54 protein-coding genes (1 of these 54 cut by a window edge) are annotated in these 56,939 nt (G+C 69.8%); 32 read left to right on the top strand and 22 right to left on the bottom strand.

Annotation, left to right across the window (positions count from 1 at the left end; all coding sequences use genetic code 11):
* The 4 genes from ACFO0C_RS01815 to ACFO0C_RS01800 all read left to right on the top strand — a co-directional run.
* Positions 1–2,322: the 3' portion of a tetratricopeptide repeat protein gene (locus ACFO0C_RS01815; RefSeq protein WP_378064686.1), read on the top strand. It extends 576 nt beyond the left edge of the window; only the last 2,322 of its 2,898 coding nucleotides appear in the window; its start codon lies off the left edge, out of view; the stop codon is at positions 2,320–2,322.
* Between the two features lie 175 nt (positions 2,323–2,497).
* Complete coding sequence (locus tag ACFO0C_RS01810) at positions 2,498–2,920, top strand: hypothetical protein (protein ID WP_378064685.1); 423 nt, start codon at positions 2,498–2,500, stop codon at positions 2,918–2,920.
* Positions 2,921–3,048: 128 nt separating this feature from the next.
* Entirely contained in the window at positions 3,049–3,573 is a 525-nt protein-coding gene (locus ACFO0C_RS01805) for a SigE family RNA polymerase sigma factor (RefSeq protein WP_378064684.1), read from the top strand.
* Positions 3,573–4,208: a hypothetical protein gene (locus ACFO0C_RS01800; protein ID WP_378064683.1), complete on the top strand. Its 636-nt coding sequence runs from the start codon at positions 3,573–3,575 to the stop codon at positions 4,206–4,208. The genes ACFO0C_RS01805 and ACFO0C_RS01800 overlap by 1 nt, the downstream gene beginning before the upstream one ends.
* A gap of 17 nt (positions 4,209–4,225) precedes the next feature.
* Here ACFO0C_RS01800 and ACFO0C_RS01795 read toward each other — a convergent pair whose 3' ends face one another.
* Positions 4,226–5,023 carry a class I SAM-dependent methyltransferase gene (locus tag ACFO0C_RS01795; protein WP_378064682.1) on the bottom strand — a complete coding sequence of 266 codons (798 nt, stop codon included), beginning with the start codon at positions 5,021–5,023 and terminating at the stop codon, positions 4,226–4,228.
* 91 nt (positions 5,024–5,114) lie between these two features.
* On the opposite strand from ACFO0C_RS01795, the gene ACFO0C_RS01790 reads away from it, so the two are divergent.
* Positions 5,115–8,225 (top strand): WD40 repeat domain-containing serine/threonine protein kinase, encoded by a 3,111-nt coding sequence (locus ACFO0C_RS01790; protein ID WP_378064681.1) that lies wholly within the window; start codon positions 5,115–5,117, stop codon positions 8,223–8,225.
* 28 nt (positions 8,226–8,253) lie between these two features.
* Positions 8,254–9,276 carry a helix-turn-helix domain-containing protein gene (locus ACFO0C_RS01785; protein WP_378064680.1) on the top strand — a complete coding sequence of 341 codons (1,023 nt, stop codon included), beginning with the start codon at positions 8,254–8,256 and terminating at the stop codon, positions 9,274–9,276.
* A gap of 31 nt (positions 9,277–9,307) precedes the next feature.
* Here ACFO0C_RS01785 and ACFO0C_RS01780 read toward each other — a convergent pair whose 3' ends face one another.
* Positions 9,308–9,514 (bottom strand): DUF397 domain-containing protein, encoded by a 207-nt coding sequence (locus ACFO0C_RS01780; protein ID WP_106325348.1) that lies wholly within the window; start codon positions 9,512–9,514, stop codon positions 9,308–9,310.
* Between the two features lie 304 nt (positions 9,515–9,818).
* Here ACFO0C_RS01780 and ACFO0C_RS01775 point away from each other — a divergent pair, with 304 nt between their 5' ends.
* Positions 9,819–10,778, top strand: coding sequence for a GGDEF domain-containing protein (locus tag ACFO0C_RS01775; RefSeq protein WP_378064679.1), 960 nt, complete (start codon positions 9,819–9,821; stop codon positions 10,776–10,778).
* A 69-nt stretch (positions 10,779–10,847) separates the two neighbouring features.
* On the opposite strand, the gene ACFO0C_RS01770 is transcribed toward ACFO0C_RS01775, so the two are convergent.
* The 3 genes from ACFO0C_RS01770 to bglS form a co-directional block, all read right to left on the bottom strand.
* Positions 10,848–11,774, bottom strand: a complete 927-nt coding sequence (locus ACFO0C_RS01770) for an NADP-dependent oxidoreductase (RefSeq protein ID WP_378064678.1) — start codon at positions 11,772–11,774, stop codon at positions 10,848–10,850.
* 70 nt (positions 11,775–11,844) lie between these two features.
* Positions 11,845–13,074, bottom strand: a complete 1,230-nt coding sequence (locus tag ACFO0C_RS01765) for a multidrug effflux MFS transporter (RefSeq protein WP_378064677.1) — start codon at positions 13,072–13,074, stop codon at positions 11,845–11,847.
* Between the two features lie 73 nt (positions 13,075–13,147).
* Positions 13,148–13,921 carry a beta-glucanase gene (gene bglS / locus ACFO0C_RS01760; protein ID WP_378064676.1) on the bottom strand — a complete coding sequence of 258 codons (774 nt, stop codon included), beginning with the start codon at positions 13,919–13,921 and terminating at the stop codon, positions 13,148–13,150.
* Between the two features lie 325 nt (positions 13,922–14,246).
* Here bglS and ACFO0C_RS01755 point away from each other — a divergent pair, with 325 nt between their 5' ends.
* Entirely contained in the window at positions 14,247–15,272 is a 1,026-nt protein-coding gene (locus ACFO0C_RS01755) for a glycoside hydrolase family 26 protein (protein ID WP_378064675.1), read from the top strand.
* Between the two features lie 6 nt (positions 15,273–15,278).
* On the opposite strand, the gene ACFO0C_RS01750 is transcribed toward ACFO0C_RS01755, so the two are convergent.
* Positions 15,279–16,292 (bottom strand): LacI family DNA-binding transcriptional regulator, encoded by a 1,014-nt coding sequence (locus tag ACFO0C_RS01750; RefSeq protein WP_378064674.1) that lies wholly within the window; start codon positions 16,290–16,292, stop codon positions 15,279–15,281.
* A 799-nt stretch (positions 16,293–17,091) separates the two neighbouring features.
* On the opposite strand from ACFO0C_RS01750, the gene ACFO0C_RS01745 reads away from it, so the two are divergent.
* Positions 17,092–17,436 carry a hypothetical protein gene (locus ACFO0C_RS01745; RefSeq protein WP_378064673.1) on the top strand — a complete coding sequence of 115 codons (345 nt, stop codon included), beginning with the start codon at positions 17,092–17,094 and terminating at the stop codon, positions 17,434–17,436.
* Positions 17,437–17,603: 167 nt separating this feature from the next.
* Positions 17,604–17,951, top strand: coding sequence for an STAS domain-containing protein (locus ACFO0C_RS01740; RefSeq protein WP_378064672.1), 348 nt, complete (start codon positions 17,604–17,606; stop codon positions 17,949–17,951).
* Here ACFO0C_RS01740 and ACFO0C_RS01735 read toward each other — a convergent pair.
* From ACFO0C_RS01735 to ACFO0C_RS01705, 7 genes are all read right to left on the bottom strand, one after another.
* Positions 17,920–19,548 (bottom strand): putative bifunctional diguanylate cyclase/phosphodiesterase, encoded by a 1,629-nt coding sequence (locus tag ACFO0C_RS01735; RefSeq protein WP_378064671.1) that lies wholly within the window; start codon positions 19,546–19,548, stop codon positions 17,920–17,922. The two genes, ACFO0C_RS01740 and ACFO0C_RS01735, sit on opposite strands and share 32 nt — an antisense overlap.
* Before the next feature lie 262 nt (positions 19,549–19,810).
* Positions 19,811–22,663: a non-ribosomal peptide synthetase gene (locus tag ACFO0C_RS01730; protein WP_378064670.1), complete on the bottom strand. Its 2,853-nt coding sequence runs from the start codon at positions 22,661–22,663 to the stop codon at positions 19,811–19,813.
* Positions 22,660–23,691 (bottom strand): NAD-dependent epimerase/dehydratase family protein, encoded by a 1,032-nt coding sequence (locus tag ACFO0C_RS01725; RefSeq protein ID WP_378064668.1) that lies wholly within the window; start codon positions 23,689–23,691, stop codon positions 22,660–22,662. The genes ACFO0C_RS01730 and ACFO0C_RS01725 overlap by 4 nt, the downstream gene beginning before the upstream one ends.
* Positions 23,688–25,505, bottom strand: a complete 1,818-nt coding sequence (locus ACFO0C_RS01720) for a fatty acid CoA ligase family protein (protein ID WP_378064667.1) — start codon at positions 25,503–25,505, stop codon at positions 23,688–23,690. The genes ACFO0C_RS01725 and ACFO0C_RS01720 overlap by 4 nt, the downstream gene beginning before the upstream one ends.
* The gene (locus ACFO0C_RS01715) at positions 25,505–26,395 is read right to left on the bottom strand and encodes a hypothetical protein (RefSeq protein WP_378064665.1); all 891 of its coding nucleotides are present in this window, start codon (positions 26,393–26,395) and stop codon (positions 25,505–25,507) included. Before ACFO0C_RS01715 ends, ACFO0C_RS01720 begins: the two co-directional genes overlap by 1 nt.
* Before the next feature lie 2 nt (positions 26,396–26,397).
* Positions 26,398–27,447: a 3-oxoacyl-ACP synthase III family protein gene (locus tag ACFO0C_RS01710; RefSeq protein ID WP_378064664.1), complete on the bottom strand. Its 1,050-nt coding sequence runs from the start codon at positions 27,445–27,447 to the stop codon at positions 26,398–26,400.
* A 333-nt stretch (positions 27,448–27,780) separates the two neighbouring features.
* On the bottom strand, positions 27,781–28,608 hold the full coding sequence (locus tag ACFO0C_RS01705) for an oxidoreductase (RefSeq protein WP_378064662.1): 828 nt from the start codon (positions 28,606–28,608) through the stop codon (positions 27,781–27,783).
* A 102-nt stretch (positions 28,609–28,710) separates the two neighbouring features.
* Between ACFO0C_RS01705 and ACFO0C_RS01700 the strand changes: the two genes are divergently transcribed.
* The 6 genes from ACFO0C_RS01700 (at position 28,711) to ACFO0C_RS01675 (ending at position 32,766) form a co-directional block, all read left to right on the top strand.
* On the top strand, positions 28,711–29,277 hold the full coding sequence (locus ACFO0C_RS01700) for a TetR/AcrR family transcriptional regulator (protein ID WP_378064661.1): 567 nt from the start codon (positions 28,711–28,713) through the stop codon (positions 29,275–29,277).
* A 131-nt stretch (positions 29,278–29,408) separates the two neighbouring features.
* Complete coding sequence (locus ACFO0C_RS01695) at positions 29,409–30,041, top strand: DsbA family protein (RefSeq protein WP_378064660.1); 633 nt, start codon at positions 29,409–29,411, stop codon at positions 30,039–30,041.
* A gap of 139 nt (positions 30,042–30,180) precedes the next feature.
* Complete coding sequence (locus ACFO0C_RS01690) at positions 30,181–30,660, top strand: Chromate resistance protein ChrB (protein WP_378064659.1); 480 nt, start codon at positions 30,181–30,183, stop codon at positions 30,658–30,660.
* Positions 30,657–31,088 (top strand): chromate resistance protein ChrB domain-containing protein, encoded by a 432-nt coding sequence (locus ACFO0C_RS01685; RefSeq protein WP_378064658.1) that lies wholly within the window; start codon positions 30,657–30,659, stop codon positions 31,086–31,088. Before ACFO0C_RS01690 ends, ACFO0C_RS01685 begins: the two co-directional genes overlap by 4 nt.
* Positions 31,085–32,461, top strand: a complete 1,377-nt coding sequence (gene chrA, locus ACFO0C_RS01680) for a chromate efflux transporter (protein ID WP_378064657.1) — start codon at positions 31,085–31,087, stop codon at positions 32,459–32,461. Before ACFO0C_RS01685 ends, chrA begins: the two co-directional genes overlap by 4 nt.
* Positions 32,462–32,601: 140 nt before the next feature.
* A complete protein-coding gene (locus ACFO0C_RS01675; RefSeq protein ID WP_378064656.1) occupies positions 32,602–32,766 on the top strand; it encodes a hypothetical protein in 165 nt (54 codons plus the stop codon).
* Between the two features lie 15 nt (positions 32,767–32,781).
* Here ACFO0C_RS01675 and ACFO0C_RS01670 read toward each other — a convergent pair whose 3' ends face one another.
* Both ACFO0C_RS01670 and ACFO0C_RS01665 read right to left on the bottom strand, forming a co-directional pair.
* Positions 32,782–33,252 carry a DUF4870 domain-containing protein gene (locus ACFO0C_RS01670; RefSeq protein ID WP_378064655.1) on the bottom strand — a complete coding sequence of 157 codons (471 nt, stop codon included), beginning with the start codon at positions 33,250–33,252 and terminating at the stop codon, positions 32,782–32,784.
* Positions 33,253–33,294: 42 nt separating this feature from the next.
* Positions 33,295–33,660 carry an ArsR/SmtB family transcription factor gene (locus tag ACFO0C_RS01665; protein ID WP_378064654.1) on the bottom strand — a complete coding sequence of 122 codons (366 nt, stop codon included), beginning with the start codon at positions 33,658–33,660 and terminating at the stop codon, positions 33,295–33,297.
* Positions 33,661–33,783: 123 nt separating this feature from the next.
* Here ACFO0C_RS01665 and ACFO0C_RS01660 point away from each other — a divergent pair, with 123 nt between their 5' ends.
* The 3 genes from ACFO0C_RS01660 to ACFO0C_RS01650 are packed head-to-tail and all read left to right on the top strand — an operon-like array spanning position 33,784 to position 36,664.
* Complete coding sequence (locus ACFO0C_RS01660; protein ID WP_378064653.1) at positions 33,784–34,020, top strand: hypothetical protein; 237 nt, start codon at positions 33,784–33,786, stop codon at positions 34,018–34,020.
* A gap of 35 nt (positions 34,021–34,055) precedes the next feature.
* Entirely contained in the window at positions 34,056–35,396 is a 1,341-nt protein-coding gene (locus tag ACFO0C_RS01655) for an FAD-dependent oxidoreductase (protein WP_378064652.1), read from the top strand.
* A gap of 5 nt (positions 35,397–35,401) precedes the next feature.
* Positions 35,402–36,664, top strand: a complete 1,263-nt coding sequence (locus tag ACFO0C_RS01650) for an MFS transporter (RefSeq protein WP_378064651.1) — start codon at positions 35,402–35,404, stop codon at positions 36,662–36,664.
* A 127-nt stretch (positions 36,665–36,791) separates the two neighbouring features.
* Here ACFO0C_RS01650 and ACFO0C_RS01645 read toward each other — a convergent pair whose 3' ends face one another.
* Both ACFO0C_RS01645 and ACFO0C_RS01640 read right to left on the bottom strand, forming a co-directional pair.
* Complete coding sequence (locus tag ACFO0C_RS01645; RefSeq protein ID WP_378064650.1) at positions 36,792–37,160, bottom strand: DivIVA domain-containing protein; 369 nt, start codon at positions 37,158–37,160, stop codon at positions 36,792–36,794.
* Positions 37,157–37,930 (bottom strand): AbfB domain-containing protein, encoded by a 774-nt coding sequence (locus tag ACFO0C_RS01640; RefSeq protein WP_378064649.1) that lies wholly within the window; start codon positions 37,928–37,930, stop codon positions 37,157–37,159. Before ACFO0C_RS01640 ends, ACFO0C_RS01645 begins: the two co-directional genes overlap by 4 nt.
* Before the next feature lie 232 nt (positions 37,931–38,162).
* Between ACFO0C_RS01640 and ACFO0C_RS01635 the strand changes: the two genes are divergently transcribed.
* The 3 genes from ACFO0C_RS01635 (at position 38,163) to ACFO0C_RS01625 (ending at position 40,019) form a co-directional block, all read left to right on the top strand.
* The gene (locus ACFO0C_RS01635; RefSeq protein ID WP_378064648.1) at positions 38,163–38,480 is read left to right on the top strand and encodes a hypothetical protein; all 318 of its coding nucleotides are present in this window, start codon (positions 38,163–38,165) and stop codon (positions 38,478–38,480) included.
* A gap of 1 nt (position 38,481) precedes the next feature.
* Positions 38,482–39,264, top strand: coding sequence for an IclR family transcriptional regulator (locus ACFO0C_RS01630; protein ID WP_378064647.1), 783 nt, complete (start codon positions 38,482–38,484; stop codon positions 39,262–39,264).
* Between the two features lie 359 nt (positions 39,265–39,623).
* On the top strand, positions 39,624–40,019 hold the full coding sequence (locus tag ACFO0C_RS01625) for a hypothetical protein (protein ID WP_378064645.1): 396 nt from the start codon (positions 39,624–39,626) through the stop codon (positions 40,017–40,019).
* A gap of 76 nt (positions 40,020–40,095) precedes the next feature.
* Here ACFO0C_RS01625 and ACFO0C_RS01620 read toward each other — a convergent pair whose 3' ends face one another.
* Positions 40,096–40,815, bottom strand: coding sequence for a pectate lyase (locus ACFO0C_RS01620; protein WP_378064644.1), 720 nt, complete (start codon positions 40,813–40,815; stop codon positions 40,096–40,098).
* A gap of 349 nt (positions 40,816–41,164) precedes the next feature.
* Between ACFO0C_RS01620 and ACFO0C_RS01615 the strand changes: the two genes are divergently transcribed.
* Positions 41,165–41,824, top strand: coding sequence for a hypothetical protein (locus tag ACFO0C_RS01615; protein ID WP_378064643.1), 660 nt, complete (start codon positions 41,165–41,167; stop codon positions 41,822–41,824).
* A gap of 18 nt (positions 41,825–41,842) precedes the next feature.
* Here ACFO0C_RS01615 and ACFO0C_RS01610 read toward each other — a convergent pair whose 3' ends face one another.
* The gene (locus ACFO0C_RS01610) at positions 41,843–42,124 is read right to left on the bottom strand and encodes a hypothetical protein (protein ID WP_378064642.1); all 282 of its coding nucleotides are present in this window, start codon (positions 42,122–42,124) and stop codon (positions 41,843–41,845) included.
* 58 nt (positions 42,125–42,182) lie between these two features.
* The gene (locus tag ACFO0C_RS01605; RefSeq protein ID WP_378064641.1) at positions 42,183–42,707 is read right to left on the bottom strand and encodes a hypothetical protein; all 525 of its coding nucleotides are present in this window, start codon (positions 42,705–42,707) and stop codon (positions 42,183–42,185) included.
* 92 nt (positions 42,708–42,799) lie between these two features.
* Between ACFO0C_RS01605 and ACFO0C_RS01600 the strand changes: the two genes are divergently transcribed.
* The 7 genes from ACFO0C_RS01600 to ACFO0C_RS01570 all read left to right on the top strand — a co-directional run bounded on the left by ACFO0C_RS01600 (position 42,800) and on the right by ACFO0C_RS01570 (position 53,434).
* Positions 42,800–44,080 (top strand): MFS transporter, encoded by a 1,281-nt coding sequence (locus ACFO0C_RS01600; RefSeq protein ID WP_378064640.1) that lies wholly within the window; start codon positions 42,800–42,802, stop codon positions 44,078–44,080.
* A gap of 328 nt (positions 44,081–44,408) precedes the next feature.
* A complete protein-coding gene (locus tag ACFO0C_RS01595; protein WP_378064639.1) occupies positions 44,409–44,741 on the top strand; it encodes a hypothetical protein in 333 nt (110 codons plus the stop codon).
* Positions 44,742–44,886: 145 nt separating this feature from the next.
* Positions 44,887–45,906 carry a LacI family DNA-binding transcriptional regulator gene (locus tag ACFO0C_RS01590; RefSeq protein WP_378064638.1) on the top strand — a complete coding sequence of 340 codons (1,020 nt, stop codon included), beginning with the start codon at positions 44,887–44,889 and terminating at the stop codon, positions 45,904–45,906.
* 256 nt (positions 45,907–46,162) lie between these two features.
* A complete protein-coding gene (locus ACFO0C_RS01585; RefSeq protein WP_378064637.1) occupies positions 46,163–47,260 on the top strand; it encodes a M23 family metallopeptidase in 1,098 nt (365 codons plus the stop codon).
* On the top strand, positions 47,257–48,786 hold the full coding sequence (locus ACFO0C_RS01580; protein ID WP_378064636.1) for an FAD-dependent monooxygenase: 1,530 nt from the start codon (positions 47,257–47,259) through the stop codon (positions 48,784–48,786). Before ACFO0C_RS01585 ends, ACFO0C_RS01580 begins: the two co-directional genes overlap by 4 nt.
* Before the next feature lie 296 nt (positions 48,787–49,082).
* Positions 49,083–52,025 (top strand): AAA family ATPase, encoded by a 2,943-nt coding sequence (locus ACFO0C_RS01575; RefSeq protein ID WP_378064635.1) that lies wholly within the window; start codon positions 49,083–49,085, stop codon positions 52,023–52,025.
* 56 nt (positions 52,026–52,081) lie between these two features.
* Positions 52,082–53,434, top strand: coding sequence for a HEAT repeat domain-containing protein (locus ACFO0C_RS01570; RefSeq protein ID WP_378064634.1), 1,353 nt, complete (start codon positions 52,082–52,084; stop codon positions 53,432–53,434).
* Positions 53,435–53,476: 42 nt separating this feature from the next.
* On the opposite strand, the gene ACFO0C_RS01565 is transcribed toward ACFO0C_RS01570, so the two are convergent.
* Positions 53,477–54,055, bottom strand: coding sequence for a hypothetical protein (locus tag ACFO0C_RS01565; protein ID WP_378064633.1), 579 nt, complete (start codon positions 54,053–54,055; stop codon positions 53,477–53,479).
* 129 nt (positions 54,056–54,184) lie between these two features.
* Here ACFO0C_RS01565 and ACFO0C_RS01560 point away from each other — a divergent pair, with 129 nt between their 5' ends.
* Entirely contained in the window at positions 54,185–54,604 is a 420-nt protein-coding gene (locus tag ACFO0C_RS01560; RefSeq protein ID WP_378064632.1) for a hypothetical protein, read from the top strand.
* 31 nt (positions 54,605–54,635) lie between these two features.
* Positions 54,636–55,682 (top strand): CobW family GTP-binding protein, encoded by a 1,047-nt coding sequence (locus ACFO0C_RS01555; RefSeq protein ID WP_378064631.1) that lies wholly within the window; start codon positions 54,636–54,638, stop codon positions 55,680–55,682.
* Here the strand turns inward: ACFO0C_RS01555 and ACFO0C_RS01550 are convergent.
* On the bottom strand, positions 55,672–56,939 hold a 1,268-nt coding region (locus ACFO0C_RS01550; protein WP_378064629.1), incomplete at its 5' end, for an ABC transporter permease subunit. The two genes, ACFO0C_RS01555 and ACFO0C_RS01550, sit on opposite strands and share 11 nt — an antisense overlap.

Below are 56,939 nucleotides of genomic sequence, written 5' to 3'. Positions count from 1 at the left end.
GCTCGTGACTTCGGCGCGTGGTGGGCGCGACTGCGCTCGGGTCTTGCACGCGAGGTGGCGATGGCGACGCCGTCACGGCCGTTGATCTTGTTGCCGTCGCTGGTAGGTGACGCCCGTAACCGGCAGCAGGAGTTCACCAAGGCGGTTCGGGCGTTCGCCGACTGGTTCGATGCAGCAGCGCCGCAGGTGGTATTCGCCGGCGCCACTGCCGCGGTGCCGGCGGTACTGTTGCATGCCGCCGCGGTAGTCGCCGTATCCGACGAGGTCACAGGCCAGGTTGAGGCCGATGCCGTCCAGCAGCGGCTGTTCGAGGCCGAAGCCGCCTGGTGGCGTGAGCAGGCCGTCGCGGCAGACTTGGACGCGCTCGGTATGCCGGTCCTGGCCGGCGCGCTGGTCCTGGCCGTCCTGATCGGTGCGTCCAGCCGCGATGAGGCGATCACGCTTCTACGTCATTTACCAGGACTGGGCCACGTCGACCACCGGATACCGGGGCGGGTGGCGGACTGGCTGCGGGAGCTGTATCCGCAGCGGACCGCGGCCTGGCTGGATCCATACCTGCCGGGACGGCTGGTGGAACGGTACGCGGCTGACCAGATCACCGAGCGCCAGGCACTGGCGGAGGCGGTCAGCGCCGCTGCTCGCGACGACCACGCCGCCACTCGGGCCCTCGAGGTGCTGGCCCGCGCCGCCGTTCACACCCCGCGCCGCGCGGACGCATTCGCCGCTGTGATCACCACCGATCCCCGCCGGCTGCTGCCCATCGCCGTGCAGGTCACCAGCAGTCAGGCTGAGCCCGCCGTGCTGGATTCCAGGCTTGCCGCCTTCGTCACCGACATCGACCTGCCCCCAGACGTTCTGGACCTCCTGTCGCAGTTGCTGCCCTGGCCATCCGTAGCGCTGGGCTGGACAGCTGTCGAGGTGGCCCGGTGCCAGGTTCGCCATACGCACACCGACGACGAGCGCGCCAGCGCCTTGGTCGACCTCAGCCGCCGGTTGGGCGATGTGGGACAGATGGAAGACTCACTGGCCATCGCGCGGGAGGCAGTGGAGGCCTACCGGCAGCTGGCCCGGGATCAGCCCGAGACATACGAGTCCCACCTCGCGATGTCGCTGACCAACCTCGGCGCGCGATTGACCGATGTGGGGCAGTTGGAGCAGGCACTGGCCTCCTCGCAGGAGACGGTCGAACTCTACCGGCGGCTGGCCCAGATCCAGCCGGAAGCAAACGACTCCAATCTCGCGATGGCGCTCAGCAACCTCAGCCACGGGCTGGCCGCCGCCGGACGGGTCGAACAGGCGGAGGCCGCAGCACAGGAGGCGGTGCAAATCCGTCGCCGATTGGTCCTGCTCCGCCCGGAAGCGAACGAGCCGAACCTGGCGGCGGCGCTGAACAACCTCGCCTCGTGGCTGGCCGGAGTCGGGCAGACAACGCAGGCATTGGACACCGTTCAGGAGGCGGTGGAAATCTACCGCCGGCTGGCTCGCATCCAGCCGGACGCATACGAGCCTTACCTCGCGATATCGCTCACCAACCTCGGCAGCGGATGGGCCGGAATCGGGCAGACGAGCGAGGCACTGGCTACCGCGCAGGAGGCGGTGGACATCTACCGTCGGCTGGCTCAGGTCCGGCCGGAGGTACACGAGCCTCACCTCGCGAACTCCCTGACGAATCTCAGTCACCGGCTGGCGGATGCAGGAGAGAGCGATCAGGCACTGGCCACCGCGCACGAGGCGGTAGACATCCGGCGGCGGCTGGCCCAGATCCAATCAGAGGCCCACGAGCCTCACCTGGCGTACTCGCTGCACAGCCTCAGTCGCCGGCTGGCCAATGTGGGGCAGGCCGAACAGGCGCTGGTCGCCGCGCAGGAGGCGGCGGCCATCCGTCGTCGGCTGGCCCAGATCATGCCGGAGGCATACGAGTCCGACCTCGCGAACTCGCTGCACAACCTCAGCCGCCGGTTGGCCGAGGCCGGGCAGGCAGAGCAGGCGCTGACGGATGCGGAGGAGGCGGTGGACATCTACCGGCGGCTGGCCCAGATCAGGCCGGAAGTACACGAGTCCGACCTCGCGAACTCGCTGCACTATCTCAGCCGTCGGTTGGCCGAAGTGGGACAGGCAGAGGCGGCACTGGCCGCCGCGCAGGAGGCCGTCGGTCTGTATCGGCTGCGGTACGCCGCACAACGCGAGATCTACTCTGATGATCTGAGCATGGCGGTGGCCAATCTGCGTCGGCTACGCGTCTGGCTCGGCCAGCCGCCGAACGACCCGCAGGTCGCCCAACTACCCGCTGAGCAGCGCCTCCCGGATGAGCTGACTTCGTAGACGACCGAATGGCTGTCTCGGGCGTGCCAGGTGAAAACTTTTTTCGGTACGGCGGCAACCTCATCAGCCGCACGAGCATGTACCCGAGTGTGATCGTCGTTCCGACCCGCCTGGCCACCGGTTCGACCGGCGTCACCTGTCACTGACCTACCTGATCTGATGAGGTGCTTCTCCCATGCGTGTCCGTAACCCTCTGCTGCGCGGCCTGGTCGCCGGGACCGCCGTGTTCGCGATGTCGGCCTGCTCGAGCCAGACCCCGGCCGCCGACACCGCTGCCCCTGCCACTGCGACCACTCAGGCCAGTGCGCCGGCCGCTCCGGCCGCGAACGGCTGCCCGGCCACCGCGTCCGCGTTGCAGAAGGTGTCCGGCCTGGACGCCGGCTACAAGATCGACGAATCTTCGATCAAGTGCAAGGAGAACTGGGCCACCGCCGCCGTGACCGCCCCGTCGATCGAGCAGCAGGGCGACGGCGTGATCTTCTTCCAGTACGACGCCACCACCGGCGAGTGGGCGAACAAGGGCGAAGGCAGCGACGTCCCGTGCGGCGGCGACATGGGCATCCCCGCGAGCACCGGCCTCTGCAACCCGGACGCCTGAGCGGCCTGACGTGACGGGGGCTGGGCCACATTGGTGTTGATCACATCGACATCCGATGCATCCCAGCCTCCGCTACTGTCCCTAGGTCCGCCCGGTACGGGTATCGAGGCAGAGGGGCAACAGTCGGCGTGAGGGATCCTGTTGAGGCCGACTTCTGTGAATTCGTCCGCTCCCGAACCCCGGCACTGCTGCGCACCGGCTTCCTGCTGACCGGGGACCGGCATCTCGCCGAGGACCTGGTCCAGGACGCGCTGGCACGCACCCACCGGGCGCTGCGCCGGCTCGCGGACGAGGGCCACTTCGAGGCATACACCCGCACGGCGATGTACCACCTGCACATCAGCATGTGGCGACGCCGCCGGATCGCCGAGTCACTGCCCGGCGAGCTCACCGACACCGCCCACCCCGACGGCGACCACAGCGACCGGGTCAACCTGCAGGTAGCCCTGCACCATGCGCTGGCCCAGCTGACCCGTCGGCAGCGGGCCGTCCTGGTCCTGCGCTACTTCGAGGACTGTTCCGAGGCCGAAGCCGCGACGCTGCTCTCCTGTTCGATCGGCACGATCAAAAGCCAGACGAGCAAAGCGCTGGTACGGCTACGCGCCATCGCTCCTGACCTGATCGCGACCGCGGTGAAGGAGGAGGCGTTCTGATGAGCGACGACCTGACCCGGCTACGCGCGACCATGTCCGACCTGGCCGAGCACGGCGGCAACAGCGACCTCTACCAGCGGGCCCTGGACAGCTCCCGCCGTCTCGGCCGTCGCCGGGCGGCCGTGTCCACCGCCGCGGCGGCCGTGGCGGTGCTGGCGATCGCGACGCCGATCGCGTTCGCCCAGCGGCACGAACCCACCCCGCTGCCAGCCGCCGACACCCCCGCGGCCACCTCACCCAGCCCCACCACCGGGCCGAGCGCGACACCGAAGCCGAGTTCCGTTCCGCAGGCGAGTTCGCCGTCACCGTCACACGGCAACGCACTGTCACCGTCGCACGGCACCTCGCCGTCGCACCCGACGAACGGCTGCCCGGTCACCGCGTCCACCCTGCAGAAGGTGTCCGGGCTGGAGGCCGGCTACAAGATCAACGCGTCGTCGATCGAGTGCAAGCAGAACTGGGCCACCGCCGCCGTGACCGCCCCGTCGGTGGAGATGCAGGGCGACGGCCTGATCTTCTTCAGATACAGCCCGGCCAGCGGCAAGTGGATGAAGAAGGGCGAAGGCAGCGACGTCCCGTGCGGCGGCGACATGGGCATCCCCGAGAGCACCGGCTTCTGCAACCCGGACGCCTGACGGCATCTCGCGCACCGTCAGGCCCTCTTGCGGGCCACGGTCAGCCGGGTGAGGTGCCGCTTGCTGATCCTGCCGTCGTGCTCCCGGTCGATGAGGTGGCCGAGGCAGGCCAGCAGACCGTCCCGGGCCGGTCGCGGCAGCGAGCGGGTCGGGGAATAGGTCATCAGCAGGTCGAGGTAGCTACGGGTGGTGTACGACTGTTCCCATTCGTAGCGGCCGAAACGGGCCGGGCCGAAGCGCTGGGAGTCATCGATCTCGCTCGCGTCGTCAGGGATGTCGGCGGCGGGTGCCTGGCGCCATCCCGGCGGAGTCTTCGGGTCGAACCGCTCGTAGCAGGTCTGCGCGTCGATGAAGAACTGTTCGGTGCCACCGGCGACGTGCTCATTGTGGATGAGGGCCAGGGTGCCGTCCGTGCGAAGGACGTCCGCTGCCTTGTGCACGCGGATGTCCGGGTCGATCCAGTGAAACGCGGTCGCCGAAACGACCAGGTCGAACGGCGCTGCTGGTGGTGTCCAGCTCTCGAACGGCGCCACCTCGATGGTCACGTTCGGGAAGTGACGCAGGTTGCGTCCGGCCACCGCGGCCATGTCAGAGCTGAGTTCGACGGCCACGACGGTGCAGCCGAGCCGGGCCAGCGGGTCGGTGGCCTGACCGGTGCCGCATCCGATCTCCAGGACGCGAGATCGCGGGGTCAGGCCCGCGAGCACGGTCAGGTCTCGGAACAGTGGTGCCGGATATTCAGGACGCGCCCGGTCATAGAGTTCGGCGTCCTCGCCGAAGACGGTACGCAGCCGCTCACGGTCGGTGTCGGTCACAGCGGAAGACTACTTGCCGAGGCGGGCGAGCCCCACGAACCGGCCTCTCCGGAAGCAGTGGGCGGCGACGGCAGGCCGAACCGCTACCAGCATGTTCTATATTCTGCCGGACGATCCGCAACGGCCGAACTCGATGGGTGGCAGCGCTGTGACCATGACACCGCTGCGTGCCGGTGACCCCGATCGGCTCGGGCAGTACGCGCTGGTCGGCCGGCTCGGCGCCGGCGGCATGGGGACCGTCTTCGTCGGCACCGGCCCTGACGGGCAGAAGGTCGCGGTCAAGGCCATCCGCCCCGAATGGTCGGCCGACCCCGCCTTCCTGGCGCGTTTCCGCAGCGAGGTGAAGCGGGCCCGCGAGGTTCCACCGTTCTGCACGGCCGCCGTCCTGGACGCCGACGTCGAACACGACCCGCCCTACCTGGTCGTCGAGTTCGTCGACGGCCCGAGCCTGGCCGACGTCGTCCGGGACCGAGGACCTCTCAACCCCTCCGAGGTGTACGGCGTAGCCGTCGGCGTGGCGACCGCACTGCTGGCCATCCACGGCGCCGGAGTCGTGCACCGCGACCTGAAACCCGCCAACGTCCTGCTCGCCGTCGGCCTGCCCAAAGTGATCGACTTCGGGATCGCCCGCGGCGCCGAACTCAGCGCCGAACTGACCGGTCCTGATCAGATCATGGGCACGGTCGGCTACGTCGCCCCGGAAAGCCTGGACGGCTCCGGGAAAGCCGGCCCGGCCGCCGACGTCTTCGCCTGGGGTGTGCTCATCGGCTACGCGGCGACCGGCCACACGCCGTTCCGCGGCGACTCACCGATGGCGACGATCGGCCGGATGCTCACCCAGCCACCCGACCTCGACGGCATCCCGGACTCCCTGCGTGACCTGGTCGCCACCACCCTGGAGAAGGATCCGGCGGGCCGGCCCACGGCCCGCGAACTGCTCGACTCGCTGCTCAGCATGGGCACCACCGACGTGTCCTCGAACGTCACCCCGGAACTGCGGGAGGCCGCCCTCGCCGCCCGCGCCCGGTCCCGGCTGCGCCGCTGGCCGCGACGGGCACTGACCGCGGCCGTCGTCGCCGTCCTGCTGGGTGGGGCCGGGTTCGCCGCGCTGCAGGCCCGCGCCGACGCCGACCGGGCCTCCGACCAGGCGAGACAGCAGGAACGCGAACTGGTGCAGCAGGACCTGCTGGCCCGGTCGGCGGCCGCGTTGACCGCCGACCCGGGGCTGGCGTCACGGCTGGCGGTCAGCGCCTACGGGATGGACCGGTCGGCGCGCAGCGGTGCGGCGGTGATGGCGGCCCTGGCCACCGGATACGCGGGGGAGCTGACCACGGGCTCGCCGGTCGTCAGCGCGGCCTTCCGCCCGGACGGCAGACTGGTCGCGATCGGGGGAGAGGACACCGCCGAGTTGTGGGCGGGCTCTGCCCGTACCGCCGCATTGCCGTCGGGTTTGGGAAACGTGAACGAGCTGGCCTTCAGCCCGGACGGCCGCACGCTGGCCGTCGCCGCCGACCGGCTCACCCTGTGGAACGTCGCCAACCCGGCCGCCCCACGCCTGCTGACCAGCCGGGACCTCGGACCGGCCGTCACCGACGTGCGGTTCACCGCCGACGGGCGGCGGCTGTTCACCGTCGCGGACCGGGCCACCCTCTGGGACATCCGCGACCGGTACGGGCCGCGCGCGCTCTGGAGCAGCTCCGCCACCACGATGAGCGCGGACGGCACCGTGCTCGCCGGCACCGGCGACGACGGACGCCTGACGATCTGGAGCGCCTCCGGGACCCGGACCGGCACCGGCGTCTCGACCGGCCTCCCGGTCGCCCTCACCGCGAACGGCCGGCTCCTGGCGGTCCAGGACGACGAGAAGGCGATCCACTTCTACGACCTGACCGACCCGGCCGAACCACAGCGCCGCGGCACCATCACGATCTCCGGAGACCGTCTCTCCACGACCGAATTCGATCCTTCCGGTACGGCCATCGCGCTCGGCCGCATCGACGGCACGGTCGAGGTGTGGAACGTCGCCGACCCGGACTCCCCGGTCCAGACGAAAACGATGACCCGTACCGGCGGATGGATCACCTCGATCGACTTCAGCCCGGACGGTGCCCGCATCCTGACACCGGGACCACGCCTGACCAAGGCGGCGATGCTGTGGCGCATCGACGGGTTCGCCCCGCGCCGCCGGGCCACACTCAAGGCCGGCACCGTGATCCCGTCCCGGACCGTGTCGGTGTCGGCCGAGGACGTCGTCGCCGCCGGATCCGCCGAGCACCTCGACTACTGGGACGTCATCGACGCCGGGAACCCGCAGCCCGCCGGGACCGCGACCCTCCTGCCGGCGGCCGGCGAACCGCTGGTGGACAGCACCTACGCGGTCCACGGCACGACCTTCTACTACACCAGCGGCAGCCTCTACTCCCTGACCGGCGCCCGCCCCCGCAACGTGTTCCCGGACCTCGCCGCGGGGTCGGTGCTCGACCTCGACCCGGTCCGCGGGCTGGTCGCGGTCCTGGCCGGTGGCCCGCGGGAGCAGATCCGGATCCACCGGCTCGCCGGCGAACAGACACCGCCGCTGGTCGCCGCGATCCCGGCCGCGAACGTGTTCACCGCCCGGTTCGGTCTCGCCGGCGGCACCCTGGCCGTCGGCGACAGCGCCGGGCAGCAGAGCGGCAGCAGCAACGTCACCGTCTGGGACCTGGTCGACCCGGCGGCACCGACGAAGACCGGGACGTTCGCGGTGAACAGTGTCGGGCCGGCGGCGCTCGTCGCGGGACCCGCCTTCACCGTCACAGTCGGTCAGGACCTGTCGGTCTGGAACAACCGCGACGGCGCGGACCGGTCGGTCCGGACCGCGCGGCGCACCGACTTCGGCCGGCCAGACTCGCTGGCCCTGTCCGTCGACGGGTCGCTGCTGGCGGTCACCTCGGGCGGGTCCACCGAGATCTGGAGCGTCGGCTTCGCCAGCGACCCGGTGCTGCTCGCGGTGGTGGGCGGCCGGACCACCGGTTCAGCGTTCAGCTCCCGGCAGCCACTGCTGGTCACCGCCGATCCGGCCGGGGTCGCCCTCTGGGACCTGGTGCCGATCCGGGCGGTGCTGCGAGACCCACTACCCGCGGCCTGCGAACAGACCGACGGCCTCACCGCGGCGGAATGGGCGGCGTACGCACCCGGCCTGACGTTCGAGCGCCCCTGCCCCTGAGCCTCCGCTACCTGCGGCACTTCCCGCGATGTCACCGCGCGCCGCTATGGCCGGGCCGCGCCCACGTAACGTAGCGGGGCGACCTGCACCACCGCGAGCATCCACTCGTCCCGAAAACACGTTGGGTGTGCAACGAAGGGTTGACTGTCGGCAACCTGCCGTTACGGGTACGGTAGTCGGCGTCACCGTCCACATGGGGTTGGCTAGGCGGAGGTTAGGCGTGCCGGTCACAGGCCAACGCGTCGTGCGGCGGGCGTTGGGGCGGCGATTGACGCGGCTGCGTACGGCGTCCGGGATGAGCCGCCGGGATGTGGTGGAGTCGCGGCTGGGTATCTCGGAGCCGACGTTGCACCGCATCGAGACCGGCAAGGTTCCGGTGACCGGGGCCAACGTGCGCGCGCTCTGCTGGCTCTACGGTGCGGATCAGAGCATCACCGACGCGCTCGCCGACCTCGCGCTGGGCACGTCTCAGCAGGAGTGGTGGGATGCCAGCCCGGTGATCCCCGACTGGTTCAAGCTTTATGTCGGGCTCGAGGCGTCCGCATCCCGGATGTTCGGCTATGACGGCGAGGTCGTCCCCGGCGAGTTGCAGACCCCGGAGTATGCGCGGGCCATCTTCGGTGCCGAGCAGCCGGCCGATGTGGAGGTCGCCGAGCGCCACATCAACCTGCGGATGCAGCGGCAGAGGACGCTGTTCGCCCGCAATCCACCGGTGCGTCTCGTGACGGTGCTCGGCGAGGGCGCGCTGAGACGGCCGGTCGGCGGCGAGCAGGTGATGAAGGGGCAGATAGAGCATCTACGACGGCTGTCGCGCGAGGACACCGTCGACATCCGGGTGCTGCCGTTCTCGGTCGGCGCGCACGCGGCGATGGCGGGTGCGTTCCGGATTCTGGAGTTCGACGACCCGGACGATCCGGACGTGGTCTACCTCGAGTCCCACGTCGGTGCCCTCTACCTGGAGGAACAGGTCGAGGTGGACGAGTACCGCCGGATCTTCGAGCTCATCACCGGGGTTTCCGTACCGGTCGGAGAATTCCCGTGGGCGAACTGAGAAACGTCGTGTAGCGATGTGTCCGTGCTGATCAGTCGGTCAGCAGCTGGTCGAACTCGCCGCGTTTGGCGCCGAAGAGGAACGAGTCCCACTCCTCGGTCGTGAACACGACCGTGCCGGCCTCGCGTGCCTTGCTGTTGCGGACCTCGATGAGACCGTCCTGGCGGCGGGCCTCGACGCAACTGCCTCCGTTGCCTGTCGACCTGCTGGAAATGATCCAGCCAGTTTCACTACTCATCAGTGCTCTTCCTTCTGAAGTCGCTAACTGTGGGTAATCAGCACGCCACTGATGGATTACTGATGTTGCCTGCCCGAAGTGCAAAATCAGAAATACGCCACCACCATGACTCTTTCATCACGAAAGATCACGTACTCAGAGTAGCCGAAACCTGCTTCCGGCGCATCACGTCAGCGTGACAGTTGTCCTCGTGAAATCTTGCACGTGCCCGGGGTGGCTGCGATGATTCCACTGTGGTGGTTGGCGATCACTCGCCGTCGACTCGACAGCCCCTGCTGGTCCGCCGAGTGTGAGAGGACGGCCGATGCGGATCCTCGATCCTGCCGCCGCCGACACCGGCGGCACCACGTCAGATGACGCTCAAGCGCGGACCGAGCCCGAAACCGCCCGCCTCCAGGCCCGCATCGACCAACTCGCCGCACACGTCCAGCAGCTGGAGCAGGAACGAGCCTCACTGCGATGGATGGCCGGCCACGACGAGCTCACCGGACTCGCCAACCGCCGCCTCTTCAACACCCTCGCCCCGAAACTGCTCAGCCGCGACGACCGCGCCTCAGCCGTCCTGATCCTCGACCTCAACGGCTTCAAGCCGATCAACGACACCTACGGACACGACGCCGGTGACGGGGTCCTACGAGTGATCGCCCGGCGCATCGTCGACTGCCTCGGCGACCAGCTGGTGGCCCGGTTCGGCGGTGACGAGTTCGCCGCCCTGCCCCGCGCCCCGCGCGCCGACGTCCCCGACACCTGGTGGCACGAGGTGGCCGGCTCACTGAGCGCCGCGATCGCGCCCCCGATGATCGTGCTGAGCCACACCCTGTCCGTCACCGCCTCGATCGGCGTCGTGCCGGCCGGGCGCTCCCGCGACCTACCCGACCTGCTGCGCCGCGCGGACCAGGCCATGTTCAGCGCCAAACGGCACGCGAAAGCCACCGACAAGACCGGAATCACCTGGGTCGTGTCCACCGAGACCGGCGACCACACCGAGACGTACGAACAGGTGGCCGCCGCCCCCGAGCCGCCGCCGGGCCCGGCCGCCTCCGGGTCCACGGTGGTGTACCGGCCGGGCGACACGGTGTGGGTGCACCGCAGTGGCGCCCGCCGCGCGGGAGTCGTCGAGGGCGCCTGCGAATGGGCGGCCCTGGTCCGCTACCGAGGCCAGAACGGCCCGGGCACGATGGTCGACACGATCCCCACCAACTGCCTCACGGCCCGCGCCGAAGCCGACCCCTACCTGGACCGGAATCCCTCCGCCGCACTGTGACGGTGCGAGCCGGGACGACGCGAGCCGGCGGCAACCTCAGTCGCCGCCGCACTCCCGACAGGGCCGGCGTCAGCCCACCGTCAGCACCAGCTTGCCGTGCAGCCCGCCGGCCAGCACCCGCCGGTGTGCGTCGGCCGCCTCGGTCAACGGCATCGTGACCGCCACCCGCGTACACAACCGACCGGCCGCCACCTGCCCCACCAGATCGGCCAGCAGCTCGCGGTCGTGCCGGATGAGCTGCAACTCCTGGCGCACACCACGATCCGGAACCAGCGGCGGCGTCGGGCGGGTCGCGACCACGATGCCCCTGTCCTCGACGATGGCGGCGGCCGCCTCGCCGACGGGGACCGCGTCGAACACCGCGGCCACCGGCCCGACCTTGGCCAGATCGACCGAACGCGAGACCACCTCGTGGACGCCCAGATCACGCACCCACTGCTCGTCGCCGTCGCTGGCTTGGGCCACCACACGGAAACCACCCTGCAGAGCCAGCTGGGCGGCGAACCCGCCGACACCACCGCTGGCACCCGTGACCAGAATGCTGCTGCCGGCCGGCAGCATCGCCAACGACACCAGCGACATCCCCTGATGTGCGGTCTGGGCGTTGAGCGGCACCGTCGCCGCGGACACGAAGTCGAGCTCGTCCGGCAGCGGCACCAGCCAGTCCACGTCGGCGGCCACGAACTCCGCATAACCACCCGGGTTACCCCGAGTCAAATACCACGGAATCATCCCGACGACACGGTCGCCGACCGCGAACTCCGCCGTGCCGGACCCGACCGAGGCCACCTCACCCGCGATGTCCCACCCGGGCGAGAACGGCGGCGGAACCGGCCCGCGAGGAATCTCGCCGGTCGTGGCGGCGATGTCAGCCGGGTGCACGCACACCGCGCGAATCCGGACCAGCACCTGCCCGGGCCCCGCCTCAGGCTCCGGCAGCTCGGTCACCTGCAACACCTCGGGCCCGCCAAGCGCGGCCGCAACGACTCCCAGCACGCGTCCACTCTAGACCGTCGCGCCCCTCCATCGAAGGCCCGCGGCGTGACCCTCTGCCTCCCGCCGGGAATCAGATTCCGCCATGCCGACGTCGCGGCCGGGTCAGCACGAGGCCGGCCATGGACAGCATCGTGCAGCCGATCATGAGGAACGCCATGGGTACGGCGGTGTCCTGCCCGCCGAGACCGGCGACCGGCGCGACGACGCCCGCGGCCACCCACGTGACGAAGCCGAGCATCGCCGACCCCGTGCCCGGATGCCCGGGCACCTCCGCCGACGCCAGCGCACCACCGTTGGGACCGATCAACCCCTGCGCGGTCATCAGCACGAAGAAGCACACGATCACCAGGAGCAGCGGCGTACCCAGCCACAGCGCACCCGCCAGCATCGCCACCCCGGCACCCAGCGCGGCGACCTGCCCGGCCAGGATGACCCTGCGGGTGGCGATCCGGCCGGCCAGGCGGGCGGCGACCAGCGAGGCGACCGTCATGCCGGCCGCATTGGCGGCGAAGTCGACCGAGTACGCGACCGGCGACAGGCCGTTCATCGACTGCAAGACGAACGCCGACGTCGCCACGTACGCGAGGATCGCACCCATCCCCGAGCCGCTGACCAGCACGTACCCGACGTATCGGCGCCTGGCGAGGACCTGCCTGCTCGCGACCGCGAACGAACGCAGACCACCGGCATGGCGCCGGTGCGGTGGCAGCGACTCGGGCACCGCGACCAGCACCACCACGACCATCGCCACACCGAGGGCGGCCACCGCCCAGAACGACATCCGCCAGCCGGAGACCTGCAGAACGACGGCTCCGAGCAACGGCCCGGCGATCGGCGCGATCCCGCCCACCCCGGCGATCACGTTGAGCACCCGGACCAGCCGGGCACCACGCGCCAGGTCGACGATCACCGCCCGGCCGATCACCATGGCCCAGCCGCCGGCGAAGCCCTGGACGAAACGGGCGGCCATCATGACGCCGATCGACGGGGCCACGGCACACAGCACGGAGGAGACGGTCATCATGATCACCGCGGCCAGCAGCAACCGGCGCCGGCCGTACTGATCGGAGACCGGCCCGCCGATCAGCTGACCCAACGCCATCCCGACGAAGAATGTGGTCAGCGTGAGTTGCACCTGCGTCGCCGTCGCCGACAGGTCACCGGCGACGGCCGGAAACGCCGGCACGTACATGTCGGTCGCCAGCGGCGCGATCCCGGTCAGGAAGATCACCGTGGCGGTCAGGCCGGTGGTGAGCCGGGCCCGATCCGAGGCCGACTGTGCGGCGAGAGCTGCGGTCATGCCCCCAGCACACACGGGCGCCCGTGGTGGGAGGAAGCCATTGACGATGGGTGTACCAGCAGTACATGCCAGGTCAGTATCGGGTGTAACGGGCCCGGTCGTAACCGGCGGTCAACGTGTGGCCGGGGTAGGTGAAGGGCTGGAGCCAGCTGTCGACGCCGATGCCGGGCCACAGGTTCATCATGATTCGCTGCGGATGGGTGGGCAGCGGCCCGCGTGAGCCGTTCTCCTGGTGGACCAGTCTGCCGTCGACGAACCAGTTGATGGTGCCGCCGTTCCACCACTCGAAGGCGTAGTCGTGGTAGCCGGCCGCCGCGTCGAAGCCCAGATTGATCACGGTCTCGTGGCCGCCGACGCCGTTGGTGAAGTAGTTGACCTGCATCTGGGTGGTGTTCTTGCCGAGGATCTCGATGTCGATCTCGTCCCACGGCTGACCGTCGCTGGGCCCGGTGTAGGTGAAGAACGAGGTCACGGTGCCGGGATTCCTGACGGCCTTCATGCGGGTCTCGAACCTGCCGTAGGAGTACAGGTCGGTGGTGCGGTATTCGCCTGAGGCGTACGGCTTGCCGGAGCAGCCGCCGGGGCAGGACTGGGTGTCGAGGTTGATGCCCATGACACCGCCGCTGACCCAGACGTGGTCGGCGCGCCAGCCGGTGTTGAACATGCTGCCGTTGCTGTAGCCGTCGGCCTTGTACCAGCGGCCGGTGTCGAAGGCGTTGAAGTCGTCGACGAAGCTGGGGCCGATCGCAGCCGAGGCCGGTGCGTCACCGGGCCCGGTGAGGGCGGCGACGATGCCGAGGAGCGTGCCGGCCAGTGCCGCGGGCGTACGAGATCGAGTGTTGAACATCTGTGTCTCCCGTTCTGTGGGGGATTTCGTCACGCCTGCGTCGGCCTGGCGAACGGGGATGTGCGACGCCCGGATCGGAGCTGGGAGCTGAAACTGGTACCGGTACCAATCATCGCGATCCAGCGTCGTCGATGAAAAGTTTGTAACCGATTGGCAAAATCTGTCAAGCCGCGATCGGCGGCTGCCAGCGCATATAACGCGCTGCGCACGCTCCGCGAGTCGGGCTACGAAACCTGTTCTTTACACTCGGGAGCCCGAGTCGTACGTTGTGACCGGAAGCGCTTCCAGTCCGAAGAGAGCGCTCTCACATCGATGGGGAGGCAGCATGCGGAGGCGAACACTGCTGGGCGCGGGAGCGGCTACTGTGGCGCTGGTGATGACCGAAGCCGGCGCCGCGGACGCGGCAGACACCGGCCGGAAGGCGTCGCCCACCCGCTACCTGGGCGTCTTCCGGGACGCGAACCCGACGGCGATCGCCTCCGAGGTCGACGCCCTGTACGGCGTCACTCCCGCCAGCGTGATGTGGTTCGACAGCTGGGGCAGCGGACAGGCGTTCCCGGTGGAACAGGCCAGAACGCTCTGGCGACGGGGCATCATGCCGCACTACACCTGGGAACCCTGGAACGTGTCGCTCGGCGCGGCCGACCCCGCACAGATCCACCTGGCGGACATCATCGCCGGCGACTGGGACGACTACATCGTGGCACGCGCCAAGGAGTTCGCCGCGGTGCGATCGCCGATCCTGGTCCGCTGGGGCCACGAGTTCAACGGCAACTGGTACCCGTGGGGCATCGCCAACAACGACGCGGACCCCTCCCGGTACGTGCGGGCGTACCGGCACGTCCACGACCTCGTCGAGAGGGCCGGGGCCAGGAACGTGCAATGGGTGTGGGCGTTCAACAACGGCTCGTCACCCGCCGAGCCCTACAACGACCCGGCCGGCGCCTACCCCGGCGACGCCTACGTCGACTGGGTCGGCATCGACGGCTACAACTGGGGGTTCGGCCCCTCGTGGGACCCGGCCGGCGACCACTGGACGACCTTCGACGCCACCTTCGCCACCGCCTACGCCACCGCCCGTGCCATCGCTCCGTGCCGGCCGGTGATGCTCGGCGAGTTCGCGTCCACCGAGGACGGCGGCGACAAGGGCCGGTGGCTGCGCGACATGGACACGACGTTGCGTTCGGGCGCGTACCCCGACCTCAAGCTGGTGACCTACTTCGACGTGATCAAGGAAGAGCCCTGGTCGCCGACGTCGTCGCCGGCCGCCCTCGCCGCCTTCACCGATTGGGTCAACCGCCGCTACATGAACGGCCGCGGCCACGAGCTCGCCCGCATCGCAGGCCGGTGAACCCGGTCAGGCCGACTCCCGCACGACCATCCTCGTGGGCAGGATGAACGGTTCCGGTTGCTCGCCGTCCAGCAGGTCGACGAGCATCCGGGCCGCGTCACGGCCCAGCGCCTGCACCGGCTGATGGACGGTGGTCAGCTTCGGATCGGTGTGCACCGCGACCGGCAGATCGTCGAAACCCACCACCGCAACATCACCGGGCACCGTACGGCCGGCCTCGCGCAACACCCGCAACGCCCCCGCCGCCATGTTGTCGTTGGCGGCGACCACGCCGTCGAGATCCGGGTGGGCGCTCAGCAGCGCGCGCATCGCCGTGGCACCGCTCTCCTCCAGGAAGTCACCCGGCTCTGTCGCATACGGCCCGAGGCCCGCCAGCAGCATCGCCTCGGTGTAACCGCGGCGACGCTCCCGGCCCACGGCGGTGTCCTCCGGCCCGGTGATCATGGCAATCCGGCGGCGGCCGCCCCGGAGCAGGTGCTCGGTCGCCATCCGCGATCCGCCGGCGTTGTCGACCTCGACGTAGAACGGCGGCGTACCGTGCACCGGCAGCCCGACGAAGACCGTCGGCAGCCCGGACTGCGCGACGATGTCGATGAGCGGGTCGTCACCCCGCATCGCCACCAGCATCACCCCGTCGGCACCCCGGGTCTGCAGGAACGTCCGCAGCCGCTCCCGGCCGTGCGCCGGTGTCACCAGACTGAGCATCAGGTGCAGGTCGGTCCGCTCCAGGGTGGCCGAGGCCCCGACGATGATCTGCGCGAAGAACGGGTCCCCGAAAACCTCGGGCCCCTCACCGGAGACCGCCAGCACCACCACCCCGGTCTGGCGGGTGACCAGCGCCCGCGCGGCCCGGTTGGGCGTGTATCCGAGCTCGCGGATCGCCTTCTCGACCGCGTCACGCTTGGCGCGGCTCACATGCGGGCCATTGTTGATCACCCGGGAGACGACGGTACGCGACACCTGCGCCCGCGCGGCGACCTCGTCGAGAGTCGGCGGCCGGGACGAGGCCGGTGACGGCATTCGGGGCCCTCCGCTCGTACCGATCAGCAGGCGACTCGGTCCTGTCACCCCGGCTCCGGGCGATCCTAGGGAGCCGCGCGCAGGCATGTAAAGCCGACGCGGCGTCAGCCCGCCGCGACTATTGAGATCTCGTACGTGGTGTGAGGTGGCAGGCGTCGCCGGTGGACTTCGCGTTCTGGCGGATTGTGTAGGGGTACTTCAAGCAGTTCAACGAGCGGAGCACCGTCAAGGGCGTCGGTTCCGTGTAAGAGCGCTGATCGGCATGGATTCGTTCGCCTGGCTGACGGCGCACAGCCGCCAAACGCCAGACCCGCTATGTAATCGACTCACCCGGCCGGCCCTGACTGGGAACATCCAACCCGCGTCGAGCGCCAGGTTACCGTCAGTAGCGGCCCTGCTGTGCGCGGCGGGCTGATTCCGCGTACGGGCGAGGGATGCGCTCCTCCGGAACACCGTCTTGCGTTCGGGTGACGGACATCTCCTGGACACTTTCCGCGAGTGCCTCCTTGCCATGTTTTCCCAGTTCAGAGGCGAATATCGGGGTGGCGGATGATCGGACCCAACCATCGAGGCGACACGCTATGTGCCGAGTTGTTCATCCAGTTGCCCTAGGCTCTCAGCCGTTGCTTATGGTGCTCGAATGTGCGCTATGCGTAATTGCGGCATGGTCGGCGCCCATCGAAGGAGGCTGACCATGACGAGATAACAGACGAAGTTTCTCGGTGTCTCACCCGGCCCGATCCGGGCGAGGTGCCTGGGGTGCGCCGATTCCGAGACCTTTCAGACGAGGGCGATTTCCATGCACGCCGATGTACTGCACCTGCTCGATGCCCATCTCGCGGAGCTCAATGCACTGCGCCGGAGCCTCACCATGCCCCGCCCGAGTCAGCCGGGGGAGCGCCACGACGCCGCCGTCGCCACCCTGCAATCGACGCGGCATTTCGTCGCCGAACTCGGGCTGATCCTCGACGATGTCCACCACGCCGATGACCGTCGGCTGCCCGACGCCTCCAGCGACTCGTCGCCGATGCTCGATCAGCTCAGCTCGACAGGCGTGCGCCGCCTCCGTGCTCATCACCGTGTCGGCCGCCTCCGGTCGAGTGTGGACCGCAGCGAGGCCGGGCTGGTGGCTCGGCCTGAATAGGAGGTAATTCGACCGGGCTGCAGCTTTATCGAGCATTCATCAGGATTCGCGAATCATTTGTTATCGCGGCGTGACCAGGTGAATTCTTTCCGGGCATCCTCGACCATTGCAATACGAGACACTAACCTGACGGCTCGGAGAAACCCCGGGTAACGGAAGGTATCTTGATGGCCGCGACCACGGTCGACGTCGGCACCGCCCCGGACGGAACCCTCGTCATCCACCCACACGGTGGCCTCGACGAGGCTGACGCCGTGGACCTGCAGCGGACCCTGGTCCATGCGATTCGCCACCGGCGTCCGCTGCGCCTGATCCTCGACCTCGTTGACGTCAGCGATCTCGCGCCGATCAACCTCGGCACGCTGGTCGCCGCCTGCGCGCTCGGCGACGATCACCAGGTGGCCGTGTTCCTCGACCATCCGCGGCCGCACATCGCCGACCGGCTCGCCGCCGCCGGAGTGCCGGCCCATCGCCTGCGCCACGTCAACGGTGGGCCCCCGCCAGCGCGGGAATGAACGCGGTGAGCCGATCGGCGGGCAGTGGCTTGCTGAAGTGATACCCCTGCAGTAGGTCGACACCCATCTCGACCAGGGTCTGGGCGGTCTGCTCGTCCTCGACTCCCTCGGCGACACTGGTCAGACCGAGCTGACCGGCCATGCGCGCGACCGCCTCGACGATGGCGCGTTCCTGCCGCTGATGCACCCGCATCACGAACGCCCGATCGAGTTTGAGCTCGTCCAACGGCAGCTGACTGAGCAGCGCGAGCGACGTGTATCCGGTTCCGAAATCGTCCATGGCGATCCGTACGCCCAGCGCCCGGATCGCCCGGAGCCGGTCGGTGCTCTGCTCCGGCCGGGTCATCACCGCGCTCTCGGTGATCTCGACGATCAGCGCCGACGGCGGCAGGCCACTCTCGGCGAGCAGGTCCCGGATGGCCGTGACGATGTGGTCCCGGGCCAGCACCGGGGCGGCCAGGTTGACCGCCACCGGCACCGGCCAGCCGCCGCGATGCCACCGCGCGGCCTGCGTGACCGCGTCGGCCAGGACGCGTTCGGTCAGCTGATGAATGATGTCGGACGACTCGGCCTGCGGCACGAACGCGCCGGGCGGCAGCAGCCCACGCTGCGGGTGCGCCCACCTGACCAGTGCCTCCAGCGACGCCACCCGCCGGGTCCGGGCGTCCACCAGCGGCTGGTAGTGCAGCACCAGTTGCCCGTCCCCGATCGCGGCCCGCAGTTGAGTCTGCAGCCCGAGGTCGACCGCCGTTGCCGAACCGAGAACCGGTGTCCACACCTCGACCTGGGTACGGTCCTGCTTGGCCGCATACATGGCGGTCTCCGCGGCCACCATCAGCGCGTCGAGGTCACCCATGCCGGCCGGCCCGCTGTGGGCTGCCCCGACGGCGGCTTCCACACCGATCGGCACGCCGGCGACCTCGAACGGGCCCCGGATCGCCTCCAGCAGGTAGGCGCCGGTGCGTTCCAGACGTTCCTCCAACGGACACTGCGGGTACGGCAGCCCGCCGACGGAGTCGAGGAAGACGACGAACTCGTCACCACCGAGCCGATACACCGTGTTGGCCGGGCAGACCCGGCTCAACGCGGCCGCCACGTGTCGGATCAGCTCGTCACCGTTGACGTGCCCGACCGTGTCGTTGATCTGTTTGAACCGGTTGAGCCCGATCAGCAGCAGCGCCGCGGTCACGCCCGGCTGATCGATACCGGACGCGCGTTCGGCCAGCATCCGCCGGTTGCCCAGCCCGGTCAGGTCGTCGCGCAACGCCATGACCTCGTACCGGCGGCTCAGATAGTCGACGAGCGGACCGACCGGCGCGATTCCCAGCCCTCCGTCGGGGAATCCGACCACCACCGGGATCGCCTTGCTGCCGGTCGGGCGCGCCAGCGCCGCGCGTGCGGCGTCATCCCAGGTCATCGTCGAGGGCAAAAGCAAAGCAGGCTCCGGTACGACGTCCGACAGCGGCCGCCGGTGCAAGAGCGCCCGCCCGAACCCGAGACGCCCGGACAGCGCCGCGTCGAACCGTAGACGGTCCACCAGATAGATCACGTCATGAATCACGGTGAGGACGCCGAGCGACTCCGGATCCTCGCGCATGGCCTCCTCGACCACGCGAACGTCGGTGTGGGCTGGCCACAGCTGAACCGTGTGGGTCAACTCGGCAAGACAAGGCCGACCCTGCATGTGCCTTCTCCGCGGCGAGGGGACGCAACGCCAAACCATTTCGGTCGCCCGGCCCACGACCTTAGGGCCGCGGCATCGCTCGGCTCCCTGACGTCATCGGCCCGCGGCGTGACGGCGACCCACGAGCTGGGACGGCGCCGGTGAGTTCGATCGGTGACCCGGCCCTCGTGCGGTGTCACATCGAGGTTGCGGCCGTTCCATTCGGGCCGTTGCGGATCGCCGTGCTGACCGCGGCCAGCGTCGGGTTGCGGAGCACCGGCAGGGCCAGCGCGTCGCGGGTGGACGTTCCGGGTAGTTCCGCCGCGACCGCGGCGAGCATCTCCAGCATCGACAGCGAGTCGCCGCCGAGGGCGTGGAAGTCGCTGTCCGGGCCGATCACAGCGGGGTCGATCCGCAGGATCCTGGCCCAGATCTTCGACAGAGCCTCCTGGACGTCGTCACGGACGGTGGCCGGCCCAGCCGGGGTGTCGCGGTCGGCGAACGGGTCCGGCAGGGAGGCGACGTCGAGTTTCCCGTTCGCCGTGCGCGGCAGGTCGTCGACGACGACAACGGCGGACGGGATCATGTACGGCGGCAGCCGTCTCGCCAGGTGACGGCGGATCTCCGGGCTGGCCGTCCCGGCGCCGACGACGTACGCACACAGCCGCCCGGCCCTGGCGACTGCCACCGCACGGTCGACACCGGGGTACTCCTCGATCGCGGTCTCGACCTCGGCGGGTTCGATCCGGTGCCCACGGATACTGAGCTGGCCGTCGGCGCGGCCCAGGTATTCCAGCACCCCGCCGGACATCCGGGCCAGGTCACCGGTCCGGTACACCCGGGTGCCGTCGGCCAGCCGCCGGAACCGCTCGCGGTCCAGTTCGGGCCGCCCCCGGTAGCCGCGTGCCAGCTGGGCGCCCGCGAGGTGGATCTCCCCGGTCTCGCCGGGCGCGACGTGACGTCCGTCGCCGTTGAGCAGCAACACCGCCGTGTTCGCGACCGGCCGCCCGATCGGCACCGCCGCGCCGGTGTCGCGATCGGCGTCGAAGACGTGCGTGACACAGCCGATCGTCGCCTCGGTCGGCCCGTATTCGTTGACGATCCGGCACCCGGGCCCGAACGCGCGCTGCGCCGCCGCCGCGACCGCCGTGCGCAGCTGCTCACCACCGACGACGAGCACCGTGAAACCGGCCGGGGACAGCCCCAGCCGTCCGATCAGGTCCAGGTGCGCCGGGGTGAGCTTGAGGGCGTTGGCTCCGGAGCGGTCCAGCATCTGCGGCAGGCTCTCGTGGGTCACCTCGCCGGGCACCAGGGCCACACTGCCGCCGGCGAGCAGCGGCAGCAGGATCGCGGTGCCGGTCAGGTCGAACGCGAGCGAGGTGAACAGCGCGAACCGGGTACGGGCGTCGACCCCGTACAGCTCGGTGGCCCAGGTGACGTAGTTGACGAGGCTCCCGTGCTCGACCTCCACACCCTTGGGGTGCCCGGTCGACCCGGAGGTGTAGATGACGTACGCCAGATCGCCGGGGGTGTTGACCTCCGCCGCGGGCGGCGCACCGGTGGTGGGCAGATCCTCGAGGACCAGGTGGTCGCCGGCGACCCGGCCGGCGTGGCGGCGCCCGACCAGGCAGAGCGGCGCGCCCGCGTCGCGCAGCAGCCCGTCGATCCGGGCGGCCGGATGTGACGGGTCCAGTGGCAGGTACGCCGCCCCCGCCTTGAGCACACCGAACAGCCCCGCGACGGCCTCCACCGTCCGGTCGGCGAGCAACCCGACGACAGCCCCGCGGCCGACGCCCCGCTGATGCAGCGCGTGCGCCACCGCATCGGCTCGCCGGTCCAGCTCGGCGTAGGTGACCTCGCCGGCCGGCCCGGTCAGCGCCACGGCATGCGGGCCCGCCGCCACCCGCCGGGCGAACAGACTGGTCAGGGTGGTGGCGGGCATGTCGCGGCGGGTGTCGTTGCCGGTCCAGTGCCGGTGCGGCGACAGCGCCGCCTCGACGGCGTCCAGCAGCGCCTCGGCCTGTTCCGGCGCGCCGTGGTGGGCCACGGTCAGCTCGGTACGCCCGGGAGGTGCCGTCGCCACGATCGACAGCGGGGCCAGCGGCGCGTGCGTCGGCAGGGAGTAGACCGTCGACGCCCGGAACCCGTCGGCGCTGAACTCGGCCGGATCGATCCGGCCGAGGTGCGACAGGATCGCCGAACACAGATTCCGGTCACCGGCGATCCGCAGAAAACCGGAGAGCAGACCCAATGGCAGCCGGTACGCGACCCGCTCCGCCGCTCCACCGGTGACCTCGTGGCGCTCGACGAGACCGCGCAGGATCCGCTCGTGCAGGGTCTGCCACCGGTCCTGCGGGCCGGCGGTGAGGAACAGCGGCAGACTCAGGTTGGCCGTGCTGCGCAGCGTCGGGTCGTGCCGGCGCAGGTCGACCGGCACCATGAAACGGCAACGCTCGGTGCCGGTGAACCCGGCCACCGCGGCGGCGAGTTTCGCGACCAGTCCGGGATGGTGGCCGTCGACGGTCCGGCGGGCCCAATGCTGTGCTCCCGCCCGGCGGGCCAGCGGGGACCGCCAGCCGACGCTGCTCGGCGGACGGCGGCCGGGCGCGCCCAGCCGCTCGACCAGGCCGTAATCGGTGAGCACCGAGGCAGCGCCCAGCGGCGGCTCACCGCGCAGCGCCCGGAACACGTCCGCCACCCACGTCAGCACACCCCGGCCGTCCATCACCGTGTGCGACACCCGGAACATCACCGAGCCGTCGCCGACCACCACCTCGCAGCTGCGCCGCAGCGGAGTGGACCACAGTGAACCGGTCGCGGCGACGGTGACCAGCGGATCCTGTCCGGTGTCGACCCAGGTGCGGCCGTGCCGGGCCAGACGTGCACCCGGGCATGCGGCGGACGCCACCCGTACCGCCTCGGTCAGCTTCTCGGGGTCGAGGTTTCCCTCGCCCTCGACGACGAGCTGGATCGCCAGGGGCGGCATGGCACGCTCGCCGGCCAGGTAGAGCCATTCGTTCGGCGACACCGGCCGCCGGTAGCGGCTCACCGCACGTACCTGGTGAACGCGTCGACGCCACCGACACTGTCGGCCCACGCACGTAGCTGCCGGAGCCCGTCCGGCTGGCCGATCACGGGGGAGTACCCGAAGTCGCGGGTCGCGGCACTCGTGTCGTACGTGCCCGTCCTGGTCAGCAACGCGATCGAATACCGCGACAACGGCGGTGAATGACGATCACGCAGGTACGGGATCCGCCACACCGTCTCGACGGCACCGACCAGCGCGTCCCGCAGGACCGGCGGCACCCGGCGTGTCGGCGGCGTCGCGTCGAACAGCCGGGCCACCTGTGCGGTCAGCGCCCACACGTCGCTGACCTCGGCATCGGCCACGAAATAGGCGCGGCCACCGACGTCGTCCGAACCCGCGGCGAGCCGGCAGGCCCGGACCGCGTTGGTGACGTGACACAGCGACGCGTGCACGACGCGACCGCCGGACAGGTCGGGCAGGCGCCCCGCACGCAGCTTCGCGATCATCCGCGGCATGAAGCCGTGCCAGTCCCGCGGACCCCAGATGCCGCGCGGCCGCAGCGCGCACGTGGTGAACCCGGGGGAGTTCGCGGCCAGCACGAGCCGTTCGGCGGCCGCCTTGGACTCGGAGTAGAGGTTCAGATATCGGGCCGGGTACGGCACGCTCTCGTCGATCCTGACCTGATCACGGCCGTCCATCACCGCGCTGGGGCTGCTGACGAACACGAACCGGCGTACCCCGTTGGCCCGGGCCGCCGCCAGCAGCCGTGCGGTGCCGGCGACGTTGGTGCCGAAGAACTGTGCCCGGCTGCCGTGGTCGGTCACCCGCGCGGCCGAGTGGTAGACGACCTCCACGCCCCGCGTCGCCACGTCGAGGGACTCCGGGTCGGACAGATCCCCGGGGACCGGTTCGATCTGATCCACACCGGTGTCCAGGGACAGGGCCGCGCCCGGGCGCAGCAGGGCACGGACGTCGTCGCCGGCCGCGACCGCCGCCTCGGCGAGGTGCCCGCCGAGGAACCCGGACGCCCCGGTCACCAGTACTTTCACGGCAGCCCCCGCCACCAGGTCGCGCCGAACACCATGGTCATCACGGCGGCCCGCAGCGTTGTGACACCGGCCCGCCGGGCTCGGGGCAGCGCGATCGGCAGCTGCAGGAGATGCACCACGACGCTCAGGAACGCGACGATCCACCACAGTGCCCAGAGCGCCGGATGTGGCATCGGGCCGAGCATGCCGTACCCCAGAAATGCCCAACCGGCCAGCGGAACCAGCCGCGGCGCGAGGTCGCGGCGGCGGCGCGGCCGCAGCCGGTGCTCCGCCCAGACCGACAGGTACTCGCGGTTGATCTTCGCGTTGTGGCGGATGTCGACCGGGAACGACGGATGGAACAGGAACGTGTCCAGTGGCTTGGTCACCGGCTGGCTCTCCGCCAGCTCGTGCAGCTCGCGACGCAGCCGGTCGTGGTCGTCGAAGCCCGGGCGCGTCTCGACACACATCACCGGGCGGCCGCCGACCCCGACCAGCGCGGTGCGGCGCACGTCCGGGTGGGCGTTGAGAACACCTTCGCACTGTACGGTGTGCAGGTCGCCGACCTGCTGACTCTTACGCCCGCAGAACCAGATCCGGCCGCGACCGTCGATCCAGCCGAGGTCACCGGTGCGGTGCCAGCGCCGGTCACCGTCAACGATCTTGGCAGCCGCGTCGGCCGCGGGCAGCCGGTGGTATCGAGGACTGACCGTGGGACCGGCGACGGTGATCTCACCGATCTCGCCGGGTGCCACGAGCAGGTCGTCATGCCACACCGGGATCGGCTCATCGGTGGTACGCACGATGCGCACCTCGATCCCGTCCGCGGGGCGGCCGACGCACGTGCCCAATCCGGTACGGCTGCCCTCACCGTCGATCTCGTGTGACGCGATCGAGGCGATCGGGAGCACCTCGGTCGCGCCGTACGTGGTCTCGAACCGCAGGTCGTCACGGTGCAGCAACCGCACGATCCGGTCGGCGACCGGGGCGCCACCGGACACCAGCGTCCGCAGGGTCGGCAACCGCCGGCCGGTGTCACGCAGATACCGCCCCAGCGGGTCGAGCAGTGCCGGGGAGGCGAACATCGTGGTGACGCCGTACTTCTCGATGGTGTCGGCGATCGCCTCCGGAACGGCGTCGCCGACCCGGGTCGGGTCGACCGGCGCGAGCACACAGGTGGAACCGATCAGCAGGTGCAGGACGCCGAACATCGGCGAGGTGACCAGCCCGACGTCGTCGGGGGACTGGCCGTGCCCGGCGATCACCTGCTCGACCATCGCCTCCAGCGCACCATGGGTCGACTCGACGCCCTTGGCCGGGCCGGTGCTGCCCGTCGTGAAGCCGATCATCACCAGGTCGTCCGGATCCGGCCGCACCGCTGGCACGGGACCGCGGTACCCGGCGAGCGCATCCAGGGTGGTCCCGCCCCAGCCCCACCGCCGTCCGGCGGTGACCAGGACCCGCACCCCGGCGAATGTCCGCCGGCTGAACAGCCGCACCACGTGGGCGACACCGACGCCGATGAACGCCTCCGCACCCGCGCTGCGGTAACAGTGCAGCATCCGGCGTACGCCCATGCCGGGATCGACGACCACCGGGACCGCGCCGGCCTTCACCAGCCCGAACAGCACCGGGAACAGGTCCAGGCCCGGGCGCAGTATCAACACGGTCTTCGTACCTTTACCGACGCCCAGCGCGTTCAGCCCCGCGGCGTACGCGTCGGAGCGCTCGTCGAGCTCCCGGAAGGTGATCCGGCCGTGGCCGGGCCAGACCACCGCGTCGCGGTCGCCGAACGCCTCCGCATGGGCGGCCAGCCGGGCCGCCGCGCCGACCATCAGTGGCCACCGCGGTAGACCGAAAACGCCACCGACAGGCCGGCGCCCGCGGCCACGAACAGCGCCCGCGGGTACGCCGCCGCCTGCCCGGTGGCGACCGCCTGGTGATAGGCGAAGGTCAGCGCGGAGGAGTGCGGGTCCCCGTCGACGCCCTGCACCGTGACCACGGCCGGTGCGGCGATCCCCAGCCGCCGGGCCAGCTCGGCCGCGAACCCCGGCGTCGGCTGCGACGCGACCAGAAGCGTGTCCGACAGATCGAGGCCCTCCTCGGCGGCATACCGGGCCGCCTCGGCGGCCGCGAACCCGACCAGCCGCTCGGCGTAGCCGGCGTCCCGGTCCACCCGGATCTGCTCGCGCCCACGCGTGCCGACCGCATCGAGGTCGATGTAGCCGACGACACCCGGGGTGTCACCGTCATCGGCGGCGACACCGACCCGGCCGAACCCGGTGCCGGCCCCGGCACTGCGGGACAACAGCATCGCCGCACCGACCGTCGCGTACCCGAATGCCGGGTCCGGGCGCCCGGACGGGTGTGCGTCCCCGGAGACGACCAGGGCGAACTCGGCATCACCGGTGTCCAGGAACGCGCCGGCCACCTGGACCGCGTTGAGCACCCCGCAGGCACCGTTCATCAGGTCGAACGACAAGGTCGGCCGGCCCGAAGCGAGGTAGTCCAGGTTCGTGCCGATGTTCTTCTGGATCAGTGCCGCCATCGCCGGCTCGGCCATGTTCTCGTCGCGGTACACGCCGACGTTGATCAGCAGGTCCACCTGGTCGGGATGGATGCCGGCCCGTTCGATGCAGGCGGTGGCGGCGGCCGAGGCGTGCGCGATGGATCCGCCGAGCCGGCGATCGGTGCTCACGGCCGTGGACACGATGGCGGTGGGCATGCTCAGGCCTCCAGCGAGCTGATGGTGGCGGACACGCAGCCGGTGACAACGCCCGAGGCGGCCGGGACGAACAGGTACTTCGCCCGGGCCCGCGCACCCGACCTGCGCAGATGGTCGTGCAGAACCAGGAAGTGCGAGGTGGTGGACGTGTTGCCGTACTTCTCGACCACCGACAGCGACGCGGGCATCGGCGCGCCGAAGGCGGCCTCGCCGTGGGCGTTGAAGTTGCGGATGAACTTGCTGCCGACCTGGTGGTGGATGATGTAGTCGTAGCCTTCGGCGGCGAAGGACGACCCGCGTTTGGCCAGGAAGTCGCTCTGGAAACGGGTCCACAGCGCCGAGCGTTCCTGCTTGTGCATCTGATGATTGTCGGTGTAAAGAGCGATGCCCTGGTTGCGGTCGCTCGGTTTGCCGATGCACAGGTGTGAGTACTCCGCGCAGGTCATCAGCTCGACGTAGTGGATCCGATCGTCCGCCGAGACGGACTCGTCGACGATCACCGCCGCGCCGGAGTCCCCGACGGTCAGCGAGCCGAACTGCGGATCGTACAGCTCGCTGATCTCCTTGACCGCGGTCTCCGCAATCGCGGTGATCCGCTCACCGCTGACCACCATTCCGTTCCGTACGGCACCCGCCTTGATCATCCGGTCCAGGATCGCGACGCCCGACATCATTCCCGCGCACGCATTGGAGACGTCGAAATGAATCGCCCGGCGGGCACCCAGCGTCCGGGCCAGTTGGTAGGCGAAGGACGGCTCGAAATGAAAGTCGTCACCGTCCCGGAACCGGGTGATCGACGCCGAGATGACCACATCGAGATCGGCGGCGTCGTACCGCGAGCGGGACAGGCAATCCTCGGCCGCCCGCCGGGCCAGCACGAACGAGTCCTCGAACGAATCCGGCCGCTTGTCGTGAACCCGCCGCTCCGCGATTCCGGTAATGCTCTGCAGATCGAACGGTGGCTGGTAGCCCATCTGCGCGACGAGGTCCCGGGTGGCGACGACGGTCGCCGGAAGATAAGCGCCAATCGATTCGAAACGGGTGTGAGTCACCAGATCACCTTCGGATGGGGCGGCCACAGTGGGCAGCCACGGCGAGCTCCTGAATAGACCGGAAGCAATGTTTTCGTCAGGCGTCCATCCGGATCAAGCAAATGAGAGGTGTGTCATGCCGAAATCGATGCCGGAAACCCGTACGCTGTCCCTGCGACACGCCAACGAAACCGGCGACGGGAGCGAATCGTTTCAATGCCGCGGATCCGATGATTCATGCGGCACGGTCCGCTGGAACCCCGGCGCCGTCCGTGATGCCACGGGTTTGGCGGGCGGTTCCGACTCCGGCGGCGAGGCTGCGCTCGCCGCCGTCGGACCTGCGTGCGGACCGCTTCAGCGGGGGACACCCGTGGCGCGCAGGATGAGGGTGTCGAAGGCCCGGTCGGACATGATCCGCCGTGACGCGATCAGCGGCTTGGCGCCGAAGCCCACGGCGTAGCGGGTCTTCGGGCGGCGGGCGGTGACAGCCTTGCCGACGGCGTCGGCGATGACCGCCGGCGGCGAGTTGCGGCGCGCGTTGGCCTCCGAGCTCAACGCGGCCGCGACTGCCTCGGCCTGCTTGGCGTAGGCGCCGTGGCCGGAAGCCTCGCGAAGCTTGTCCGCGGCGATGCCGCCCCACTCGGTCGCGATGCCACCGGGCTCGATGACCACGACGTCGACCCCGAACGGCTTGGCCTCCAGGCGCAGGCAGTCGCTGATCGCTTCGAGAGCGAACTTGGTGCCGTGGTACCAGCCGCCGAGCGGGGTGTAGATCTTGCCGCCCATCGAGGTGATGTTGACGATGGTGCCGGAGCGCTGGGCCCGCATGTGGGGGAGCACCAGCTGGGCGAGCCGTGCCGCGCCGAACACGTTGACCTCGAACTGTGCCCGGGCCTCGGCCAGGGGGACGTCTTCGATCGTGCCGTAGGAGCCATAGCCGGCGTTGTTGACCAGCACGTCGCAGCGGCCGGTCTCGACGATGATCTGCTTGATCCCGGCCTGCATCGATTCGTCGTCGGTCACGTCCATCGCCAGCGGGCGGATCCCGGCGGTGGCGAGCTCTTCCAGCCGATCGAGCCGGCGGGCGGCTCCGTAGACGGTGAAGCCGAGGTCGTGCAGTTTGCGGGCGGTGGCCTCGCCGATGCCCGACGACGCTCCGGTGACCAGCGCGGTCTTGGTCATGTCAGTTTCCTCCATTAAGATGAACTCGGGTTCACAATCATCATGAACCACGGTTCACCTTCCCGCAAGTCGCACCGGCAACCGCACCCGAGGAGCAACCCGATGACACCGCCCCGCCCCCTGCGCGCCGACGCGATCCGCAACCGGGCCAAGATCCTCACCGCGGCGAGCGAGCAGATCTCCACCCACGGGATCGACATCGGGATGGACGAGATCGCCACCGCCGCCGGGGTCGCCGTCGGCACCCTGTACCGGCACTTCCCCAACAAGACCGAACTCGTCGCCGCCGTCGTGGCCGACTTCTTCCACCGCGTCGCCGACGACGCCGACGCCGCGAACCAGCGCGTCGCCCAAGGCGCCCGCGCCCTCGACGAGATCACCGGTTTCCTGCGCCGGGTCATCGAGGACGCCGCGATCAACCACGCCGCCAAAGCCGCCCTCAGTGCCCTCGGCGCCCGGCCCGGCGACCCCGCCGCCGAACAACGCTCGGCAACCGCCGTGACCAGCATGATCAAGGCAGGTCAGGCGGCCGGGGACATCCATCCCGACGTCACCGTCGACGACCTCTACCTGCTGGTCGAGTCCGCTCCCACCGGCCGGCCGCCGGCCGCGCGCAGCCGATGGCTGGACCTCGTCCTGCCCGGCCTCACCACCCACCCGCGCCGCTGACCCGCGGCGTCGATGCCGGCCGCGCCCGTCGACTCGTGCGGTGAGCACTCCGGGACTGCGGTGGACGTCACCCTCCCTTTTATCTGACTGATCATCTACTGTCCTGTCAGGTAAATGGGAGGTGCAGAGCCATGCGGCTCGTCTACGTATTCGATGCCTACTGCGGCTGGTCATACGGTTTCTCCGGCACCCTGCGTGAGATCACCGGGCGGCATCCGGAGCTGCCCGTCGAGGTCGTCTCGGGTGGGCTCTTCGTCGGCCCCCGCCGGGTCCCGGTCCGCGAGTTCGGCTTCATCAAGGGCGCCAACGCCCAGATCCACGAGACGACCGGAGCCGTCTTCGGCGACGCCTACGAGCGGCTCATCGCCGACGGCTCGTTCGTGATGGACTCCGAAGCCGCCGCCCGCGGTGTCGCCGCCCTGCGTCAGGCCGCGCCGCACCGGGCCGCCGACCTCGCGATTGCCGTGCAGAACGCCTTCTACCTGCACGGTCTCAGTCTCTCCGACCCCGGCACCTACCGGACGGTCGCCGCCGAGGCGGGCCTCGACGGCGACGCGGTGACCGCGGCGTTCACCGGCCCCCCAACCGTGGACGCCGCGGTCGCCGATTTCCAGCGGGCCGCCCGGCTCAAGGTCACCGGCTTTCCCACCCTGATCGCCACGCACGGCGAGATCAACACCCCGATCGCGTACGGCCACGCGACGCCCACCCAGATCGAAGCACGACTCGCCGCCCTGTCCGTCGCCGAGGAGGCACACCCGTGAGCGTGCTGAACGTCGATATCCTCGACGTCGACTCGCCCGGCCGGCGATAGGAGCGAGACCGCGTCATCGCCCACCTTCGCCGACGTGCCGTAACCACGGTTACTTCCCAATACAATGTAACCGTGGTTACAGTGTCGGGGTGAACGAAGTCGATCAGTGGGTGCTGCTGTCGTACCGGATTCCCCGGGAGCCGTCGCAGCCGCGTATCGCGGTGTGGCGCAAGCTGGAACGCCTCGGCGTGGCCCGCCTGGGCGACGGGCTGGTCGCCCTGCCCGCGGACGACCGGACCCGCGAACAGCTCGACTGGGTCGCCGAGGAGATCGCCGACAACGGCGGCACCGCGATGATCTGGATCGCCTCACCCGGTGACCTCGCCCAGGAGCAGGCCGTCATCGACGGCATGCGCGCAGCCCGGGCCGCCGAGTACCAGCAGGTGATCGACCAGGCCGCCGACCTCACCGCCGACGACGCCGAACGGGTCCGCCTGGTCCGGCGGCTGCGTGGCGAGTTGAGGCGAGTCACCGACCGCGACTACTTCCCGCCGGCCGAGCGCGACACCGCCCGCCGCGCGGTGCAGGCGCTCACCGGGCCGGACATCACCGTGGGGGAGCGGGCATGAGGTGGGCCACCCGGGCCGGCGTGCACATCGATCGAGCCGCGTGCGCGTGGCTGATCCGGACCCACATCGACCCTGACGCGGAGTTCCTGTTCGTCGACGACCGTACCGCGGTGCCCGCCGACGCCACACCGTTCGACATGCGCGGCGCCGAGCTCGGCCACCACAAGGGTGACTGCTCGTTCGAGACCATCCTGCGACGCTACGAGCTGCACGATCCGGTGCTGTGGAAGATCGCCGAGATCGTGCACGAGGCCGACCTCGGCGACGAGCGCTACGACGCCCCGGAGGGCACCGGTTTCGACGTGATGCTGCGCGGGCTGTCGATGACCTGCGACGACGAGAACGTCCTGGTGGTCAGCGGCCTGATCTTCGACGGGCTCTACGAGTACCAGCGTCGTGCCGTGCTGCTCAACCGGACGCCCGGATGACCCGGCCGGTCGACGAGACCCGTGACGTCGTCCCGTTCGGGCAGGCGGTGCGGACCTGGTTCAGCATCTCCTTGCAGACCTTCGGCGGCCCGGCCGGGCAGATCGCGGTCATGCAACGCCACCTGGTCGACGAACGCCGTTGGATCGGGCAGCAGCGGTTCCTGCACGCGCTGAACTACTGCATGCTGCTGCCCGGCCCGGAGGCGCAACAACTGGCGATCTACGTCGGCTGGCTGCTCAACGGGCTGCGCGGCGGCCTCGTCGCCGGCACCCTGTTCGTGCTGCCCGGTGTGGTCGCGTTGCTGGCGCTGTCGGCGGTCTACGTCGGCTTCGGCGACACCACCGTCGTCACGGCACTGTTCGCCGGACTCGCCCCGGCGGTGGTCGCCGTGGTCGTGCAGGCGGTGTGGCGGGTCGCCGGGCGGGCGCTGACCAGCCGTACCCTGGTCGCCTTCGCGGTTCTCGCGTTCCTGTCGCTCGCCGTGTTCGCGATCCCGTTCCCGCTGGTCGTGGCATTGGCCGCGCTGGCCGGCTGGGCGCTGCACCGCTGGCGGCCGGGGCTTGCCGAATCGTCAGGCGGCCACGGTGCATCCGACGACGGGCCCGAGCCGCTGATCTCCGATGCCACCCTGCACCACGACCAGCCGTCCGGCCGCCGGACCGTCACCATCCTCGCCGTCGGCCTGGCCGCCTGGTTCCTCCCGGTCGCATTGTTCGCGCTGCTCACCGGCCCGGACAGCGTCTACACCCGGCAGGGGCTGTTCTTCTCCGGAACGGCCGTCGTCACCTTCGGCGGCGCGTACGCCGTGCTCGCGTTCGTGGCGCAACGGGCGGTCGAGCACTACGCCTGGCTGTCGGCCGGTGACATGGTCCGTGGTCTGGCCCTGGCCGAGTCCACGCCCGGGCCGCTGATCATGGTGGTGCAGTTCGTGGCGTTCCTCGGCGCCTACCACCATCCCGGGAGCCTGGACCCGTGGGTCGCCGGCGTCGTCGCGTCACTGCTGACGACCTGGGTGACGTTCGTGCCGTGCTTCCTGTTCATCCTGCTCGGCGCACCCTACGTGGAACGACTGCGTGGCAACCGGTCGCTGTCGGCGGCACTGACCGGCATCACCGCCGCTGTCGTCGGCGTCATCGCCAACCTCGGCCTCTACTTCGCCGTGCACACCCTGTTCAGCGAGGTGTACGAGGTGGAAGCAGGCCCGGTGCACATGACGCTTCCGGACCTCGGCGCGGCGCGGCCCGTACCCCTGGTGATCGCCGTCCTCGCGGCGGCCATGATCTTCTGGCGCAAGTGGCCGGTGCTGCGGGTCCTCGCCGTCTGCGCCGGCCTGGGCCTGATCGCCGGGCTCGCCGGCCTTCCCGGCGTATGAGCCCGGCCCGGCGCGCTACCGATCCTGCGCCGGTGGGCCTTCAGCCGTCAGGCGGTGAGCAGCACCTCGATGCAGGACGGGCGTCGCGTCGGACTCCTTGTCGGCGTCCCCGGTGAGCTTGGTGGGGTCTGGTCGGTGTGATGTCGATGCCGACCTCCTTCATCGCCTCGACCGCGGCCGGGTTGATCGTCTACGCCGGGGGAGGCGTCGCGGAGGGGCAGCGCGTCGGCGATGGCGAGGCGGGCGGGGGCGCCGAGCGCGGCGTGTATCCGGGCGGCGCGCCGGCGGTGTTCGGGATTCGCTGAACGACCGCCAGGGCGTCAGCGGAGGAATCTGATGACACCCGGGTAGCGGTCGCGCTCGCCGTTCAGCATCTGGTAGGCGAACGGGAATCCGAGGCTGACCGGGAAGATCCACGCGATATAGGGCACCAGCTCGGGTTCCTCGTTGGTGTAGACGGAGACGACCGCGACGACACCGGCGACGGCCAGCCAGGTGAGATGGAAGTTGAGGGCGGCCACAGCATGCCTGCGCACGTCGGGCGACCACCAGCCGGCGGCTGCCAGCGCGATCAGCGGCGCCACCCAGCCGAGCAGGCCGCCCACGGCGCTGCCGGCCACGCCGCCCCAGTGGGCGAACCCGATCAGGAACCGCTCGAACCCGACGCGCCCGGCCCGGGCCGGTACGACATCGTCGGGAACCGGCTCGGCGGTCCATCGATCGTCGGGAACGGGGAGCGGGTCATCCGTGACATCCGGTTCGGGAACGCTCGGCTCCGGCAGTCGGCCCATGGCCACACGATAGCGACGGTGTCCTAACCGGATCCCGGACGTCTAGACGTCCGGGGTGAGCAGGGTGGCGAGCCGGCGCATCAGGGCGGGGCGGGGACGGTAGTAGACCCAGCTCGCGCGGCGCTCGGCGTCGACCAGGCCGGCCTCCCGCAGGGTTTTGAGGTGGTGGGAGATCGTCGAGCCGGACACCTCGAAGGCCGGGGTGAGGTCGCAGACGCAGATCTCGCCGTCGGGTGCCGAGGCGATCATCGACATCAGCTGGAGCCGGACCGGGTCGCCGAGGGCTTTGAAGGCGGCCGACAGGTTGACGGCGGCGGCCGAGTCGAGCGGTTCCTGTGCCATCGGTGGGCAGCACGGCACCTCGGCGTCGGCGTCGGGAGTGGTGGGCATGGCGGCCGGTTTCGACATGAGCCGAGTTTGACAACGATCGAATCCGTATGCAACTCTCGATTTCGAGAAACATCGAATCCAACGGTTGTCGAAACCGGCTCGCGTTCGAGCGCCGCAGACCGACATGAAGGAGAACCAGCGATGAGCGACACCACGACCACCGCCGGAGGGTTCACCGGCGAACCGGCGACCACCCTGACGGTCACCGGCGCAGGCGGCTGCTGCGGCAGCGTTTCCACGGCCGCCGTCGCCGAACCCGCGCCGACGGCCGCGGCGCCGTGCTGCGGCACGACGGCCGAGGCGAACGCCGAAAGCGCCTGCTGCGGCAGCGCGGCCAAGACCGAGGCGGTCGCCGCGGGCCAGGCCTGCTGCCGGTGATGACCCCTTCCCCGTCGCAGACAGGAGCACTTCCCGTGTCCAGCCAGCTCACCGCACTGCCCGTCGTGGTCATCGGCGCCGGACCGGTCGGCCTCGCCGCCGCCGCCCAGCTCACCACGCGTGGCCTGCCCTTCGTCGTCCTGGAAGCCGGTGACGGCCCGGCCGCCGCCGTCCGCGAATGGGGACACGTGCGGCTGTTCTCGCCATGGCGATACGACATCGACCCGGCCGCCGCCCGCCTGCTCGCCGAAGCCGGGTGGGTGCGGCCCGACGACGAGAAACTGCCCACCGGCGCCGAACTCGCCGCCGACTATCTCCAGCCGCTCGCCGACCTGCCCGCGCTCAAACCACACATCCGCTACGGCGCCCGCGTCGCCGCGATCACCCGCCTCGGCCTGGACCGCGTCCGCAGCGCCGGCCGGGAGGACACGCCGATGCTCGTGCGACTGGCCGACGGCACCGACATCCACGCCCGCGCGATCATCGACGCCTCCGGCACCTGGCACACACCCAACGTGCTCGGCGCGTTCGGCATCCCCGCCCACGGCGAAACGGGCGCTGCGCCGTACCTCGACAATGCCCTGCCGGACGTCTTGGGCCGGGACCGGGGCCGGTTCGCCGGACGCCGTGTCCTCGTGGTCGGCGCCGGGCACTCCGCCGCCAACACCATCCTGGCCCTGGCCGCCCTCGCCGAACAGGAACCCGGCACCGCCGTCACCTGGGCCGTGCGGTCCGGCAGCCCGACCCGCACCTACGGCGGGCAGAGCGCCGACGCCCTACCCGAACGCGGAGCCCTCGGCACCCGCCTGCGCCAGGCCGTCGAGACCGGCGCCGTCACCCTGCTCACCAAGTTCCTGGTGCAGCGCGTCACCGTCGACGGCGACACGGTCCAGGTCTCCGACGGCGAGCGCACCGTCACCGCCGACCGGATCGTCTCGGCCACCGGCTTCCGCCCCGACCACACGATCACCAGTGAACTGCGTCTGGACCTCGACCCGATCCTCGGCTCCACCCGCGCCCTGGCACCGCTGATCGACCCGAACGAGCACTCCTGCGGCACCGTCCCGCCGCACGGCGTCGACGAACTCGGCCACCCCGAGCCCGGCTACTACGCCATCGGCGTCAAGAGCTACGGCCGGGCGCCGACGTTCCTGCTCGCCACCGGTTACGAACAGGCCCGCTCCGTCGTCGCCGCCCTCGCCGGCGACTGGGAGGCGGCCCGCGACGTACAGCTCGACCTGCCCGAGACCGGTGTCTGCAACAGCGACCCGGTCGACGACGACGGTTGCTGCGGTACGGCTCCCGGAGCCGCGCCACTGAACCTGATCACCATCGGCGACAAGCCCGCCGACGCGCAGACCGGCTCCTGCTGCTGACCGCCGTGCGAAACGCGATCCCGCCGGCCGTCACGAGCGGCCGGCGGGTGTTCCACGGCTGGTGGATCGTCGCCACCTTCGCCGTCACCCAGACCATCGGGTACGGCACCCTCTACTACGCCTTCGCCGTGGTGCTGCACCCGATCGCCGCCGACCTGCACACCACACCCGCGGCCGTGACCGGGGCGTTCACCACCGCGATCCTCGCCCAGGCGGCAGCCGCGATCCCGGTCGGCAGGTGGCTCGACCGGCACGGCGGCCGTGCCCTGATGACCGTCGGCGCCCTGCTCGGCGCCACCATGCTGGCAGCCTGGGCGCAGGCCCGCACGGTGTGGCAGCTGTACCTGATCTTCGCGGGGCTCGGCGTCGCCATGGCGATGGCGCTCTACGAGGCCGCCACCGCGGTCCTGATGTCCTGGTTCGACGCCACCCGCCGCGCGAAGGCGATCCTCGGCATGATCGTCGTGGCCGGGTTCGCCAGCACCATCTTCATGCCACTCACCGGCTGGCTCACCGAACGCCACGACTGGCGAGCCACCCTCCTGGTACTCGCCGGACTATATGCCGGTGTGGCCGTACCACTGCATCTGCTCGTCGTCCGCCGGCCACCGCAGACGGTGCGCGGATCGCGGCGCGCAAGTCCCCTCCACCGGCGGAGTCTGGTCCGGACCGCGATCCGCGACAGCCGGTTCCGGTGGCTGGCCGCGGCATTCGTCGCTCACGCCGCCGCGATGACCACGATGACCGTGCACCTCGTCGGCTACCTGGTCAGCCGCGGGCATCCAGCGACGTTCGCCGCGACCGTCGCCGGGCTGCTCGGTGTCCTGTCGGTCACCGGCCGGCTGCTGCTCACCGCGACCGCCCGCCGAGTCCGGCTGCACCGCATCGTCGCCGCCGTCTTCGCGCTGCAAGCCGCGGCCGCCCTCAGCCTGCCCCTGCTGGCCGGCACCCGGCTCGGAGCCGCGCTCGCCGTCACCGCCTTCGGCCTCGGATTCGGCATCGCCAGTCTCGCGGCCCCGCAACTGCTCGCCGACCGGTACGGCACCGACGCGTACGCCAGCATCGCCGGCACCCTTGCCGCGCTCGTCACCCTCGCCAGAGCCGGCGCCCCCCTGGCCGCGGCGTTCCTGCTCACCGCCTCCGGCGACTACCGGATCGTCCTGTCGGCCCTCGGCGGCGCCGGCCTGGTCGCCGCCGCCGGGATCCTCGCGAGCGCCGGCACCGCACCCGCGGCAGCCCGGCAGCGGATCCCCGACTCTGCCGGGTGATCACGCCCCCGTCGCTGCGGCATCTGGAAGGCGTACGCCGGTTGCTCGCGGTGGGCCGGGGTCCGGTAGCCCCGCGCCCGTCCTCAAACCCTCGGGTTCCGTTGGCTGACACACGCGGGCAAGCCCATCATCCGGTGATTCGCCGCCCGGTTCCCGCCTCGTCGAGGGCGTGGTCCAGTTTCTGCTGGAGATGCCGGGACTCATCCTCGGCGCTGGCCCGTTCCCTCCGCAGCTCCCGCAGCCGGGTGACGAAGGCGGCATGTTTGAGGCGTGAGGCGTCAGCAGGGCCCCATAGTTGCATTTTGAGATTCCGGTTCTCCGCGGCCAGTTCGGCGAAGGTCTGTTCCAGCACCTCCAGGAACTCATCGACGTGGCCCTCGTGGTAACCACGCCGCCCCAACCGGGCTCGCCGGAACACCGCGTCGCGGATGCGTCTCGTCGCGAGACCAGCGTCGGTCCACTCTCCTTCACCGGGGTGGCTGTTCCCGGCTGTCACAGCGGATCAAGAACCTGGAACGTGGTGGCGTACCGGGCCGGGACCGGCTCGAGCCGAATACGGTCGGCGGCCAGAATCAGGTGACGATCCGGGTAGTTGACCGACCGCAGCGCGATGCCGTTGCCGACCGTCACCGGGCAGAAGGTGGAGTCCTGATCGAACAGGGCGCTGTCCGTGACCCTGTCCAGGCGCAGCGAGAAGTCACGGTGCCGCAGGAAGAAGCCGGGGTGGTTGCCCGACTCGAAGGACAGGCAGTGTCCGTCCACCCGTCCCGCCCGGACGACGAACGTCGAGTCCATCCGATCTGTCGAGCTGCTCGACGCGGTGATGGCATCGACACGAGCGACGGAGTCGCGGTGGCGCAGCCGATGTCCAGGCCTGTCCGCCGGGCCCAGCCCGATCATGCTGCCGACGAGCAGGCCCGCGCGCGTGACGGAGGCATGCGGTGTCGGGGAGCTGCTGGCGGCGGTTGCGCTGTGGCGGGGCGGGCCTTGGAGGTACGGACCGGCAGTTGCCCGGCCCGTGGGAGCGTCGGCCGGCCGTACCCGGGCAGAGGTGACCGGCGCACTGCTGGGTGTCGGCGGGAGTGAGATCGCCGGTGACGTCTCGGGCACGGGCCGGGCACGGGGTGCGGCCGGGGTCCGTGGTGAGGCCGACGACTTGGTCAGCAGCATGGTCGCCATCGTGGAATAGCCCACCACGAGCACCGAAGCGGCGCCGACAGCGATCAGCACCCGGCGCGTCGTGGCGGGGTTTTCGGCTTCCGGCATCGCTGATGACTCCTGGGAAAAGACGCGGGCTGTGTCGAAGGCAATGGACGTGGACGATGCGCAAACGCGCAAGATCACATTGCCAGGGAAGTGAACGCGTCCTCAAAGTCTTTGTCAAGTCAGGCCTTTGTAAGTTCTATTGCCATTACCCGGCGAGCAAAAATGATTCCTGCATCACATTCGAAGTGGTCGTCCTCCAGGTGCTTTAGGTGGGAGATCTTCGCAGCTCAGCATGCCTGTACTGGATGTTCGTCAGGTCGAGGCCGTGTCGGTAATGGACGTCGAATGGATCGCGTTCCGAAGAGCGGAACGCAATCCTGGCATGCGTCTTGCTGTTCTGCTAAAGACGGTTCAGTCGAACCTTCAATGCCTTTTCCATGCTCGAAGACGAACGGGTCGTACGTCCACCGCCCGCCTCGGCGGCGCCGGGGATCGGGAAGAGGTCACCACCACCCTCGGCGAGCCACGCCGAACGTGGCGGTTGTTGGCGTTCACCGATGCCCGGGTACGTATCGTTCCCGGTATGGCCGGTTCGGGAAGGCTGGTTTGAGGTGGCACCGCAGCGCCCTCGTCCCTACGGCGACGGCCTCGGACATGGCGCCGACAGCGTGCTGGGCAAGACGCGGCTGATCCTCGAAGCCTTTGGGGTCGATGACACGGAGCTGCCCTTGTCGGCGTTGTCCCGCCGTACCGGCATTCCCAAAGCCACCGTGCACCGCCTCGCTCAGGAACTCCTCGACTGGGGAATGCTGGAGCGCTCCGCCTCCGGCTACCGCCTGGGAATGCGCGCCTTCGAGCTGGGCTCCCGTGTCTCCCGGCTCCGGGTGCTCCGCGACGTCCTGCGCCCCCACATGGAGCGCCTCCGGACGCTCACCAGGGAAACAGTGCACCTCGCCGTCCTCGACGGCCTGGAGGTCCTGTTCGTGGAGAAGATCGCCGACGGCCCCCGGGTCGCCCCGCCGTCCCGCATCGCCGGCCGCCGGCTGCCGCTGCACTGCACCGCGACCGGAAAGGTGCTGCTCGCCTTCTCGCCGCCGGACGTCCTCGACGAGGTCCTCGCCCGTCCGCTGGAGCGCCGCACCCCGTCGACGGTGGTGATTCCGTCGTTGATTCGCGAGCAGATCCGCAAGGTGCGCGAGACGGGCCATGCCATGGAGAGCGAGGAGACCGCAATCGGCTACTGCTCGACCGCGGTTCCCCTGTTCGGTAGCAGTGGCCTGGTACTCGGCGCGGTGGCGGTCACCGCGCCGACGTTCCGGGCCACCACGGCCCGCTATGTTGCGGCCCTGACCGCGGTCAGCCGCAGGCTGGCCGCGGCCGACAACATCAACTGATCGAAGGGGATCGAGATCGGTTTCGTCAACCGCCGCGACGAGCCCGTCGTCCTCCACTGGATCGACCTCCGCGGGACGCGGGAACGCTACGACGTTTCCGGCAGAGCGGGGACACGCGCCAGCAGCCGACCTGTGTCAGGCACCCGTGGGTGGTCACCGACGTGCGGGGCCGCAGCCTGGCGATCTTCCCGCGAGCCGGCCCGCTCAGGCGACGATCACTCAGCGTCGTTATTTTCGTGCGCGTCGATGGCCGAGGCGTGACGGATCGGCGACATGAGATGGCGTCACCTCCCACCCACAGCAAACCCAAAGATCGCCTGCCATTATCGTCGTGTTGACGATAAATGGAGGCGATCCTCGTGAGGCAATGGACGGACACCGATCTCTGGGTGCTGCGAACCATGAAAGGCACCCGCAACGACAACCGTGCGCCGCTGGCCGACCTGATCGGCATCGGTGACTTCATCGGACGTGCCATCCTCGAGGAATTCGAGTTCACCCACGCGATGGGCAACCTGGTCGCCGCGGGCCTGGCCGAATTCGGCGACGGCACCTACTGGCTCACCGAGGCCGGCGGCCGGCTGTTCCAGCGGCGCGCCGACCGCCTGCTCGCCGGCCTGCGCAAACTCGGCCCTCCGACGGGCACCCCGATCACACTGGAACCCGGGGAGTTCGACCGGGCCGTGCAGAACTACTGCAACGCGGCGGCCGCCAGCCGGACCAAGAGGCGAGCCGAGCAACGCGGGACGTCGTGACATCACATCGCGGAAGCCGCCCGAACCACGTGCGTTCGGACGGCTTCCGCCTTCATTGCAGGTCCTTCGTTGCAGGTCAGGACACGATGCAGTTCTTGCCGTTCGCGCCGGTGCCGGTCTTGGTGGGCTCGGCACCCGTGTTGTTGCCCGTGTAGAGCCAGCAGGTCGGGATGCTGCCGATGCTGTTGCTCTTCAGCGTCGCGACGTCGCCGTAGTTGGTGTTGACGCCGGCGATCACCTTGCCGCTGGTGGCGGTGACGTTCTGGATGGTCACCTTGCGGGCGGCCTGGGTGGAGCAGTTACCGCACGAGCGGTAGAGCTTGCCGAAGTTGGAGACCTTGAAGTTCTTGATGGTCACCGACCCGCCGGCACCGCGGTTGTCCTGGAACACCTTGTCGGACGCGCTCGCCGCACTACCGCCGTCGATCACGACGGTGGCGTTGTTGCCGCGGAAGGTGGCCGCGTCCTCGCCGACGTCCTGCCACACGACGTTCGTCAGATTGCAGCTGCCGGCGCAGTGGACGCCGTCGGCGGACGGGGCGCCCAGGATGACGTTCTTCAGGGTGGCGCCGGCGGCCAGGTCGAAGATCGGGTCCTGGCCCTCGTTCTGGCCACCGCTGCCCAGGTCGCCGGAGCCGATGTAGCGCTTGCCGCCGCCGTCGAAGGTGCCGGTCACCTTGATCGACGCGGTGACCTTCACGTCCGTGGCGGCGGACGCCATGTTCACCGTCGCGACAGAACCGGCCAGGGCTGCGGCCAGAACGACGGCACCGATGAGCACGCGCGGTCTTCTCATGTGAAACCTTTCCATGGGGGAGGCCCACCTCCGGCGAGGACGGTGAGCGGAACCGGCTGTCGTCACGAGGGGTTGGGTGACGTCATGGGGATGAGGCCGGTCGGTCTTGGGGAAGGACGCCTCCAACATGTCATCGGCATTCGATTTAAGTCAATGAGAATCGTTTGCAGCTTTGTTGCAGGATTGGGGCTATTGCGTGCTCGTACCTGGGGTTCCAGCGGTTTGAACAGCAGCGCGACTGTTGAGTCTTTGCGCGGCCCCTCTGTCGACGGTCATTGCATTCTGTAGTCGAGTGGATCCTCCATGTCACAGTGGGCGGTGATCGCCGTTCACCACTGGAGAGAGTGACATGGCCGATAGCGGGCGAAGGCTTGCGTCCTGGTTCACCGATCACAAGAAGTTCATCACGCTCACCACCGTCCTGAGTCTCATCATCGCCGCCTCCGCATTGGCCGTGGACCTCTTCGACGTGATGGGCAGACCCGAGGACGCGGCGCAAGCCGGGCGGGTGTCGCCGTCGCCGGTGCCGCCCGCGTCGCCTGCCGCCTCGGCATCGCCCGCCGTCTCGACATCGCCTGCCTCGCCCACCATCTCGACCACGCCGAGCCCGCAGACCGGAATCCTCGAACCGGTGTCCGGCGCGACTGTCAAGAACTGCCCGGACGTCCAATTCGTCGGCCCGGCGCCGGCCCCCGGCAGGCAGTACATGATGTCCTCGAAAGAAAGCACCCTGCCCAAGTACCAGTTCGATCCCTACCTCGAAGACCTCGGGAACGGTCTCTGGACCAAAGAACTCTCCCTGGGCCGTGATGCCGACGGGATCGGGAAGCCCTATCTGATCACCGTCTACGAAGTGGACACGACACAGGTCGAGCAGCTCGGCGATCCGGCGAAGGGCGGCTGGTGGGAATCCACGACGGCACCTTCCACCGCCCGGGTGGTCGACACCGTCAAAGTCAAACGCGAGGACCGGCCGAAGTCCGCATTCCCCGACGGCAGCTGCTCGTAGCGCCGACCCCGACGGCCGCTACAGGATCTGGCTGGCGGTGGCTCCGACCTCATCCTGCTCCGGGCGAAGAACTATCCAGCCGAGGTCATGCTCTACGAGGGCGGCGGCCAGTCGCCGCAGAACGATCTGAAACTCCCCGGATCCGGTCGACACTTCGACATCGAGATGCCAGCGTCCAGATCCGGAGCCCGCGCCCGTGACCTCGCCATCTTCGCCCAACGCGGCTACGAGGAGATCCTCGACGTCATCCCGATCGATGTCGTCCGGCAACGGCTGTGGTCCGATGACCTCTACGAACACGAGCGCGAGTGTAATGGCGACCGAGGACGGGCATCCAGATCGCCAAGGATTACCTGCATCAGGCGCGATCGTCGTCCTCTGGAGCTGTCCCTGTCGCGCTGACCTCGACCGGGACTTCGAACATCGTGATCGGCACGGGAGGCAGGCCGAGCTCCGCGCGGACGGCCTGCGTGAACTCGTGCAAAGCGTGTTGCGCCGCTCGTCTCCGGACCACCCACTCATCCCAGCTGAGCTTGCCGGCGCGTGCCGTGACATAGAGGGCGTTGATCGCACCTTCGACCTGGTGGGCACTGGCTATGACCGGTGCCGAGCCGTGGAGCCATACCGCGATGATCGCCTGATTGAACTCGGCGCCCCGATCCAGCGCATTACTGGCGGCCGTTTCAGCCTCTGTGCCGGAAGACGGGAGCAGGGCGAGTTGACGGATGGCCTCGCGGAGCTGGTAGTAGGAGCCAGCGAACTGCTCATAGATGCGTATCCGCTGGTCACGCTTCCAGCGGCTGGTTTCACTCCGGGTGTCCCAGTATCGTCCGACCATCACTCCCAGGAGACCGGCGATTGCTGCGTACAGTGCTGGCTGCATGATCCTCCTCGATCCGTCGCGTCATCCTGCGATCTCGTGGTCATCGACGCAAGTAAACAAGGAGCTGGTCGGTTGATTGTCGAAGGGTGTCGATGAGTGGCGGCGGGATTCTCTCCAATCACCGCTTCTTGGTCCTATGGACTGGAAACGGGCTCTCGTTGCTCGGAATCTCGGGTGTCCGCCTGACGTATCCGCTGGTCGTGCTGGCGACCTCTGGTTCCCCCGCGTGGGCCGGCTGGGTCACACTCTGCGCCACCCTGCCGGGCCTGCTGTTCCAGGTGCCGGCCGGGGCCCTGGCGGATGCCTTCAACCGTCGCCAAGTCATGATCATCAGTCAGGTGGCGGGACTGCTCGCGACCGTCGCCGCACTCTGGGCGGTGACTGTCGATTCTCGCTGGAGTCTGACGGTACTGATGGTCTCCGCCTTCATCGAGGGCACCGCCTACGCCGTTTTCAGCATCGCCGAAGTCGCGGCGATCCGGGACGTCACGGCCGAACACGAGAGGGCAGCGGCCTACTCGTTCTACGAGGCCGAGCAGCCGGTAGCCAACCTCGTCGGCCGGGCGGTCGCCGGAGCCCTGTACGGTGTCGGCCGCTGGCTGCCCTTCGCGGCCAACGGCGTGTCGTACCTCATCTGCGCCGTCACGCTGCTCACCTGTCCACGTCGGATGTTCGATCCTCGTGCGGAGCCGTCCAAGCCCCTGGCCGGGGAAGCCGACAGCTTCTGGTCGACGACCTTGGACGGCCTGCGGTGGACGTGGAACGTACCGTTCCTCCGTTTCTCCACGTTCGTCACCGGCTTCGCCAACATCGTCTTCCAGGTCCTGATCCTGTTCTTCGTCGTCGTCGGCACAGAACGCGGGTATCAGCCCTGGCTGATCGGCCTGATCCTGGCCAGTTCGGGAGTCGGCGGTGTCGCCGCTTCGTTCGCCACCGCCTGGCTCGACCGCCGTCTCGGTCAACGCGGGACGTTCGCCGCGGCCCTCTGGGTCTGGGCGTTCACACTACTCGTCATTGCGTTGACCACGAATCCGATCGTCCTGGCGCTGGCGTGGGCCGTGGCCGGGGCAGGGGGCGTGGTGGTGGCCCTGGTGCTGACCATGTCGCGCCTCCGCGCGGTACCGGAGGCCGCGTTGGGCAAGGTGGTCGGTGCGGCCTCGACGATCACGGACGGTGCCGTGCCGCTCGGCGCCATTCTCGCCGGCTACCTGTTGTCGGTATGGGAGACCAGCGAGATCGGCTGGGCGCTGTTCATCTGCATGCTCCTGCTGGCCGTCGCCGGCAGCCGCAACCTTGCCCGAAACCGCCGCCTCGACGCGCAGCACACGGCTCCGTACGGTTCGGAATCCGTTGGGGGGAAGAATGAACTCTGACAAGCAACGGCGGGCGGGCGCCGAGCATTCTCTCGGTCCGATATACGCACGGGGCAGCAGCCACCCTGTCATCCGGTCTGCGGGGCCTGATATTGTCTGTCAGTGTCTGCGGGTGATGTCGCTGAAATGATTTGAAAACAGCACTCCAGCAAGCCTTTCAGGCTCAGGCCGGCGAGCCGGGCTCAGGGCACCCGCCTTCGTCTGGCTCGTCGGTGATGGCGCCTCATGGTCATTTCCGGTGCCGTGGGGGAGTGTCATAGAATTCATTCTGAGAAACTCGTGCGGTGTGCTCGCCGAGGGTATCGGGGCGAACGTATCCTACGCTGACATGATAAAAGTATTCCGCGAATCGCAGCGATCAGGGCGTGGCATGATTCCATTTTTTCGTGCCGTGTCCGATGTGGGAGATGCTGAAAAACTAATCGCCGCGGCCGCCTTCTCGGCAATTGTCGCCGACGCTGCATGGCGTGGTTATTCCGTCCCTCCTGCTGAAGAATTACTGATCCTGGACCGGGCCTTCATCATGGAAGGTGGAATAGCCTTTCATGCTTTCGTGATGGCGGCACGCGGAAAAGATGAGTTTTTCGCAGACGCGATCGTTCCCTTGGAAGGGATCGCTGATATCGGAGTGCAGATAAAGGTTTTTCCTGAGTTGGGTTGATTCGAGGCTCAGAGTTTCCCGTGCTCCTACCGAGTCGGCCAGGTCGAGGCGGTACCTCGCGGTGAGTGCCATCGGCGGCAGGCACTGGAAGCAGTGGAAAAGTCCGGCGCTGCCGCTCTCGGTCGGCTGCTGATACGGTTCGTCGATGTCTCGGCGTGCGGAGGCCCGTAGGCCACGAACCGGGCGCGCCACGATCTACGACGTCGCCCGCTTCGCGGGCGTGTCCGCCGGAACCGTCTCTCGGGTCCTGAACGGTCATGCGGTCGGCGCCGCCAGCCGCAGAGCCGTGGAACGAGCACTCGCCGCCATCGGCTACGTGCCGAACCAGCATGCCCGTCGGCTCGCCGGAGCGCGCCCCGAGACCGTGGTGTTCCTGCACTGCGTGCCCGGCGACCGGCTGCTGGCCGATCCCAACGTCAACGCGATGCTGCTCGACTGCCTGCGTACCCTCGGCGAACAGCACATCATGATGGTCACCCCGGTCGCCGGGGGCGGATCACCCGACGTGGCCACCCGTACGCTGACCGCCCGCCTCGACGACCCGGCGCTGATGTTCTCCGTGCCGCGTGCTTCGACCGCGGTCGACGACCTCGTCAGCCGTCACGTACCCGTGGTGACGTGCGGAACCCCGCTCGGCCACGAACGCCACGTCTCCTACGTGACCACCGACGACCGCGACGGTGTCCAGCAGATCGTCGCCTACCTGCGCTCACGCGGCCGGCGTCGCATCGCCATCGTCACCGGGCCCATGGACCTGCCCGGCGGCGTCCAGCGCCTCGCCGGCTACCGCGACGCCATCGGCACCTTCGACCCCGCGCTCGTCGTCCACGGCGACTACACGTACGCCAGTGGCATTGCCGCGGCCGAGAGTCTCCTGCGTCGGACACCCGACGTCGACGCGATCTTCGCCGCCTCCGACATGATGGCCGCCGGCGTGCTCGACGCCTGCGCACAGGCTGGACGGCGCGTCCCCGACGACGTCGCCGTCGCCGGCTACGACGACGCCCCGATCGCCGTCAGCACCACGCCGCAGCTGACCACCGTACGTATCCCGTGGCACCGCTACGCCGGACAGCTGACCAGCCAGCTGCTGCGCCGCATCGACGGCGATGACGCCTCCGGCGTGATCATGCCCGTCGAGTTGATCGTCCGCGGCTCCACCTGATCGGCCGCACGCTCACCGGCCTGCCGTCCACCGGAGCGGTAGGCCGGCGGCTCCAGGTTTGCCGAAAACTGTGTGCGGGAGGACGGCAGGTAGCAGCATCAGGAACTGGCGCGAGGGAGCTGGTCATCCCCTGGGTCGACGCTCGAAGTCCGACAGCGGGGGAGCCACGATGTCGCATCGTTCGCCGGTATCGCCCGGAACAGCACGGCCAGGCCCGTACCGGAGAATGGCCCTGATCCTCGCCGGGGTAGCGGCATTGCTTCTGCCGACCGCGGGTGTGCCGGCCACCGCCGGTGCTCGGATCCTGGAGACCAGGGTGCTGGCAGCACCGTCGCCGGTGCCCGGAAGCGACAACCGGACACATCTGGTCTACGAGGTTCTGCTGCGTAACGTCTCGGCCCAGCCCGTACACCTGGATCGGGTGGAAGTGCGGGAACCTGACCGCACCGGCCCCGTCGCCGTCTACGACTCGCCGGCGATCGATCGACTCCTGCTGGACCCCGAGGCCCGCACGTTCAGCCGGACGCTGGCACCCGGCAGGTCCGCCGCGCTGCTGCTCGACGTCACGATGGCGCCCGGCGCCCGGGTGCCGGGCCGGCTGAGCCACCGCTTCGACGTCTCCGGAGCCGCCGACCGGACCGTGCGTGGCGCCGCGACGGATGTCGGCCGGCGTGCACCCCTGCGCCTCAGCCCACCGCTGCAGGGTGACGGCTACGTCGTGTACGGATGCTGCCGCCCGCCGTTCGTACACCGCCTGGCCCTGATGACGTTCGACGGCCACACGTTCGCGGCCCAGCGGTACGCGATCGACTTCGTCCAGACCGACGACGGGGTACGCAGTCACACCGGTGCCGAGGACCGTAACGAGAGCTACTTCATCTTCGGCGACGGTGTCCGGGCGGTCGCCGACGGCACGGTGCTGGCGGTCCGGGACGGCGTGCCCGCGAACGTCGCGGGGAAGCTACCGCCCCGCCCCGACACCGCGGACCTGACCGGCAACTTCGTCATCCAGGACCTCGGCGGCGGGGCGTACGCGCTGTACGCCCACATGCAGAAGGGCAGCCTGCGGGTCCAGCCGGGCGACCGGCTCACCCGTGGCCAGGCCATCGGCCTGGCCGGCAACTCCGGCAACTCGAGCGAACCGCACCTGCATTTCCACGTGGTCGACAGTCCGGGCCTGCCGTTGGGTGTGGCCGGCGACAGTGTGCCGTACACCTTCGACCGGTTCCGGTTCCGGAACCGGATCGGCGGCCTGGACAAAGAGCCGGAGGCGCCGGTACGGCTGCCCGCCCCGCCCACACCGGGCCGGGCCGGGCAGTACCCGCTCGCCGGCGATGTCGTCGATTTCCGATGAGCGCCGTCACGGATGTTCTCGTGGCCGGTGCCGGCCCGACCGGTCTCACGCTCGCTTGCGACCTCGCCCGTCGCGGTGTGGCGGTGCGGATCGTCGACCGGATGCCCGAGTTCCCCACCGGCTCCCGGGGCAAAGGGCTGAGCCCGCGCAGTCAGGAGGTCCTCGACGATCTGGGGGTCGTCGACCGGATCCTGGCGTCCGGTGTCAGCCACCTGCGGCACCGCAAATACCAGGGGACCCGGGTGATCGCCGAAGTCGATCCGCAGGCCGACCAGATCGTCACGCCCGACGTCCCGTACCCCGCGGCCCTGATGATCCCGCAGTGGCGGGTGGAGCAGATCCTGCGCGAGCGGCTCGACGGCCTCGGCGTCACCGTCGAGCGTGGCGCCGAACTGCGCGACTTCCAGCAGGACACCGACGGGATGACCGCAACGGTCGGTGAGGAACGGATCCGGGCCCGATACCTGATCGGCTGTGATGGTGGCCGGAGCACCGTCCGCAAGGCACTCGGCCTGCCGATGCGTGGCGAGACACCGGACATGCAACTCATGGCGGTCGGTGACGTCCAGGTCGACGGGCTCGGCCGCGACGCCTGGCACCAGTGGTTCACCGACGACGGTGTCGTCATGCTGTGCCCGCTGCCGGGCACCGACGTGTTCCAGATACAGGCCTCGCACGAACTCGACGCCGACGGCACACCGCTCGAACCGACCCTGCAACGCTTCCAGCAGACCTTCGACCGGGTGGCCGGGCTGCCGGGAGTGCGCTTGCGTGAACTGGCGTGGCGCTCGACGTACCGCGTCAATGTCCGGATGGTCGACCGGCTCCGGGTGGACCGGGTGTTCCTCGCCGGGGACTCCGCCCACGTGCATCCGATCGCCGGTGGCCTCGGCATGAACAGCGGGATCCAGGACGCGTACAACCTGGGCTGGAAGCTCGGTCTGGTGGTCGCCGGGAAAGCCACCCCGGCGCTGCTGGACACCTACGACGAGGAACGGCTGCCCATCGCGAGCTGGCTGCTGGACATCACCTCGGAACGGCTCGCCGCGGTCCTCGACGCGGTCAAGGAGAAGGGCGGCGGTCTCGACGCGGTGGCCTCGCCCGAGTTGACCCAGCTGGGGCTGCGGTACCCGTGGAGCCGGCTCTCCCGCCAGGCCGGCCGGACCGCCCGGGTGCGGCCGGGGGACCGGGCGCCGGACGCGCCGCTGCGGGACACCGCCGGCGGGCCGATCCGCCTGTTCGATCTGTTCCGCGGTCCGCGTTTCACCCTGCTCGGCATCGGTGGACACAGTGTCCCGGCGCTCGACGGTGTGGACCCGGCGATCGTCGGCTCGTGGACGGTCGGTCCGGGCGGCCTGCACGACGACGGCGGCCATGCCGCGAACGCCTACGGCGCCGAAACCCTCGTTCTGGTACGCCCGGACGGTCACGTGGGCCTGGTCGCCGACCCCGGGGACGGCCGCAGCGTCCGCGACTACCTGAGCTCGCTGTCGACAGGACGCACGGAGTCGCCTGCGCCGTCGTGAACCTCAAGATCCCGGTTTCGTTGTACTCTCCATCGTTCGGCTGGGAGCGTCTCCGTTGTCCGGGTGAGATTGGGCTTCGTGTCCTTCCGGTCGGCCGTCGTTCCCGCCATGATCAACTTGCGTTGGGATCGCCGCGTAACGCCCGAGGAGCATGGATTGAGTCACCCCACCGACGGACCACTCCCCGGCACGCCGGCCCTACCGATGTCCGCTCGTGGTGGCGTGAGGCGGGCGTGAGAGTCATCGCAGCGGTAGGTGCCCTGGTCGCCGCTTCCCGCCGAGCGGGGGTGCCGAGCATGTCGGCACCGCGGATCGAGGCGGCCGCGCACCAGCTGACGGACTCGTTCGCGGTGCTCGGGACCAGCGACGACCCTCTCGACTGGATGACCGCCCCGGCACACCTGACCGCCGCAGTGATGCACGACAGCCTCCTCGCGGACCGCGATCGTGATCTCAGCGCACCGGCGGCCTACACGGCGTTGAGCAAGTTCCGGTACCCGAAGGTGCTGGACGTGGGTAGACCCGACCTCCGGCCACTGCTGCGCATCCGATACCTCGATGTCGCCGAAGCCGCCGCGGACGAGGTCCGCGGCAGTCGGTCGGCGGCAGCCGACACCCACTGGCGCATGCTGCAGGCACTTTTCACCGACCACCGGGTCCAGCAGTGGCGCGTGGGCGTCACCGTCGCCGACATGGCGTCCACCGCCCCCGGTTTCGGCTCGCTGCAGCGCACCGTCGCCCGGCACCTGCCGGACCTGGACCACAGCACACAGGAGATCCTCACCGAGTTCGCGCTGACCGCGGCTCGAGGGCGCTTCGGCGCCGACCTGCGCGCCGAACAGTGGCGTAGCCACATCCGTGACGGGTTCGAGCTGTATGTAAGTTTCCTGGCGAGCAGCGGCACCGACGCCGTACCCGACGACGACATCCTCGCCGAGTACAGCCGCGGCATCGCGAACTTCCCGGAGCCGTGGCTGAGCCGGACAGGGTGGGAGAAGGCCCGGTCCCGGAAGTTCCACCTGCCGCTGACGCTGTCCACATTGCTGCGCCCGGACCGCACTGCTGACCGGAACGCGTTCTGCGATGCGGCTCACCGGCTCGCGGACCGGATCGGCCGGCGCCTGGCCGGCGAACCCGGTGCCACCGTGCCTGATGTGGCCGCCTTCCAGCGCCTGGTCGCCCAGTGGCGCCGCCTCACCGCAGCCCCGCCGCCGGTGCCGAAGCAGGTGGCGACCGCTGAACCGCCACACCGGCGAGCAACCGCAACGCGGACCACCCGTGACCGCTCCGGCGCGGCACCGGACGGGCCGTCACGCACCGAACCCAAGCCCGGGCATCGGGCGCGGACCGGGCTTCGCGACACCGAACAGAACCTGGTCGAGCGGGCATTCACCGCAGTGGGGTCACCGCCCCCGGCCGCTCTGGACCCGAACGGGCGCCCGGACATGACCGATGAGCAACGCGCCGCACTGGTCGCCCGGATCTTGAAGCCCCTCGCGGAAACCGGTCGGCGCCCCACGGGCTCGTCCCGCCGAGGCAAGAAGCCACCGAAGCAGTCCGGCCACCGATCCGATCCGCTGAGGACCGGAATCCCGCCGGCCAGACGCGACGGGGACCTGTTGCAGCAGGCTCTCACCGGCCTGGACGAGCTTGTCGGGTTGTCCGCCGTGAAACAGGATCTGCGGCGCCTGGTCGACTTCGTCAGAGTTCAGCAGCGGCGTGAGCAGGCGGGACTGCCGGTCACTGCGATGACCAACCACCTCGTCTTCACCGGCAACCCGGGCACCGGCAAGACGACCGTGGCCCGGCTCACCGGACGGCTACTCGCCGGCCTCGGCCTGGTGTCGCAGGGCCACTGTGTCGAGGTCGGCCGGGCGGACCTGGTCGCCGGGTACGTCGGGCAGACCGCCCCGAAGACCCGTGAGGTGATCGAACGAGCGGTCGGTGGCGTGCTGTTCATCGACGAGGCGTACTCCCTGGCGCCGGAGGGCTCCGGCAGCGACTACGGCGCCGAAGCGATCGAGGCGCTGCTGACCGGCATGGAGACGCACCGCGACGACCTCGCCGTCATCGTCGCCGGCTACCCCGCGCAGATGGAACGGTTCCTGGCATCCAACCCCGGGCTGCGCAGCAGATTCAGCCGCACACTGACGTTCTCCGACTACAACACCGACGAGTTGCTGCAGGTCTTCGACAGCATCACCGGAAAAGACGGCTACACCGTCGAACCGGCGGCACGGGACCAGATCGCGGCCGCGCTGCACCGCGGCCGCCGGGCCCCCGACGCGGGAAACGCCCGAGCGGTGAGGAACCTGTTCGATCAGGTCCGGATGCGGCAGGCAGAGCGTCTCGCCCAGGATCCCGCCGCGGAGTTACAGCTGCTCACCACAGAGGATGTTCCGGCACCCGACCCGGCCACCACCGGCCCGTCCCCGGCGCTACGAACCGTGCTGGACGAACTGGAGGCACTCACCGGCCTGCACGACATCAAGCAGTTGCTGCAGCGGACGGTGGCGCTCGCCCGGATCCGGCAGGCCCGAGCCGGGCAGGGACTGCCGACCACCGACGTGGCTACACACCTGGCCTTGCTCGGCAATCCCGGTACGGGCAAGACCACCGTCGCCCGGCTGCTCGGCGGGATCCTGCAAGCCACCGGGGTCCTACCGTCCGGTCACGTCGTCGAAGCGGTACGCGCTGACCTGGTCGCCGGCTACGCCGGCCAGACCGCGCCGCGCACGCGGTCGATCGTGCACCAGGCGCTCGGCGGGGTCCTGTTCATCGACGAGGCCTACACGCTGCTGTCCGGGCCGACCGACGACTACGGCCGGGAAGCCCTGGAGACCCTGATGACGTTGCTGGAGAACCACCGCGGTGAGTTCGTCTGCGTGCTGGCCGGCTACCCCGCACAGATGCAGGCCCTGCTGGACGGGAATCCCGGCCTGCGCGGCAGGATCCCGAAGATCGTCACCCTGCCCGACTACGACGACGGGCAGCTGCAGACGATCCTCGCCGACCTCGCCGAGGTCCACGGCTTCACTCTCGACACCACCGCGCGGGAGGTGGCGCAGCAACTGCTGCGCAACAGCCGGACGCGGCCCGGTTTCGCCAACGCCCGTACCGCCCGGACCCTTTTCGACGCGACCGTCGCACGCCAGGCGGTACGACTGGCGACGACGGAGGCCGATCTGACCCCGCACGCACTGGCGTTGCTCACCGGCGAGGACGTCGGCTGGGACTGACTCCACCTCCACCGACCCGGATCAGGTCGGAGTCCTGAGATCGGAGATCATGCGGTGTGAACTTCGACGTACTGCTGGAGCGGCTCGCGGCCGATGACTCGACGGCGGAGCAAGCACTGGTCGCAGCCGGCGCGGCGGCCGTCGACACGGTACTGCAGACGCTGTGCGACGAGTCCTCACCCGTCCCGTGGTACCGGCTCACCACCGTGCTGCAGCAGATCGGCGAGGCGTCGTTCGCGCCGCTGGTCACCGCTCTGGCCGCGGCACCGACAGCCGAGGTGGCCCGCCGCTGCGGTGCCGCCTTCGCCGACCTCGACGTACCTGACAAGGCGATCTACCGGTCGGCTCTACGCCATCACAGTCCAGCCGTCCGCGCCGCCGCAGCGAACGCACTGCAACGGTTGAAGGCACGGGCCGAACCGTTCCTGCCGGACCTGATCGGGCTCTTCGAAGACCCGGCGTCAGACGTACGCCAGCGGGCCGTCTGGGCGTGCGAAGCGATCGGCGCAGCGGCGATCCCCGCACTGCGGGCGGTGCGGCGTGCTCCCGGACGCCGGCGCCGGACAGCGCTGACCGCCTTGGCGACCATCGGAGGCTGGGATGCGCTGGACGCCACCGATCAGCACGCCGTGACCCGGCTGATCGAGGTCAAGGCAGCCGGAGAGACGCCCGTGCCGGTGCACCTGTGCGGCTCCTGGTACGCCATACCGACCAGTGACCAGTCGGCGGTGCTGGACACGTTCGGCCTGACCGGAGCGCGCCCGGTGACGATGCGGCTCGGCGCCGCCGCGTGGAACAACGACCATCACAACTGGAGCCTCGGCGAACACGGCTCCTGCTCACGGATGTACGTGACGCCGGCGCTGAACGGCTGGACCCTGATCTTCGGCACCCTGCCGGCGGTGGCACATCTCCGCGGCGAGGTGGCGATCCGGGACACCGTCCGGGCCCATTGCGCCGAGCTGAGTAGCCGGTTCGGAGTCGCCCACTGGTACGGCGCAAGCTGCGGCGATGGCTGGACCGCCTGGTGTCTGGCGGAGGACGGCACGGTCATCGACCACTACGACATCGTCGAGTCCGAGCCTCCCGACGACGAGGATGACCAGTCCGAGCCGGACGAGTCGGTGATCCGCTACTACGACGACTTCGTGCCGCGCACCGCCCGGCCGGGCGTACTGCACGAACAGCTCTCCATCGACGGCTTCGGTGTGTCCGCCGCCGATCGGAGTCAGTGGGCCCGGCGTAGGTACAACATCCCCGACCACGCGCACGCCACCGACGTGGCGACCTGGCTCTCGGTCAACCCGGGTACGCTCGGCCCGGACTGTACCGTCACCGGCCGTGCCATCCTTGCCCTGACGAGCTGCGGGGCCAACCAGCCGAGTACACCGGGTGCGCTGGCGATCTGAGCCCACCGCTCGTTGCCGCAATCCTTGGATGCGATGCCCGCGTCAGCTCCAGTCGGTCCGGTAGCCGTCCGGGCGCAGGTATCGCAACAGTTCGGCGTCGTCCGGGACGTGTGTCTCGGTGATGAGGCGACGCAGCCGAGGGACCATCTCCGGGTGACGGCCGGGGACACGTGCTTCGAGCATCAGGTCGCCTGCCTGCCGGCGTACGGTCGTGGCCGGGTCGCTGTTGTCGGTGTCGAGTTCCTCCAGCAGGGTGTACCCGTCACCGAGATCGGTGCAGACCACGATGAGGGTCGCCGCGCAACCAACACTCCACGGCGGCGTCCCGCCCTCGTCGAGCAGCAGGACGGCGTACCCGATCATGGTCGGCGGCACCTCGCCGGGCGCCGGGAGCGACAACGTCATGCCGTGGGCGCTGATCTCGCCGGTGACTCCATCGGCCGGTGTGTCGTCCGGAACCCGCAGCTCGTCGAGAGGGCGATCCCATCCCCTGGTGAGGTCGAGGAGGTCGCGCCGGTCCTTCGCCTCCCGGTACTCGTGCCGGACCAACAGCGCCGACGCCGTGCAGCCCAGCAGCACCGCCGCGACCAAAGCCGTGATCCATCTCGTGGTCGTCCGCATTGCGGCAATTCTCGACCATCCGGCGCGGGTGCCGGCGCAGAACCGGTGCCGATCCTGTGGCGACCCGGTGAAGACGGGCCGGGCTCGCGGCGTACAGGGAAGGCCTGCCCGCTCGGTATCATCCCGCCCATGATCGAGTTTCCCGTGGTCCGGGCGCAGTCGCGGGTCGCTCCGGCCTACTTCCACGCCCGCTGGTGCGACGTGGCCACCCACCCCGAGTGGGCGCCCGGCATGGAGTACATCCGCCTCGACGGGCCGCTACGGGCCGGGGCGACCGGTGTGATGAAGACGCGGGAGGGCGAGGAGACCCCGATGCGGGTCAGCGACCTGGTGCCGGGGGTGGCTTTCCAGGACACCGTGCTCCTCGACGGCGGCGAGTTGACGGTCCGCCACGAGTCGCACCCGGACGGCACGGGCAGCCGCCTCGAACTGCACGCGCGGATCGAGGGCCCGAAAGCCGCTGAGCTGGCCGCGTCGATGGCCGGTCTGGACGAGGTCCTGGCCTCCGACCTGGCCGGCCTGATCAGGTTGGTGGAGAGCGAGCACTGAGTACGGGGATGGCATGGTGAAAGGAGGCGAGTTGGCTGATCAGAAGTCCCGCCGTCGAGCACCGGGCCGGGTGCCGGTCATCGCGCTGACCGGTCACCTCGGCGCGGGCAAGACGAGCACGCTCAATCATCTGCTGCGCCGGCCCGGCGCGCGCGTGGGTGTCGTCGTCAACGATTTCGGCTCGCTGAACGTGGACGCGGCACTCGTCTCCGGGCAGGTCGACGAGGCCGCGGCGATCTCGGGCGGCTGTGTGTGCTGCCTCGACGACGCCGGTGGCCTCGACGACGCACTCCGCCGGCTCTCACGGCCACGGCTGCGGCTGGATGCCATCCTGGTGGAGGCCAGTGGTGTGGCGGAGCCGGTCACCCTCGCCCGGCTGATCGGCCGTAGCGGCACCACCGGGATCCGGCCCGGCGGGCTCGTCGAGGTGATCGACGCCGTCGCGCACTTCCGGACGGTGGACCTCTGGCCCGAGCCGCCGGCACGTTACGCGGCGGCGACGCTCGTCGTCATCAACAAGGTGGACCTGCTGCCGGCCGACGACCGCGACCAGGTGGTCGCCCGGATCCGGGACAGGGTACGGCTACGCCATCCGCGGGTGCAGATCGTCACCGCCCGGCACGGCCGTATCGATCCGGGACTCGTCTTCGACACCGCCGCCGACGGCGACCCCGTCGACGAACTTCCGCTCGCCCAGCTCCTGCGCGACCAGAACCGCGAGCACCACGACCACGAGCATGCGCGGGCCGCCTCCGCGGAGCTGACGCGGGCGATCTCCCCGAGCATGCTGATCGACCTGCTCGAGAGTCCACCGGCCGGCGCGTACCGGCTCAAGGGCCGGGTACGGGTGCACGGTTCCCGAGCGGAGCAGGGTTTCGTCGTCAACCTCGTCGGATCGCTGATCCACATCGCTGCGCTGCCGGATCCGCCACCGGTCGGCGAACTCGTCGCGATCGGCATGCAGTTGGATCAGGCGGCCGCGCAGCAGCGACTGGACGCCGTCGCCGGCACCCCGGCGGACGAGCCGGACACCGCCGGGCTGCGGCGGTTACGCCGCTACCGCACGCTCAGCACCTGACGGGACGGGCCGCCCGCTGGGTCAAGCGGCGAAGACCGCTGCGTAGCGGTTTGTGGAGGGACAGGCCGGTGCCGGGTGTGGCGGCGAGCACGCCCAGCAGCCCGAGCCCGGCGACCGGCCCGACCACGGCCAGTGGTGCCCGTTCCAGGTAGGTGATGGCCGCGGCGAGCTGGGCGCCCCATTCAGGGGAGTCGTGACCGGCGCCGAGGCCGAGGAAGCCGAGTCCGGCGATGGTGAGCGCGGTGGCCGGGATCCGGGCGAGCGCATGCAGCACGACCGGCTTGGACACGGCGGGCAGCAGGTGCCGGCGCAGCAACCGGCCGGGCCCGGCGCCGCAGAGCTCGGCGGCACGGTAGAAGCCGCTGGCCCGTACCTCTTCGGCGAGAGTACGGGTGTGCACGGCCAGGGGCACCCAGGCGACCAGGGCCGCGGCGAGGGCCGCGGCGGCCAGTCCGGGGCCGAGCAGCGCGGCGATGACGAGGCCGACGAAGACTGGCGGCAGCGCGTTGAGGACATCGGCGGTTCCGGCTCGGGCGTTGCCGCCTCGCAGGCCCGCGACGAGGCCGACGAGCAGGGAGAGGACGGTGACGGCGGCCGCGGTGCCGCCGGTGAGCACCGCGCCGTGGGCGAGCTGGGCCAGGACGTCGCGGCCGACCGGGTCGGTGCCGAGCGGATGATCCCAGGACGGTGGGCTCAGCCGCCGGTCGAGCCGGACGCGCTCGGCGTCGCGCAGCAGGCCCGCACCGATGACCGTGGTGAGCAGCAGTGCCGCGGCCGACGGCACCGACCGGTAGCGGCGGCGCCGGGGGCCCGGCATGGCGGGGATGAGCCCGGCGGACCGGCCGGCCGGACCGATCAGCAGGCGGTGTACGGCGATGCCCAGGGCACCGGCCAGCATGCCCGTGACGACCAGCAGCAGCACGCACCCCTGGACCAGGGGCAGGTCCTGCGCCAGGCTGGCGTGCAGGGCGATACGGCCGAGCCCGGGGACGGCGAACAACTGCTCGACGGCGACGGCGCCACCGAGCACCCCGACGAACAGGACGGCGATCTGGGGTACGACGACGGTCACCGCCCGGCGCAACAGGGCGGTGGCGAGTTCACGACGGCTGCTGCCGGCGGCACGCCAGGTGTGCACCCACGGTTCGGCGGCGGTCGCGTCGACGGCGGTGGTGAGCAGCCGGGCCAGCAGACCACCGGTGGGAACGCCGAGCGACAGTGCCGGCAGGACGAGGTAGGCCGGGCCGAACCAGCCGG

Source organism: Actinoplanes subglobosus, assembly GCF_042650585.1.
GTDB lineage: Bacteria > Actinomycetota > Actinomycetes > Mycobacteriales > Micromonosporaceae > Actinoplanes > Actinoplanes subglobosus.
The sequence above is the reverse complement of the archived record's forward strand: the minus strand, read 5'-3'. Positions and strand labels throughout refer to the sequence as shown.

Coding starts and splice junctions, on each gene's coding strand:
- ACFO0C_RS01695 (WP_378064660.1), top strand. CDS start 29,409: ATGCGGCTCGTCTACGTATTCGATGCCTACTGCGGCTGGTCATACGGT.
- ACFO0C_RS01700 (WP_378064661.1), top strand. CDS start 28,711: ATGACACCGCCCCGCCCCCTGCGCGCCGACGCGATCCGCAACCGGGCC.
- ACFO0C_RS01740 (WP_378064672.1), top strand. CDS start 17,604: ATGGCCGCGACCACGGTCGACGTCGGCACCGCCCCGGACGGAACCCTC.
- ACFO0C_RS01705 (WP_378064662.1), bottom strand. CDS start 28,608: ATGACCAAGACCGCGCTGGTCACCGGAGCGTCGTCGGGCATCGGCGAG.
- ACFO0C_RS01600 (WP_378064640.1), top strand. CDS start 42,800: ATGAGTGGCGGCGGGATTCTCTCCAATCACCGCTTCTTGGTCCTATGG.
- ACFO0C_RS01595 (WP_378064639.1), top strand. CDS start 44,409: ATGATAAAAGTATTCCGCGAATCGCAGCGATCAGGGCGTGGCATGATT.
- ACFO0C_RS01750 (WP_378064674.1), bottom strand. CDS start 16,292: ATGCCGTCACCGGCCTCGTCCCGGCCGCCGACTCTCGACGAGGTCGCC.
- chrA (WP_378064657.1), top strand. CDS start 31,085: ATGACCCGGCCGGTCGACGAGACCCGTGACGTCGTCCCGTTCGGGCAG.
- ACFO0C_RS01660 (WP_378064653.1), top strand. CDS start 33,784: ATGAGCGACACCACGACCACCGCCGGAGGGTTCACCGGCGAACCGGCG.
- ACFO0C_RS01685 (WP_378064658.1), top strand. CDS start 30,657: ATGAGGTGGGCCACCCGGGCCGGCGTGCACATCGATCGAGCCGCGTGC.
- ACFO0C_RS01785 (WP_378064680.1), top strand. CDS start 8,254: ATGTCACCGCGCGCCGCTATGGCCGGGCCGCGCCCACGTAACGTAGCG.
- ACFO0C_RS01665 (WP_378064654.1), bottom strand. CDS start 33,660: ATGTCGAAACCGGCCGCCATGCCCACCACTCCCGACGCCGACGCCGAG.
- ACFO0C_RS01675 (WP_378064656.1), top strand. CDS start 32,602: ATGTCGATGCCGACCTCCTTCATCGCCTCGACCGCGGCCGGGTTGATC.
- ACFO0C_RS01715 (WP_378064665.1), bottom strand. CDS start 26,395: ATGCCCACCGCCATCGTGTCCACGGCCGTGAGCACCGATCGCCGGCTC.
- ACFO0C_RS01615 (WP_378064643.1), top strand. CDS start 41,165: ATGGCCGATAGCGGGCGAAGGCTTGCGTCCTGGTTCACCGATCACAAG.
- ACFO0C_RS01670 (WP_378064655.1), bottom strand. CDS start 33,252: ATGGGCCGACTGCCGGAGCCGAGCGTTCCCGAACCGGATGTCACGGAT.
- ACFO0C_RS01800 (WP_378064683.1), top strand. CDS start 3,573: ATGAGCGACGACCTGACCCGGCTACGCGCGACCATGTCCGACCTGGCC.
- ACFO0C_RS01620 (WP_378064644.1), bottom strand. CDS start 40,815: ATGAGAAGACCGCGCGTGCTCATCGGTGCCGTCGTTCTGGCCGCAGCC.
- ACFO0C_RS01580 (WP_378064636.1), top strand. CDS start 47,257: ATGAGCGCCGTCACGGATGTTCTCGTGGCCGGTGCCGGCCCGACCGGT.
- bglS (WP_378064676.1), bottom strand. CDS start 13,921: ATGTTCAACACTCGATCTCGTACGCCCGCGGCACTGGCCGGCACGCTC.
- ACFO0C_RS01755 (WP_378064675.1), top strand. CDS start 14,247: ATGCGGAGGCGAACACTGCTGGGCGCGGGAGCGGCTACTGTGGCGCTG.
- ACFO0C_RS01720 (WP_378064667.1), bottom strand. CDS start 25,505: ATGGTCGGCGCGGCGGCCCGGCTGGCCGCCCATGCGGAGGCGTTCGGC.
- ACFO0C_RS01560 (WP_378064632.1), top strand. CDS start 54,185: ATGATCGAGTTTCCCGTGGTCCGGGCGCAGTCGCGGGTCGCTCCGGCC.
- ACFO0C_RS01605 (WP_378064641.1), bottom strand. CDS start 42,707: ATGCAGCCAGCACTGTACGCAGCAATCGCCGGTCTCCTGGGAGTGATG.
- ACFO0C_RS01780 (WP_106325348.1), bottom strand. CDS start 9,514: ATGAGTAGTGAAACTGGCTGGATCATTTCCAGCAGGTCGACAGGCAAC.
- ACFO0C_RS01735 (WP_378064671.1), bottom strand. CDS start 19,548: ATGCGCGAGGATCCGGAGTCGCTCGGCGTCCTCACCGTGATTCATGAC.
- ACFO0C_RS01640 (WP_378064649.1), bottom strand. CDS start 37,930: ATGCCGGAAGCCGAAAACCCCGCCACGACGCGCCGGGTGCTGATCGCT.
- ACFO0C_RS01790 (WP_378064681.1), top strand. CDS start 5,115: ATGTTCTATATTCTGCCGGACGATCCGCAACGGCCGAACTCGATGGGT.
- ACFO0C_RS01575 (WP_378064635.1), top strand. CDS start 49,083: ATGTCGGCACCGCGGATCGAGGCGGCCGCGCACCAGCTGACGGACTCG.
- ACFO0C_RS01810 (WP_378064685.1), top strand. CDS start 2,498: ATGCGTGTCCGTAACCCTCTGCTGCGCGGCCTGGTCGCCGGGACCGCC.
- ACFO0C_RS01565 (WP_378064633.1), bottom strand. CDS start 54,055: ATGCGGACGACCACGAGATGGATCACGGCTTTGGTCGCGGCGGTGCTG.
- ACFO0C_RS01765 (WP_378064677.1), bottom strand. CDS start 13,074: ATGACCGCAGCTCTCGCCGCACAGTCGGCCTCGGATCGGGCCCGGCTC.
- ACFO0C_RS01590 (WP_378064638.1), top strand. CDS start 44,887: ATGTCTCGGCGTGCGGAGGCCCGTAGGCCACGAACCGGGCGCGCCACG.
- ACFO0C_RS01775 (WP_378064679.1), top strand. CDS start 9,819: ATGCGGATCCTCGATCCTGCCGCCGCCGACACCGGCGGCACCACGTCA.
- ACFO0C_RS01745 (WP_378064673.1), top strand. CDS start 17,092: ATGCACGCCGATGTACTGCACCTGCTCGATGCCCATCTCGCGGAGCTC.
- ACFO0C_RS01635 (WP_378064648.1), top strand. CDS start 38,163: ATGCCTGTACTGGATGTTCGTCAGGTCGAGGCCGTGTCGGTAATGGAC.